This window comes from Pseudomonas sp. GW821-FHT01D09 (genome assembly GCF_059422465.1).
Genome location: NZ_JBWKWY010000031.1, coordinates 1 through 55,180 on the forward strand (window position 1 = coordinate 1; position 55,180 = coordinate 55,180).

At 62.9% G+C, this 55,180-nt stretch carries 55 protein-coding genes (1 of these 55 cut by a window edge); 30 read left to right on the top strand and 25 right to left on the bottom strand.

Annotation, left to right across the window (positions count from 1 at the left end):
- Window positions 1-94: 94 nt before the first annotated feature.
- Window positions 95-679, bottom strand: coding sequence for a DcrB/PsbP domain-containing protein (locus AC07W7_RS21845; RefSeq protein ID WP_495040093.1), 585 nt, complete (start codon window positions 677-679; stop codon window positions 95-97).
- A gap of 73 nt (window positions 680-752) precedes the next feature.
- Window positions 753-2,561, bottom strand: coding sequence for a monovalent cation:proton antiporter-2 (CPA2) family protein (locus tag AC07W7_RS21850; protein WP_076964304.1), 1,809 nt, complete (start codon window positions 2,559-2,561; stop codon window positions 753-755).
- Between the two features lie 278 nt (window positions 2,562-2,839).
- Here AC07W7_RS21850 and AC07W7_RS21855 point away from each other — a divergent pair, with 278 nt between their 5' ends.
- The 4 genes from AC07W7_RS21855 (at window position 2,840) to AC07W7_RS21870 (ending at window position 6,493) form a co-directional block, all read left to right on the top strand.
- Complete coding sequence (locus AC07W7_RS21855; protein ID WP_495040094.1) at window positions 2,840-3,205, top strand: type II toxin-antitoxin system RelE/ParE family toxin; 366 nt, start codon at window positions 2,840-2,842, stop codon at window positions 3,203-3,205.
- Window positions 3,198-3,503 (top strand): XRE family transcriptional regulator, encoded by a 306-nt coding sequence (locus tag AC07W7_RS21860; RefSeq protein ID WP_076964302.1) that lies wholly within the window; start codon window positions 3,198-3,200, stop codon window positions 3,501-3,503. The genes AC07W7_RS21855 and AC07W7_RS21860 overlap by 8 nt, the downstream gene beginning before the upstream one ends.
- A 75-nt stretch (window positions 3,504-3,578) precedes the next feature.
- Window positions 3,579-5,135 (top strand): DUF726 domain-containing protein, encoded by a 1,557-nt coding sequence (locus tag AC07W7_RS21865; protein ID WP_495040095.1) that lies wholly within the window; start codon window positions 3,579-3,581, stop codon window positions 5,133-5,135.
- 38 nt (window positions 5,136-5,173) lie between these two features.
- On the top strand, window positions 5,174-6,493 hold the full coding sequence (locus AC07W7_RS21870; protein WP_495040096.1) for an Nramp family divalent metal transporter: 1,320 nt from the start codon (window positions 5,174-5,176) through the stop codon (window positions 6,491-6,493).
- A gap of 1 nt (window position 6,494) precedes the next feature.
- On the opposite strand, the gene AC07W7_RS21875 is transcribed toward AC07W7_RS21870, so the two are convergent.
- Window positions 6,495-7,427 carry a LysR family transcriptional regulator gene (locus AC07W7_RS21875; RefSeq protein WP_495040097.1) on the bottom strand — a complete coding sequence of 311 codons (933 nt, stop codon included), beginning with the start codon at window positions 7,425-7,427 and terminating at the stop codon, window positions 6,495-6,497.
- Window positions 7,428-7,543: 116 nt separating this feature from the next.
- Between AC07W7_RS21875 and AC07W7_RS21880 the strand changes: the two genes are divergently transcribed.
- Together AC07W7_RS21880 and AC07W7_RS21885 are read left to right on the top strand one after the other, a co-directional pair.
- Window positions 7,544-8,029 (top strand): DMT family transporter, encoded by a 486-nt coding sequence (locus AC07W7_RS21880; protein ID WP_197881501.1) that lies wholly within the window; start codon window positions 7,544-7,546, stop codon window positions 8,027-8,029.
- 4 nt (window positions 8,030-8,033) lie between these two features.
- Window positions 8,034-8,489, top strand: a complete 456-nt coding sequence (locus AC07W7_RS21885) for a DMT family transporter (RefSeq protein WP_076964297.1) — start codon at window positions 8,034-8,036, stop codon at window positions 8,487-8,489.
- A gap of 7 nt (window positions 8,490-8,496) precedes the next feature.
- Here AC07W7_RS21885 and AC07W7_RS21890 read toward each other — a convergent pair whose 3' ends face one another.
- Window positions 8,497-9,453 carry a nucleoside-specific channel-forming protein Tsx gene (locus tag AC07W7_RS21890; protein WP_099170391.1) on the bottom strand — a complete coding sequence of 319 codons (957 nt, stop codon included), beginning with the start codon at window positions 9,451-9,453 and terminating at the stop codon, window positions 8,497-8,499.
- 239 nt (window positions 9,454-9,692) lie between these two features.
- Between AC07W7_RS21890 and AC07W7_RS21895 the strand changes: the two genes are divergently transcribed.
- Window positions 9,693-10,109: an SRPBCC family protein gene (locus AC07W7_RS21895; RefSeq protein ID WP_099170390.1), complete on the top strand. Its 417-nt coding sequence runs from the start codon at window positions 9,693-9,695 to the stop codon at window positions 10,107-10,109.
- Between the two features lie 26 nt (window positions 10,110-10,135).
- Here AC07W7_RS21895 and AC07W7_RS21900 read toward each other — a convergent pair whose 3' ends face one another.
- The 3 genes from AC07W7_RS21900 to AC07W7_RS21910 all read right to left on the bottom strand — a co-directional run bounded on the left by AC07W7_RS21900 (window position 10,136) and on the right by AC07W7_RS21910 (window position 13,229).
- On the bottom strand, window positions 10,136-11,524 hold the full coding sequence (locus tag AC07W7_RS21900; protein WP_495040098.1) for a sensor histidine kinase: 1,389 nt from the start codon (window positions 11,522-11,524) through the stop codon (window positions 10,136-10,138).
- A complete protein-coding gene (locus AC07W7_RS21905; protein WP_076964327.1) occupies window positions 11,502-12,185 on the bottom strand; it encodes a response regulator transcription factor in 684 nt (227 codons plus the stop codon). Before AC07W7_RS21905 ends, AC07W7_RS21900 begins: the two co-directional genes overlap by 23 nt.
- 123 nt (window positions 12,186-12,308) lie before the next feature.
- Entirely contained in the window at window positions 12,309-13,229 is a 921-nt protein-coding gene (locus tag AC07W7_RS21910) for a MurR/RpiR family transcriptional regulator (protein WP_076964293.1), read from the bottom strand.
- Between the two features lie 242 nt (window positions 13,230-13,471).
- Here AC07W7_RS21910 and AC07W7_RS21915 point away from each other — a divergent pair, with 242 nt between their 5' ends.
- From AC07W7_RS21915 to AC07W7_RS21970, 12 genes are all read left to right on the top strand, one after another.
- A complete protein-coding gene (locus AC07W7_RS21915; protein ID WP_169865230.1) occupies window positions 13,472-15,409 on the top strand; it encodes a bifunctional 5-dehydro-2-deoxygluconokinase/5-dehydro-2-deoxyphosphogluconate aldolase in 1,938 nt (645 codons plus the stop codon).
- Between the two features lie 82 nt (window positions 15,410-15,491).
- Window positions 15,492-16,385, top strand: coding sequence for a myo-inosose-2 dehydratase (gene iolE / locus AC07W7_RS21920; protein ID WP_495040099.1), 894 nt, complete (start codon window positions 15,492-15,494; stop codon window positions 16,383-16,385).
- Window positions 16,382-17,176, top strand: a complete 795-nt coding sequence (gene iolB, locus AC07W7_RS21925) for a 5-deoxy-glucuronate isomerase (RefSeq protein ID WP_495040100.1) — start codon at window positions 16,382-16,384, stop codon at window positions 17,174-17,176. The genes iolE and iolB overlap by 4 nt, the downstream gene beginning before the upstream one ends.
- A gap of 25 nt (window positions 17,177-17,201) precedes the next feature.
- A complete protein-coding gene (gene iolD, locus AC07W7_RS21930; RefSeq protein ID WP_495040101.1) occupies window positions 17,202-19,133 on the top strand; it encodes a 3D-(3,5/4)-trihydroxycyclohexane-1,2-dione acylhydrolase (decyclizing) in 1,932 nt (643 codons plus the stop codon).
- A 23-nt stretch (window positions 19,134-19,156) separates the two neighbouring features.
- On the top strand, window positions 19,157-20,167 hold the full coding sequence (gene iolG / locus AC07W7_RS21935) for a bifunctional inositol 2-dehydrogenase/D-chiro-inositol 1-dehydrogenase (protein WP_169897597.1): 1,011 nt from the start codon (window positions 19,157-19,159) through the stop codon (window positions 20,165-20,167).
- 175 nt (window positions 20,168-20,342) lie between these two features.
- Window positions 20,343-21,383 carry a Gfo/Idh/MocA family protein gene (locus AC07W7_RS21940; protein ID WP_169865218.1) on the top strand — a complete coding sequence of 347 codons (1,041 nt, stop codon included), beginning with the start codon at window positions 20,343-20,345 and terminating at the stop codon, window positions 21,381-21,383.
- A 371-nt stretch (window positions 21,384-21,754) separates the two neighbouring features.
- Window positions 21,755-22,690: a sugar ABC transporter substrate-binding protein gene (locus AC07W7_RS21945; RefSeq protein ID WP_099170381.1), complete on the top strand. Its 936-nt coding sequence runs from the start codon at window positions 21,755-21,757 to the stop codon at window positions 22,688-22,690.
- Between the two features lie 62 nt (window positions 22,691-22,752).
- Window positions 22,753-24,291: a sugar ABC transporter ATP-binding protein gene (locus AC07W7_RS21950; RefSeq protein ID WP_495040102.1), complete on the top strand. Its 1,539-nt coding sequence runs from the start codon at window positions 22,753-22,755 to the stop codon at window positions 24,289-24,291.
- Window positions 24,292-24,312: 21 nt separating this feature from the next.
- Window positions 24,313-25,347, top strand: a complete 1,035-nt coding sequence (locus AC07W7_RS21955) for an ABC transporter permease (protein WP_099170379.1) — start codon at window positions 24,313-24,315, stop codon at window positions 25,345-25,347.
- Between the two features lie 404 nt (window positions 25,348-25,751).
- A complete protein-coding gene (locus AC07W7_RS21960; protein WP_010173153.1) occupies window positions 25,752-26,156 on the top strand; it encodes a TraR/DksA family transcriptional regulator in 405 nt (134 codons plus the stop codon).
- A gap of 548 nt (window positions 26,157-26,704) precedes the next feature.
- The gene (locus AC07W7_RS21965) at window positions 26,705-27,937 is read left to right on the top strand and encodes a methyl-accepting chemotaxis protein (protein WP_495040122.1); all 1,233 of its coding nucleotides are present in this window, start codon (window positions 26,705-26,707) and stop codon (window positions 27,935-27,937) included.
- A gap of 125 nt (window positions 27,938-28,062) precedes the next feature.
- Window positions 28,063-28,266 (top strand): hypothetical protein, encoded by a 204-nt coding sequence (locus tag AC07W7_RS21970; RefSeq protein ID WP_099168323.1) that lies wholly within the window; start codon window positions 28,063-28,065, stop codon window positions 28,264-28,266.
- 11 nt (window positions 28,267-28,277) lie between these two features.
- Here the strand turns inward: AC07W7_RS21970 and AC07W7_RS21975 are convergent, their stop codons facing one another.
- Together AC07W7_RS21975 and AC07W7_RS21980 are read right to left on the bottom strand one after the other, a co-directional pair.
- Window positions 28,278-28,532, bottom strand: coding sequence for a hypothetical protein (locus tag AC07W7_RS21975; RefSeq protein WP_169865128.1), 255 nt, complete (start codon window positions 28,530-28,532; stop codon window positions 28,278-28,280).
- A gap of 155 nt (window positions 28,533-28,687) precedes the next feature.
- Window positions 28,688-28,924 carry a hypothetical protein gene (locus AC07W7_RS21980; protein WP_169865210.1) on the bottom strand — a complete coding sequence of 79 codons (237 nt, stop codon included), beginning with the start codon at window positions 28,922-28,924 and terminating at the stop codon, window positions 28,688-28,690.
- Here AC07W7_RS21980 and AC07W7_RS21985 point away from each other — a divergent pair.
- Together AC07W7_RS21985 and AC07W7_RS21990 are read left to right on the top strand one after the other, a co-directional pair.
- Complete coding sequence (locus AC07W7_RS21985) at window positions 28,919-29,368, top strand: hypothetical protein (RefSeq protein ID WP_169865208.1); 450 nt, start codon at window positions 28,919-28,921, stop codon at window positions 29,366-29,368. The two genes, AC07W7_RS21980 and AC07W7_RS21985, sit on opposite strands and share 6 nt — an antisense overlap.
- A 108-nt stretch (window positions 29,369-29,476) precedes the next feature.
- A complete protein-coding gene (locus AC07W7_RS21990; RefSeq protein ID WP_495040103.1) occupies window positions 29,477-30,493 on the top strand; it encodes an ABC transporter substrate-binding protein in 1,017 nt (338 codons plus the stop codon).
- Window positions 30,494-30,554: 61 nt separating this feature from the next.
- On the opposite strand, the gene AC07W7_RS21995 is transcribed toward AC07W7_RS21990, so the two are convergent.
- Both AC07W7_RS21995 and AC07W7_RS22000 read right to left on the bottom strand, forming a co-directional pair.
- Window positions 30,555-32,669 carry a TonB-dependent receptor gene (locus AC07W7_RS21995; RefSeq protein WP_495040104.1) on the bottom strand — a complete coding sequence of 705 codons (2,115 nt, stop codon included), beginning with the start codon at window positions 32,667-32,669 and terminating at the stop codon, window positions 30,555-30,557.
- Between the two features lie 95 nt (window positions 32,670-32,764).
- On the bottom strand, window positions 32,765-33,154 hold the full coding sequence (locus tag AC07W7_RS22000; RefSeq protein WP_099168318.1) for a DUF2946 domain-containing protein: 390 nt from the start codon (window positions 33,152-33,154) through the stop codon (window positions 32,765-32,767).
- A 90-nt stretch (window positions 33,155-33,244) separates the two neighbouring features.
- Between AC07W7_RS22000 and AC07W7_RS22005 the strand changes: the two genes are divergently transcribed.
- Complete coding sequence (locus AC07W7_RS22005) at window positions 33,245-33,682, top strand: DUF3995 domain-containing protein (RefSeq protein ID WP_099168317.1); 438 nt, start codon at window positions 33,245-33,247, stop codon at window positions 33,680-33,682.
- A 113-nt stretch (window positions 33,683-33,795) separates the two neighbouring features.
- Here the strand turns inward: AC07W7_RS22005 and AC07W7_RS22010 are convergent, their stop codons facing one another.
- The 7 genes from AC07W7_RS22010 to AC07W7_RS22040 form a co-directional block, all read right to left on the bottom strand.
- A complete protein-coding gene (locus AC07W7_RS22010) occupies window positions 33,796-34,164 on the bottom strand; it encodes a Na+/H+ antiporter subunit G (RefSeq protein ID WP_169897602.1) in 369 nt (122 codons plus the stop codon).
- On the bottom strand, window positions 34,161-34,439 hold the full coding sequence (locus AC07W7_RS22015) for a K+/H+ antiporter subunit F (protein WP_099168315.1): 279 nt from the start codon (window positions 34,437-34,439) through the stop codon (window positions 34,161-34,163). Before AC07W7_RS22015 ends, AC07W7_RS22010 begins: the two co-directional genes overlap by 4 nt.
- Window positions 34,436-34,924, bottom strand: coding sequence for a Na+/H+ antiporter subunit E (locus AC07W7_RS22020; RefSeq protein ID WP_495040105.1), 489 nt, complete (start codon window positions 34,922-34,924; stop codon window positions 34,436-34,438). Before AC07W7_RS22020 ends, AC07W7_RS22015 begins: the two co-directional genes overlap by 4 nt.
- Window positions 34,921-36,603 carry a monovalent cation/H+ antiporter subunit D gene (locus AC07W7_RS22025; protein ID WP_495040106.1) on the bottom strand — a complete coding sequence of 561 codons (1,683 nt, stop codon included), beginning with the start codon at window positions 36,601-36,603 and terminating at the stop codon, window positions 34,921-34,923. The genes AC07W7_RS22020 and AC07W7_RS22025 overlap by 4 nt, the downstream gene beginning before the upstream one ends.
- Window positions 36,600-36,944 carry a Na+/H+ antiporter subunit C gene (locus AC07W7_RS22030; RefSeq protein ID WP_099168312.1) on the bottom strand — a complete coding sequence of 115 codons (345 nt, stop codon included), beginning with the start codon at window positions 36,942-36,944 and terminating at the stop codon, window positions 36,600-36,602. Before AC07W7_RS22030 ends, AC07W7_RS22025 begins: the two co-directional genes overlap by 4 nt.
- Entirely contained in the window at window positions 36,944-39,868 is a 2,925-nt protein-coding gene (locus AC07W7_RS22035; protein WP_495040107.1) for a monovalent cation/H+ antiporter subunit A, read from the bottom strand. The genes AC07W7_RS22030 and AC07W7_RS22035 overlap by 1 nt, the downstream gene beginning before the upstream one ends.
- Before the next feature lie 102 nt (window positions 39,869-39,970).
- Window positions 39,971-40,885: a DMT family transporter gene (locus AC07W7_RS22040; RefSeq protein ID WP_099168310.1), complete on the bottom strand. Its 915-nt coding sequence runs from the start codon at window positions 40,883-40,885 to the stop codon at window positions 39,971-39,973.
- Between the two features lie 92 nt (window positions 40,886-40,977).
- On the opposite strand from AC07W7_RS22040, the gene AC07W7_RS22045 reads away from it, so the two are divergent.
- Entirely contained in the window at window positions 40,978-41,541 is a 564-nt protein-coding gene (locus AC07W7_RS22045) for a helix-turn-helix domain-containing protein (protein WP_495040108.1), read from the top strand.
- Here AC07W7_RS22045 and AC07W7_RS22050 read toward each other — a convergent pair.
- Window positions 41,538-41,906: a cupin domain-containing protein gene (locus AC07W7_RS22050; RefSeq protein WP_169865191.1), complete on the bottom strand. Its 369-nt coding sequence runs from the start codon at window positions 41,904-41,906 to the stop codon at window positions 41,538-41,540. The two genes, AC07W7_RS22045 and AC07W7_RS22050, sit on opposite strands and share 4 nt — an antisense overlap.
- A 179-nt stretch (window positions 41,907-42,085) precedes the next feature.
- Between AC07W7_RS22050 and AC07W7_RS22055 the strand changes: the two genes are divergently transcribed.
- The 7 genes from AC07W7_RS22055 to AC07W7_RS22085 are packed head-to-tail and all read left to right on the top strand — an operon-like array spanning window position 42,086 to window position 50,746.
- On the top strand, window positions 42,086-44,248 hold the full coding sequence (locus AC07W7_RS22055; RefSeq protein ID WP_495040109.1) for a TonB-dependent siderophore receptor: 2,163 nt from the start codon (window positions 42,086-42,088) through the stop codon (window positions 44,246-44,248).
- 4 nt (window positions 44,249-44,252) lie between these two features.
- On the top strand, window positions 44,253-45,599 hold the full coding sequence (locus AC07W7_RS22060; protein WP_495040110.1) for an alanine racemase: 1,347 nt from the start codon (window positions 44,253-44,255) through the stop codon (window positions 45,597-45,599).
- A gap of 29 nt (window positions 45,600-45,628) precedes the next feature.
- Window positions 45,629-46,633: a hypothetical protein gene (locus AC07W7_RS22065; protein WP_495040111.1), complete on the top strand. Its 1,005-nt coding sequence runs from the start codon at window positions 45,629-45,631 to the stop codon at window positions 46,631-46,633.
- Complete coding sequence (locus tag AC07W7_RS22070; protein WP_495040112.1) at window positions 46,621-48,024, top strand: MATE family efflux transporter; 1,404 nt, start codon at window positions 46,621-46,623, stop codon at window positions 48,022-48,024. The genes AC07W7_RS22065 and AC07W7_RS22070 overlap by 13 nt, the downstream gene beginning before the upstream one ends.
- A complete protein-coding gene (gene hisC / locus AC07W7_RS22075) occupies window positions 48,011-49,132 on the top strand; it encodes a histidinol-phosphate transaminase (RefSeq protein ID WP_495040113.1) in 1,122 nt (373 codons plus the stop codon). Before AC07W7_RS22070 ends, hisC begins: the two co-directional genes overlap by 14 nt.
- Window positions 49,133-49,169: 37 nt before the next feature.
- Window positions 49,170-50,180: a PLP-dependent cysteine synthase family protein gene (locus AC07W7_RS22080; RefSeq protein WP_099168303.1), complete on the top strand. Its 1,011-nt coding sequence runs from the start codon at window positions 49,170-49,172 to the stop codon at window positions 50,178-50,180.
- Between the two features lie 59 nt (window positions 50,181-50,239).
- Window positions 50,240-50,746, top strand: coding sequence for a GNAT family N-acetyltransferase (locus AC07W7_RS22085; RefSeq protein WP_099168302.1), 507 nt, complete (start codon window positions 50,240-50,242; stop codon window positions 50,744-50,746).
- Window positions 50,747-50,764: 18 nt separating this feature from the next.
- Here the strand turns inward: AC07W7_RS22085 and AC07W7_RS22090 are convergent, their stop codons facing one another.
- The 6 genes from AC07W7_RS22090 to AC07W7_RS22115 form a co-directional block, all read right to left on the bottom strand.
- Window positions 50,765-51,034 (bottom strand): DUF3325 domain-containing protein, encoded by a 270-nt coding sequence (locus AC07W7_RS22090; protein WP_099168301.1) that lies wholly within the window; start codon window positions 51,032-51,034, stop codon window positions 50,765-50,767.
- 1 nt (window position 51,035) lies between these two features.
- The gene (locus tag AC07W7_RS22095; RefSeq protein ID WP_495040114.1) at window positions 51,036-52,565 is read right to left on the bottom strand and encodes a PepSY-associated TM helix domain-containing protein; all 1,530 of its coding nucleotides are present in this window, start codon (window positions 52,563-52,565) and stop codon (window positions 51,036-51,038) included.
- Window positions 52,562-52,849, bottom strand: coding sequence for a DUF3649 domain-containing protein (locus tag AC07W7_RS22100; protein ID WP_495040115.1), 288 nt, complete (start codon window positions 52,847-52,849; stop codon window positions 52,562-52,564). The genes AC07W7_RS22095 and AC07W7_RS22100 overlap by 4 nt, the downstream gene beginning before the upstream one ends.
- Window positions 52,850-52,968: 119 nt before the next feature.
- Window positions 52,969-54,309 carry a HAMP domain-containing sensor histidine kinase gene (locus tag AC07W7_RS22105; RefSeq protein ID WP_495040116.1) on the bottom strand — a complete coding sequence of 447 codons (1,341 nt, stop codon included), beginning with the start codon at window positions 54,307-54,309 and terminating at the stop codon, window positions 52,969-52,971.
- Window positions 54,306-55,025: a response regulator transcription factor gene (locus AC07W7_RS22110; protein ID WP_099168297.1), complete on the bottom strand. Its 720-nt coding sequence runs from the start codon at window positions 55,023-55,025 to the stop codon at window positions 54,306-54,308. Before AC07W7_RS22110 ends, AC07W7_RS22105 begins: the two co-directional genes overlap by 4 nt.
- A gap of 91 nt (window positions 55,026-55,116) precedes the next feature.
- Window positions 55,117-55,180, bottom strand: partial view of a hypothetical protein gene (locus AC07W7_RS22115; RefSeq protein ID WP_099168296.1) — the final stretch only. Its footprint extends 239 nt past the window's final position; 64 of the gene's 303 nt are visible here — the last part of the coding sequence; the start codon falls outside the window, past its right edge — the gene reads right to left on this strand; its stop codon occupies window positions 55,117-55,119.

A 55,180-nucleotide genomic window follows, 5' to 3' on the forward strand; every position in this document is an offset into this window, starting at 1 on the left:
GGCGGTGGGTCAGTCAAATATCTATCAACTGACACACCGCCATCGCGAGCAAGCCCGCTCCCACAGTGGATTTTTGTCGTTTTACCGGGCGGGGTCACTTGCCGCTGGTAATCTGCCTGACCAGCAGCCCATGCCCCGTCACATCCTCGGCCCGGGAAATGGCCTGGATCACCAGCAAGCGGTTGCCGGAGCCGGCAAGGAAGGTCGAGTTCAAGGTCTTGCCACCGCCCATGCTGGCGGTGCCATCAACCTGGCGCAGGCCCACGCCCTTGATCAGCAGTTTCTTCTGCGCCAGTTTCTTGTAGTCCGGCAGGCTGGTGCCTACGTCCTTGAGGAAGCCTTCAACCGCGCTATCGAGAAACAGCGGTTCGTTGTCTTGCAGGTCGATCCCGTCATTGCGCAGGGTCTGGGCCACGACCACCACGCTTTTTGACGCCTGGTTGATATACATCGTGCCGTTGGCGCCAGCAGTGCCCTGGGCTTGCGCGCCGGCGGGCAGGGCGTCGGCGACATAGCCCTTGGGCAGGGTGAAGGTGAACTTGCCGTCCAGGGTCGAGACGATCTGGAAGTCGTCCGGCGCCGCCGCAGCCGGCTTGGTGGCCGCGAACAGTGGGCTGGCGCCCAGGCTGACAGTCAGCGCCAGGGCCAGGCGGGCGGCGGTTTGGCTGAGGGTGAGCATGAGGTCTTCCAATGGATGAACGAAATTGCGCTGTATTCTGTCAGAAAATTCGCAATTTCGTTCGGATCCATCCTCAAACCTTCCCCGACTCCTCCTCAAGACGGTCCATTTCAAACAACCGCGCCAGCTCTGCGCGCGATTCCTGGGCCGACTGCATCACCTTGGCCGCGTCGTCGTACACCGCGTGCTGCGCGGCCAGCAGTTGCAGGTCGTGGTGCTTGAAACGGTTGATCCGCGCATCGGCCTGGGTCTCGCTCAGCCCCAGGCCGACCAGGGTACGGCGGCTCATTTCCAGGCTGGAATAGAAGGTTTCGCGCACCGGTGACGCGTCCAGGTCCACCAGGCGATGCACATGCTGGCGGTTACGGGCACGGGCGATGATTTTCATGTGTGGGTAGAGGTTGCGCACCAGCTCGGCGGTCTTGATGTTGATTTCGGGATCATCCATGGCGATCACGACGTACTCGGCCTGGTCGACCTTGGCCGCGTGCAGGATCTCTGGGCGCTGGGGGTCACCGTAAAACACCGGCATACCACCAAAACTGCGGGTCAGCTCGATGGTTTCCACCGACGTGTCGAGGGCGATAAACGAAATATTCTGCGCCCGCAGGATCCGCGCCACAATCTGCCCCATCCGGCCCATGCCGGCGATCACCACCCGTGGCGCATCGCTCTCGATCGCACGGTATTCTTCCGGCACTTCCACCGGCTTGGCCTTGGGCCGGAACAGCTTCGGGCACAGCAGTAACAGCAGCGGGGTGAGGGCCATGGACAGGGTGATGGTCAACACCAGCACATCGTACAGGTGCGGGGCGAACAGGCCCTGGTCGCGGCCGATCTTGAACACCACGAAGGCAAATTCACCACCGGCCGCCAGGACCACGCCCAGGCGGACTGCGCTCTCGCGGTTCAGCTCACCGACCATCTGCCCGACCGCATACAGCAGCGGCAACTTGATGCCGATCAGCAGCAGGGTCAGGCCCAGCACCACAAAGGGCGTGCTGAACAACAGGCTGATATTGGCGCCCATGCCCACGCTGATAAAGAACAACCCCAGCAGCAGGCCCTTGAACGGCTCGATCTGTGATTCCAGCTCGTGGCGGTATTCCGAGTCGGCCAGCAGCAGGCCGGCGAGGAACGCGCCAAGGGCCATGGACACGCCCACCAGTTCCATCAGCCAGGCGGTGCCGATCACCACCAGCAGCGCGGTGGCGGTGGACACTTCACGCAGGCCGGTCTTGGCCACGATGCGAAACACCGGGCGCAACAGGTAGCGGCCGCCGATAATCACCACGGCGATGCTGCCCAATACCTGCAACCCGTGGTTCAGGTCCTGGGCGGCGGTGGTGGTGTGGTCGCCGCCGGCCAGCAGCGGCACCATGGCGATCAGCGGGATCGCCGCGATGTCCTGGAACAACAGGATCGCAAAGGCCAGACGCCCGTGGGGGCTGTTCAGCTCCTTGCGTTCGGCCAGGCTTTGCAGGCCAAAGGCCGTGGAGGACAACGCCAGGCCCAGGCCCAGCACAATCGCGCTGTTCCATGACTGGCCAAACGCCCAGAGCGCCACCGCCCCCATCACCATGGCGGTCAGCAGCACTTGCGCCAGGCCCACGCCAAACACCGCCTTGCGCATCACCCACAGGCGCTTGGGCGACAGTTCCAGGCCGATGATAAACAGCAACAACACCACCCCCAGCTCGGAGAACTGCGCGACGCTTTGCGGGTTGCCTATCAGCCCCAGTGCCGAAGGGCCGATGATCACGCCGGCGAACAGATAGCCCAGCACCGCACCCAGTTTCAGGTGCTTGGCCAGGGGCACGGTCAGTACGGCGGCCAACAGGAACACTACGGCCGCTTGTAACAGGTTGCCTTCATGGGGCATCGCTTACTCCAGGATCTTTGAGGCGAATCGATAGGGCGCTATTAGAACGCGCTTTTATGTTGCTGAATCTGAATTTTTGCCAGGGCACAGCGCTTTGTGCCAGTGCCTGTTGGATGTCGTATAAATCCTACAGGGCGCTCGCGAAAGTTTTAATACCGTTTATTTCAATGAGTTCGGTGAGGGCGGTTTTTTTTTGAATTAAAAGCTAGGTGTCGGGCGCGTGTAGAAAGTCCTAAAGTTATGCCCTTGAGTTTATATTCCATGGATGGAATATTTACATGAGGTGGGAAATTGAGTACACGGATGAATTCGGCAATTGGTGGTTTGGGCTGGATGCAAAGGAGCAGTCTTCTGTCTCGGCGACTGTAGATTTACTGGGCCTTTTGGGGCCAGCCCTGGGCTTTCCACACAGCAGCGATATCAAGAACTCCCGACATGGCAGCCTGCGGGAACTACGGATCCAGCATGCCGGGCGACCTTATCGGGTGCTGTATGTATTTGATCCGCGCAGATGTGCGCTGCTGCTGACCGGTGGTGAAAAAACCGGGCGCAATCGCTGGTATGCAGACCATATTCCGATTGCCGAAAAGCTGTATGACGAACACTTGGAAACATTGCTTAAGGAGGGCCTGAATCATGGCTAAGAAATTTGCTGACCTGCAGGCGCGCATGACCCCCGAGGCCCGTGCCGATGCCGAGCGGATCTTGCGGCAGCACCTCAAGGAAATGCCGTTGCACGAGCTGCGCAAAGCGCAACAGATGAGCCAGGAGAGCCTGGCCAAGGCCCTGAATATCAACCAGGCAGCGGTTTCCAAGATGGAGCGTCGTACCGATATGTACATCAGCACCTTGCGCAACTACATCCGTGCAATGGGTGGGGAGTTGGAGATTGTGGCGACGTTCCCGGACGGGCAGGTCAAGATCGAGAACTTCGCCACCTGACGTCTTTTACAGGGGCAGGCCCTGCGCCAATTCTTGTTACTATCGCTCTGCGTTTTCACCAGGAGCCAGCGCCTCATGCAACACCAGTGGGATGAAATGCACCGCACCCGCAAGCCCACGTTCGTGCTGTGCGGCGAGCCCCAGGGGCAGGTGCTCAATCTCTATGTCCATGGCTATTCTGCGTTTTTCAACCCGCAGCAACTGGCCAGTTTCCAGGCGCAACTGGCGGATATCGAAGGTTCGACCAACCTGATGTTGTTCTGGCCGGCCGGGCATTTCCTGGAAAACCTGTTCGCCCCCTTCAAGGACATCATCGCCTCGATGCTCGGCGGCGGCACCCTGGGCGCGGCGACCGTGGGCCTGGGCAAGGCGGTGGGCTATTTTCTTGATCACTACAAAAGTGTCGAGGCCCGGGTAGACGAGGTGGCCAGGACACTGTTGGCGGAACTGGCCAACTACCTGCACCGCGAATCGATCGAGGTGCGCCAGATCAACCTGGTCGGCCATTCCCTGGGCGCTCGCCTGCTGGTCAAGAGCCTGCTGGCCAGCCCGGAACTGGCCCGGGAACTGCCCCTCAACCACCTGTTGTTGATGGGCGGCGCGATATGCACATCCAGCCCCTGGGAGCAGGTGGCGGCGCCGCTCAAGGGGCGGGTGATCAATTGCCATTCCAGCAAGGACTGGGCCCTGGCGCTCAAGCCGGATACCGAGCGCTGCATTGGCCGCTATGCCATTCCCCTGACTCCATCCCTCAAGGGCAAAGTGACCAATGTGCATCTGGTCACCTTCGACCACGCGGCCTACTGGCCGCAGTTGCAGACGGTGGTGCAGTACACCGACTTGCTGCACGAGCGCCGGGGCATGATCCGTGTGGACCCGCGCAGTGCCGAGGTGCGCTTTGCCCAAGAGGATGCGGACCTGTTCCCGGTGCTGCTCCAGGCACGGGCGCCAGAGTTGCAGTTTCTTGCCGAGCTGATGGCTGCCAAGCACAGTGCGGCCATCGATGGCGAGGTGCGCGACCCACTGAAACTGGCTATCGAGCTGCAGCGCATGGGCGGTGACAGCTTTATGAACCTGGCCCGTGGGCACGGTGTGAGTTACCGCCAATTGGCCCAGGACGTGGCCTTGCGCGTCGGCATCAAGTTTGACCAGCCCATCGACAGCGTGGCCCTGGTGAGCCTGGAGGAGCGGGTCGCCGAGACCCTGATCGAGCAGTACAAGGACAAGCTCAGCCTGGCCGACCGCCAGGTGTTCGAGGCCGAGCTCCGGGCGGCGGCGCAAAAGGAACAGGGGTTTTTCCACCGTTTCGATGTCGGTCGTTCGGCCACCACCGCCTTGAGCGGTACGGCGCTGGCCGGGTTGACCGGGTTTATCCTGCGGCGCGGGGCGGCCACGGCGATTCCGGTGGTGGGGCAGGCGTTGGCGGCGGCCATGCTGCTGGTGAGCGGGGTGCGGGCGTTTTCCGGGCCGGCGTACTCCATCACGACCCTGGCGGTGCTGGTGCTGGGGGTGATTCGCCAGCGCATGGAGCGCGAGGCGCTGAATCAGGAAATGGACCTGGTGGTGCAGGTGGTCGAGACGCTTGATCTACCCCGGGAAACGCTGATGCGCACGGTCTCGCCGGACTGCTAAGCTGCGGGCTTGTCTTGTCTGCCTGCCTGGTACCCCGTGTGAAATTCAGCCTGCCGAAAACTGCCACCGCACCGTTCTGCCCACCGGAAGTGGCGGGCACCATCCCCGTCGATCCCCGTGCGCCGTTTTTCAAACGGGTGCTGCAGTTTGCCGGCCCCGGCCTGCTGATTTCCATCGGCTACATGGACCCCGGCAACTGGGCCACGGCCATCGAGGCCGGGTCGCGCTATGGCTACAACCTGTTGTTCGTGGTGCTGCTCGCCAGCCTGGCGGGGATGGCGGTGCAGTGCCTGTGTTCGCGGCTGGGCATCGCCACCGGCAAGGACCTGGCGCAGCTGTGCCGCGAACGCTACAGCCGGCGTTCAGCGCGCACGCAATGGGTATTGGCGGAAATCTCGATCATCGCCACCGACCTGGCCGAAGTGCTCGGCTGTGCCCTGGCGTTCCACCTGTTGCTGGGGGTATCGCTGACCACCGGCATTGTCATCACCGCGTTTGACACACTGCTGATCCTGGCCCTGCAAAACCGTGGCTTCCGGCGCCTGGAAGCGATCATGCTGGCGCTGGTGGCGACCATCGGGGTGTGTTTCTTTGTCGAGCTGGTGTTGATCAAGCCTTATTGGCCGGACGTTTTGCGTGGTTTTACGCCATCTCTCTCGGCGATCAGCGACGCCGCGCCGCTGTACCTGGCCATCGGCATCCTCGGGGCCACCGTGATGCCCCATAACCTGTACCTGCACACGTCCATCGTGCAGACCCGCCTGTTTGGCAAGGACCTGGCCAGCCGCCAGGACGCGGTCAGGCTGGCGCGTATCGACACCATCGGCTCCCTGGCCCTGGCCTTGCTGGTCAACTCGGCGATCCTGGTGCTGGCCGCTGCGGCATTCCACCAGACCGGGCATAGCGAGGTCGTGGAAATCCAGGACGCCTACCACCTGCTGGACCCGCTGGTGGGCGGTGCCTTCGCCAGTATCCTGTTCGGCATTGCCTTGCTGGCGTCCGGGCAAAGCTCGACCTTCACCGGCACCATCGCCGGCCAGGTGATCATGGAGGGCTACCTCAACCTGCGCCTTCCCTGCTGGCAACGCCGCCTGATCACCCGTGGCCTGGCGCTGATCCCGGCGTTCCTCGGGGTGTGGTTGATGGGGGACGATGCCATTGGCAAGCTGCTGATCCTCAGCCAGGTGGTGCTTAGCCTGCAGTTGCCCTTTGCCCTGTACCCGCTGATCCGCATGACCGGCGATCGGCAACTGATGGGGCCGTTCGTCAATCGCCTGCCCACCAGGATCCTGGCCTGGAGCCTGTTTACGGTGATCAGCGGCGCCAATGCCTGGTTGATCGGCCAGTGGCTGTTTTGAGTCAGCGGTCCCAGTAGGGCACGCTGCCGAAGCGTTCGACAAAAAAGTCGATGACCGTGCGCACCTTCACCGACAAGCGCCGGCTGCCGGGCCATAACGCGGCAATCTGCTGTGGTTCCAGGGTGGTGGCCACTTCATAGTCGGTCAGCACCGCCTGCAAGCGCCCGGCGCGCAGGCTGTCGCCGATCAGCCAGGAGGGGAACACCACCAGTCCCAGGCCTTGTTCGGCGGCGCGCGCCAGGGTGTCGGCGTGGTTGCCGGTGAGCGGGCCCTTGACCGAGTAGGGCGTCCAGTCGTCTGGTTCGCGACGGAAGTACCAGCGTTGCTGGCCATTCACCCCCTTGTACGCCAGGCATTGGTGATGGCGCAGTTCATCGGGATGGCGCGGCGTGCCGAAGCGCGCCAGGTAGTCGGGGCTGGCGGCGATCCGGTAGCGCTGGGGCGCGAAAATACGCGCCTGCATCCCGGAATCGTTGAGCACACCGATACGGAACAACAAGTCAGCACCTTCTTGCAGGGGGTCGATGTAGGTGTCGGTCTGCTGGATATCCAGTTGCAGCCTGGGATAACGCTGGCACAACTCGGCCACCCAGGGCGACAGGTGCCGCTGGCCGAACACCATGGGCGCATTGATGCGCACCAGGCCGCTGGGCTCGCTTTCCTGTTCTTGCAGGGCCTGCCCGGCTTCTTCCAGCTGTTGCAGCATCAGGCGCGCATGATGCCCGAGCAAACGCCCAGCTTCCGTGGGGCTGATCGCCCGGGTATGCCGATAGAGCAATTGCTGGCTCAGGGCCTGTTCCATCAATTGGATCTGTCGGGAAATGGAAGAGGGCGCCAGGCCTTCGCGGCGTGCGACTTCGGAGAAGCTGCCGTGGTCCAGCACCGCGACAAACAGGCGTAGCGCCTTGAAACTCAACTCGTTGAAGCCCTGCATGACCGCTCCGTGCTGTGCGTAATACGCAAAAGTGTTGTCGGCATGCTCCCATTTATCGCACAGATTTGTCACCGGATAATGCGCGTCATTGTGCTTCTCTGACGTGTAGGTGATGTATGCAAACTTCTTCTCTTGAGACTACGGCCCAGGCCCGCCCGCAGAACCGGCTGGGGCTGCTGCTGTTGCCGCTGGTGATCCTGGCCGGCATGGGCCTGTCGGTGGAGGCTGGCCTGTTGGGGCCGCTGGGGGCCCAGGTGGGGCATTTATGGGCCACCTTGAGCATCTTTGGGGTGGGTACGCCCATCCTGCTGCTGTTGCTGCTGTTCAGCGGCCCGCAAAAAGGCCCGGCCCTCAACGCACTGCCGCGCTGGCAACTGATCGGCGGTTTCCTGGGCCCCACGTATGTGGTGGTGCTGATCCTGGCCACGCCCCGGATCGGCATTGCCATGACCATGATCGCGATCCTTTCCGGGCAAGTGGGCAAGAGCGTGCTGATTGACCATTTCGGCTGGTTCGGCAGCCCCCGCAAGCGGGTCAATGGCGAACGCTGGATTGCGCTGCTGTTGATTGGGGTGGCTCTTGTTCTGATTGCGCGGGGTTAAGGCAATGAATCTGATTCTATTGTTGGTGCTGGTGGTTGCCGCCGGTGCGGTGTTGAGTGTGCAAGCGGCAATCAATGGGCGCCTGGGGCAAACCGTGGGGGTGCTGCGCAGCAGCCTGGTCACGTTTGTGGTGGGCATGCTGGTGACCGGCCTGCTGATTCTGTTTTTCGAGCCGGCCCAGGCCGTGAGCTTGCTTGAGGTGCCCAAGTGGCAACTGACCGGGGCATTGTTCGGCGTGGTCTACATGCTAGTGATGGTCGGTGCCGTGCCCATCGTGGGCACGGCGGTAGCGACGGTGGCGGTGATCGTCGGCCAATTGGCCATGGGCCTGTTGATCGACAGCTTCGGCTGGCTGGGCAACACGGCCATCGAACTGTCCGGCAGCCGGGTGTTGGCGATGCTGTGCCTGGCGTTGGCGCTGGTGTTCATGTATCGCAGCAGCACGCGCCAGGCGGATTGAGCACGGGCTAGAACTGATACCCCACGCCCGCGTAATAACCCCAGCCATTGGACCGGGCACGGAAGTTGCCATCGCCGAAGTTCAGTTCACTGCCGTCCTGCCAGTTACCACCGTTGTGGAAGTAACGCCCCACCAGGGTGAAGCGCAGGTGGGTAAAGGCATACAGCAAGACGTTGGTGGCCACCAGGGAGTTGGCGGTGCGTGCCGGGTTGTCCTTGTGCAGGTCCGAGCCAAAGTCATAGTTGGTAAAGCCGATGTAGGTCAGCGATGCACCATTGTCGAACTGGCCAAGGGGCACGATGTATTTCATCTGTGCACGGTAGCCGTCCCAGGAGTATTCGTTGCTCGCGCCGTAGTTCTCCCACTGGTATCGCCCATAGAAGTTGGCCGACAGAATGACCCGCGAGCGGGTGTCGATATCCGTGCCCAGGCCGCTGTACAAGGTATTGGCCCGGTTGGCGCTGTTGCTGCCATGGTCGTAGATCCAGTCGAAGGCCACATACCATTCCTTGAACGGCCCAACCGCCAGGCTGCGTCCGGCCAGGTAGTCGATGGAGATCCGTGGCTCATGTTCCATGAACACCGGTGAGCCGCGGTCCCACACGCCCTTGTCGTTGCTGTTGCCGATGCCGAAGATCTTCGGCACGTCGATATAGCCATATAGCTCGAATGGGCCTTTACGGCCGAAATACTCGTATTCCAGATAGATATCATCGGTCGGTCTGGGCCCGAAGCTGATGTCTTTGCTGCCAATGATCGTCAGGTCCTGGTTGAACCAGTCCGACAGGTACACGCCCTTTTTCGCCGGGCTGGCTTCGGCGCTCAGGGCCTCGCCCTGGGCTGATTCATCAAGCGGTTTTTTCTCGGCCTGGGTGGGAGTACTGAGTACTCCCGTAACGGCAGCCAGCATTAAGGAAACACCCAAGGTGGTCAGCGGGGTGGGGCGCCTGGAGGTCAATGGCATGGAAAATCCTTGTTCGTGTGCGGTGTTGAGCCGGTGGGCCGGAGACGGACGAACATGCAGGCAATCGGTGGCCAAGTTCGTGACGCAAACGTTTGCATAAGCTGTACCAACTTTGGTCAAACGCTTGACGAGCCTGGGGAAAGTGGGAAATTTCCGATCTTTTGATCAGAAGGTAACTCTGCTCACCTTGCCGCCGGCGTAAGCTGACCTACCTTTTCCAATCGTTGTGGAGTCTGTTTGTGGCCAAAGCATCTGCTGTCATTGAAATCCCGGTCTCGGCCGATCAAGTCTGGCAACTGGTCGGCGGGTTCAACTCGTTGCCCGATTGGCTGCCGCTGATTGCCAAGAGCGAGCCGGGCGAAGGCGGGCGTGTGCGTCACCTGCAAACCGTGGATGGCGCGGTGGTGGTCGAGCATTTGCAGACCTTCGATAACGTTGCGCGCACCTACACGTACACCATCAGCGAATCGCCGTTCCCGGTCAGTGCGTATCTGGCGACCTTGCAGGTTGAAGCGCTGGGTGAGCACTCGGCCAAAGTCACCTGGTCGGGTGTGTTCACTCCGATTGCCGGGGTGACGGATGCCGAGGTGGAAGAGCTGTTCAGCGGCGTTTACACCGGCGGCGTCGAGGCCCTGCGCAAAAACTTCCCGGCCTGACCTTGTAAGCGCCGGCACGCCGGCTTCTACAGTGGGGGCTGTGGACGGCACTCCAGGGTCAACCGCGCGCCCCCACGCTCGCTGCTGCCGACTTCCAGCCGGAAGCCATGCAGGTTGATGATCGCCGCCACAATCGACAGGCCCAGGCCAAAGCTGCCCTGCTGCTGACCGCCCTCGACCCGGTAAAAGCGCTGGAACACCGCGGCCCGTTCCGCCTCTGGAATCCCCGGGCCCGAGTCCAGGACGTCGATGCGCGTGCTGCCAGCCTGGTCGATCCCGCGCAGAATCACTTCGCCGCCCGGCGGGGTGAACTTGAGCGCATTGCTCAGCAGGTTGGCCAGGGCCTCGAACAGCAGCGCGCGGTCGCCGGTAATCGGCGGCAAGGCTGCGGGAACTTGCAACAGCAGCGTCATCTGGCCTTCTTCTGCCAAGGGCAGGTAGACGTCATGGAGTTCCTGGAGCAAGGGCAGGGGGGCGAAAACCCGGAAGCCTGCGCGCCGCTGGCGGTCCTCCAGTTCGGAAATGCGCAGCAAGCCACGAAAACGCGCCATCAGCGTGTCGGTCTCGCTGATCACTGCATCCAGTTGCCAGGCCAGGGGCGAATCCTCATCGGCCTGTTGCTTGATCCGGTACAACTGCGCGCGCAAGCGGGTCAGGGGGGTACGCAGGTCGTGGGCAATGTTGTCGCACACGCCCTTGACCTCGTTCATCAGTTTTTCGATGCGCTCCAGCATGGCATTGACGATGGCCGCCAGCATGTCCAGTTCGTCGCGGCGGTTGGACAGCGGCAGGCGGTGGGTCAGGTCGCCGGCGACGATGGCCTCGGCACTGGCCTGGATCCCGCGAATCCGCCGCAGTGGGCGCCGGCGTAGCAGGTGCCAGCCGGCGACGCCGGGGAGGATGGTCAGGGAAATGGCCCAGAACAGGGCTTGCAGGATGATCCGGGTCACGCCCAGCAACGAGCCGTTGTCGCGCACCAGCACCAGCCAGCGGCCATCCTGGGTGTGGGTCGCCACCGCGTCGCAGCTGCCCCGGGGCAGTGTCGGGTCATCCGATTCGATGCAGTTGGCCAGGGCATGGATACGCCCGTCCAGGGGCAAGCCTGCGGGGATCTGCTGGAGCGGGCCGCTAAGGGGCCGTTGTTGTCTGTCGAACAGGCCATAGGCATCAATGCCCTTCATATCGAAGGTCATGCTGGTGGCCAGGGCCTCATCCAGTTGCGTGCCCTCGAAGTGTTGGAACAGGTGCTGACGCTGCATCAGCGAGTGGCGCGACAGGTCGCCCAGGTAAGCCGAGACCTCGTAATACAGCACCCCCATGAGGATGCAGCTCCAGGCCACGAACAGCGAGCTGTACAGCGCCAGCAGGCGGCTGCTGGACGAGCGCCAGCCGTTAGACGGGTTCAGCAATGACATAGCCCGAGCCTCGTACCGTGCGGATCAGCGGCGTCAGGCCCGGCGGGTCGATTTTCTTGCGCAGGCGGCCAATGTGCACGTCGATCAGGTTGGTGCCCGGGTCGAAGTGATAACCCCACACTTCCTCGAAGATCATCATCCGCGAGAGGATTTGCCCGGTGTTGCGCATCAAGAACTCCAGCAGCTTGTACTCGGTGGGCAGCAAGCTCAGCGGCTGGTCGGCGCGGCTGGCTTCGCGGCTGATCAGGTTCAGTTCCAGGTCGGCCACGCGCAGTGCGGTTTGCGCGGCCTTGGCCGCGTTGTTGCGCCGCAGCAGCACCTCGACCCGGGCGGCCATCTCGTCGGAAGCAAAGGGTTTGGTCAGGTAATCGTCGCCTCCGGCGCGCAGGCCGCGCACCCGTTCATCCACGTCGGAGAGGGCGCTGATCATCAGGATCGGCGTCGACACGCCAAGGGTGCGCAAGGTGGTGACAATGGCCAGGCCATCGAGCTCCGGGAGCATACGGTCGAGGGTGATCAGGTCGTAATCGCCACTGACCGCCCGTGTCAGGCCTTCGCGGCCGTTGTCGACCCAGTCCACCTCCAGTCCATGGCTGCTCAGCTCGGCGACGATTTCGCGGGCCGTCACGGCGTCGTCTTCGATGGTCAAAATACGGGGCATGGGGGGCTACCTGGTTACACGGGAGTGAGGCATTTTGCCAAGAAATGCTAGCGAGGTTTCTAAAAGAAAATTCATGTAGGCCATTCTTGGGGCTGCCTCGGTCAACATGTGGGAGCAGGCCTTTTAGTCGTCGAACCCCACCTGTTCGTGAATCTCATCGACCTTCAATTCCAGCCGGTACGCCACGGCAATAAACAGCGCCTGGCACAGGCACAACGTGGCACTCAGCGAGCGGAACGCGAACGACGAGCCTTCATTGACCAGCAACACCGTGTTGGCGCGCTTGGCCAGCGGTGACAGGTTGCTGTCGGTGATGATCAGCGTTTTGGCCTGGTGGTGCTGGGCGATACGCAGGCAGTGCTGGGTTTCCTTGCCGTAGGGCGTGAAGCTGATGGCGATCACCAGGTCATTGGCACGCACGCTGCGCATCTGCTCGCGGTAGCTGCCGCCCAGGCCCGAAACCAGGTGGATGCGCTTGTTGGTGTGTTGCAGGTTGTAGACCAGGTAGTCGGCCACCGCAAAGGAGCGGCGCACGCCGACCACGTAGATATTGTCGGCGTTGACCACCAGGTCCACGGCTTTCTCGAAGGCGGCGTCGTCCAGTTCCAGGCCCAGGCGCTCGATGCCCGACAGCGTGGCATTCACGCATTCGCGGGCCAGGTCGCCGCCGCTGGCTTTCTGCGACTTGTTGGCAATCATGCTGCGGATGCGCTGCTGGTAGTTCTGCACCGGCGTGGTCTTGTGGGTATACGCCTCGCGAAACAGCGCCTGCATCTCGCTGAAGCCGCTGAAACCAAAACGCTGGGAAAACCGCACGATGGCCGAAGGATGGACTTCGCATTCCCGGGCGATATCGCTGATGCGATCGACCATGATCCGATCGCTCTGCTGGCTCATGTAGCTGGCGATGCGCTTGAGCTGGCGGGGCAGGCTTTCGTATTCATCGGTGATCAACTGCAACAGACGCTCGGCATTGATCGGAGGGCTGGCGAGAGCTTCGGTAACGTCGGTCTCGGCGCGAGCCTGCTGATCGGTGCGGGACATAGGCAATCCTTCTGGCGTGTTCTTATCAGGGCAGGTGACGGGCACGTCGCCCCTGACAATAGGTCAATGGGCGCAAGTCTACAGGGAAGGTGGCAAAAAATATCTTAATGGAAAATATATTCCACATAAAATATTTATAGAATAAATATTGATTGCTGGCGCCGGACGTCCTAGTCTGCATCCACCAAGCGCGTCGCCGTCACGACGGCAGGCGCGGGCAGATAAAAATAACAGGAGCCAGCATGGGCCAGACTCGTTTTGCCAGTGGGCGTCAATTGGATCTGATTTGTCTTGGGCGCCTGGGCGTCGATCTTTATGCGCAGCAAGTCGGGGCGCGGCTGGAAGATGTCGCCAGTTTCGCCAAGTACCTGGGCGGTTCTTCCGCCAATATTGCCTTTGGCACGGCGCGGCTGGGGCTCAAGTCGGCGATGTTGAGCCGGGTCGGGGACGATCACATGGGGCGCTTTCTCGTGGAGTCCCTGGTGCGCGAAGGCTGTGATGTCAGTGGCATCACGCTCGACCCGCAGCGCCTGACCGCCATGGTCCTGCTGGGCCTCAAGGACCGCGAGACCTTCCCCCTGGTGTTCTACCGCGAAAACTGCGCCGATATGGCCTTGCGCGCCGAGGACATCCACGAAAGCTTTATCGCCAGCAGCAAGGCGCTGTTGATCACCGGCACCCATTTTTCGACCGACGGCGTGTACCAGGCCAGCCTCCAGGCCCTGGACTACGCCGAGCGGCACGGCGTCCGGCGCGTGCTGGATATCGACTACCGCCCGGTGCTCTGGGGCCTGGCGGGCAAGGCTGACGGCCAGACCCGTTTTGTTGCCGACCAGAACGTCAGCCAGCACCTGCAAGGCATCCTGCCGCGCTTTGACCTGATTGTCGGCACCGAGGAAGAGTTCCTGATTGCCGGTGCCGGCCACGACTTGCTCAGCGCTTTGCGTAACGTGCGCCAACTGACGGCGGCGACCCTGGTGGTCAAGCTCGGCCCGCAAGGCTGCACGGTGATTCACGGGGCGATCCCGGCGCGCCTGGAAGACGGGGCGATTTACCCCGGCGTGCGCGTCGAAGTGCTTAACGTGCTGGGGGCTGGCGATGCGTTTATGGCGGGCTTTCTCAGCGGCTGGCTGAACGACGCCGATGACGCGCGTTGCTGCCAGCTGGCCAATGCCTGCGGCGGGTTGGTGGTGTCACGCCATGCCTGCGCCCCGGCGATGCCGACCCCGGCCGAGCTTGATTACCTGTTCAGCAGCCCGGTGCCGATCACCCGGCCGGACCAGGACCCGGTATTGCAGCGCCTGCATCAGGTCAGTGTGCCGCGCAAGGCCTGGAAGCAACTGTTTGTGTTTGCTTTCGACCATCGCTGGCAATTGGTGGAACTGGCGCACAAAGGCGGCCAGGACCCGGCGCGGATCTGCGCGATCAAGCAATTGTTTATCCAGGCGGTGGAGCGCGTGGAGGGCAAGCTGCGCGAGCAGGGCGTCGAGGCCGATGTGGGCATTCTGGCCGACCAGCGTTTTGGCCAGGATGCGCTGAATGCCGCCACTGGCCGTGGCTGGTGGGTCGCGCGTCCGGTAGAGGTACAGGGCTCGCGACCGCTGGCGTTCGAGCACGGCCGCTCGATTGGCAGCAACCTGATCGCCTGGCCCCAGGAGCAGATCATCAAGTGCCTGGTGCAGTTTCACCCCGATGACGAGCCGTTGCTGCGCCTGGAACAGGAGGCGCAGCTCAAGGGCCTGTATCAGGCCGCGCAAACCAGCGGCCATGAACTGCTGCTGGAAGTGGTGCCGCCCAAGGATCACCCCTCGACCTACCCGGATGTGCTCTATCGCAGCCTCAAGCGCCTGTACAACCTGGGCATCTACCCGGCGTGGTGGAAGATCGAAGCGCAGAGTGCCGAGCAGTGGCAACAGCTCGATGAGCTGATCGAGGCGCGCGACCCCTATTGCCGGGGCGTGGTATTGCTGGGCCTGAATGCCTCGGCGCAATCGTTGGCCGAGGGCTTCCGGCAGGCCAGCCGGAGCCGGACCTGCCGCGGGTTTGCCGTGGGCCGGACGATCTTCCAGGAGCCGAGCCGGGCGTGGATGGCGGCGGAAATCGACGACGAAACCCTGATCCAGCAGGTGCAGCAGACCTTCGAGCAACTGATCCAGGCCTGGTGCAGCTCCAGAATTTAAACACGCTCAACTGTAGGAACCGGCAAGCCCCACACAAGCAGATTTCAGCAGCCTCAAGGTTAAAACAATAAAAGGTGCAGCCATGCCCGCAATCCGTATTGGCATCAACCCCATCTCCTGGAGTAACGACGACCTGCCGGCCCTGGGCGGCGAAACGCCGTTGAGCACCGCGCTCAGCGAAGGCAAGGCCATCGGCTACGAAGGTTTCGAGCTCAACGGCAAATTCCCCAAGGACGCCAAGGGCGTGGGCGATGTGTTACGCCCGTACGGCCTGGCCCTGGTCTCCGGCTGGTACTCCAGCCGCCTGGCCCGGCGTTCGGTGGCCGAGGAAATCGACGCCATCGCCAGCCATGTGCAACTGCTGCGTGAGAACGGCGCCACGGTGCTGGTCTATGGCGAAGTGGCCGACTCGATCCAGGGCGCGCCGATCCGCCTGATCGAGCGCCCGCGTTTTCACAGTGAACAGGCCTGGCAGGCTTATGCCGACAAACTCACGGAGCTTGCGCGTTTTACCCTGTCCCAGGGCGTGCGCCTGGCCTACCACCACCATATGGGTGCGTACGTCGAGTCCCCGGAAGATATCGACACCCTGATGCGCCTGACCGGCCCGGAGGTCGGCCTGCTGTTTGATTCGGGGCACTGTTATATGGGCGGTGGCGAGCCGGTCGAGGTGTTGCGCAAGCACCTGGGGCGTGTGTGCCATGTGCATTTCAAGGATGTGCGCAAACCGGTGGTGCAACTGGCACGCAACCAGATGTGGAGCTTTCCCGACTGCATCGTCAATGGCACTTTCACCGTGCCGGGCGACGGCGATATCGATTTCGCCCAGTTGCTGGATGTGCTGCTGGGCGCCGGCTACCGTGGCTGGCTGGTGGTGGAGGCCGAGCAGGATCCAGCCGTGGCGCCCAGTTATATCTACGCGAAAAAAGGTTTCGATACCTTGCGCGCCCTGCTGGACGGGAGGGCCGCACAATGAGCCTGCTGGTCAAGAGCAGCCCGGATGGGCCAACTATGGTCGCACTGCCAGCGGGGCGCCTGGAATATGTAGGGTTTGCCGCGTACCGCCTGAACCTGGGGCAAACGCTGCCGGTCAGTGCCGGCGACCAGGAGCTGTGCCTGGTGCTGCTCAGTGGCCGGGTCTCGATCGAGGGCGAAGGGTTCAGGTGGCAGGACCTGGGTGATCGCCAATCGGTATTTGAAGACAAATCGCCGTTCGCCGCCTACCTGCCACCGGGCACGCTTGCCCAGGTGACCGCCCTGGGCGATGTGCTGATCGCCGTCTGCGCCGCGCCGGGCTCTACTGCCGCCAGTCTTGCACCGCGACTGATCCGCCCCGAGCACTGCAAGCGCAGCGTACGTGGCAAGGGTGCCAACACCCGCTATGTGTGCGACATCCTGCCCGACAGCGAGCCGGCCCATTCGCTGCTGGTGGTGGAAGTGCGCACGCCGTCCGGGCATTCGTCCAGCTACCCCCCGCACAAGCACGACACCGATGACCTGCCGCACCAGAGCTTTCTTGAAGAAACCTACTACCACCAGGTCAACCCGCCCCAGGGTTTTGTGTTCCAGCGGGTGTACACCGACGACCGCAGCATCGACCAGGCCATGGCCGTGGAAAACCACGACCTGGTGGTAGTGCCCAAGGGTTATCACCCGGTCAGCGTGCCGTATGGCTACGAGTCGTATTACTTGAATGTGATGGCCGGCCCCAAGCGCGCCTGGCACTTTCACAACGACCCGCAGCACAGTTGGCTGCTGGACCTTTAACCCGTAGGCGCCGAGGGGACCCAATATGACCACCACCCGATTGACCATGGCCCAGGCCCTGGTGAAGTTCCTGGATAACCAGTACATCGAAGTCGATGGCGTGCAGAGCAAGTTTGTCGCCGGGGTCTTCACCATTTTCGGCCACGGTAATGTGCTGGGCCTGGGCCAGGCCCTGGAGCAAGACAGTGGCGAGTTGGTGGTGCACCAGGGCCGCAACGAGCAGGGCATGGCCCATGCCGCGATTGGGTTTGCCAAGCAGCACCTGCGGCGCAAGGTCTACGCCTGTACCGCGTCGGTCGGCCCGGGGGCGGCGAATATGCTGACCGCCGCCGCGACCGCCACGGCCAACCGCATCCCGCTGTTACTGCTGCCCGGCGATGTGTATGCCAGTCGCCAGCCGGACCCGGTGTTGCAGCAGATCGAGCAATTCCATGACTTGAGCCTCAGCACCAACGACGCGTTCCGCGCCGTGAGCAAATACTGGGACCGCATCAACCGCCCCGAACAGTTGATGAGTGCGGCGATCCACGCCATGCGTGTGTTGACCGACCCGGCCGAAACCGGCGCCGTGACCCTGGCCTTGCCCCAGGATGTGCAGGCCGAGGCCTGGGACTACCCCGATGACTTCCTGCAAAAACGCGTACACCGCCTGGACCGGCGCCCGGCCACCGAAGCGATGCTGCGCGATGCTGTCACGCTGCTCAAATCCAAGGGCAAGCCGCTGATTATCTGCGGTGGCGGGGTCAAGTACGCCGGCGCGAATGCCGCGCTGCAGGCGTTTGCCGAGCGTTTTCAGATCCCCTTTGCCGAAACCCAGGCCGGCAAGAGCGCCATTGTCTCCAGCCACCCGCTGAATGTCGGCGGCATCGGCGAAACCGGTTGCCTGGCCGCCAACCTGCTGGCCCGGGACGCCGACTTGATCATCGGCATCGGCACGCGCTATACCGACTTCACCACCTCCTCTAAGTCGCTGTTCCAGCATCCCGAGGTGCAGTTTCTCAACCTCAATATCAGCCCCGGCGATGTGCTGAAACTCGACGGGGTACAGGTGTTGGCAGATGCCCGGGACGGGTTGCTGGCCTTGGCCGACGCACTGGGCGATTACGCCACGCAATGGGGCGAGCAGCCACGCCAGGCCCGCGCGCAGGGCGATGCTGAGGTGGAGCGGGTCTATCAGGCGCGCTACACCGACGCCGACTTCAGCCCCGAGATCAACGACCATATGGACCCGGCGGTACTGCGCGAGTTTATCGAACTGACCGGCTCCTGCCTGACCCAAAGCCAGGTCCTGGGGGTGCTCAACCAGACCCTGGCCGACGACGCGGTGATTGTCGCCGCCGCCGGCAGCCTGCCCGGTGATTTGCAGCGGGCCTGGCGCAGCAAGGGGGTCAATACCTACCACGTCGAGTACGGCTATTCGTGCATGGGCTACGAGATCAACGCGGCCCTGGGCGTGAAGCTGGCCGAGCCTGCGCGCGAGGTCTACGCCCTGGTCGGCGATGGCTCCTACATGATGCTGCATTCGGAGCTGGCTACCTCGATCCAGGAGCGGCGCAAGATCAATGTGCTGCTGCTGGACAACATGGCCTTCGGTTGCATCAACAACCTGCAGATGGGCCATGGCATGGACAGCTTCGGCACCGAGTTCCGCTTCCGCAACCCTGACAGCGGCAAGCTCGATGGCGGCCTGGTGCCGGTAGATTTCGCCATGAGCGCGGCGGCCTATGGTTGCAAGACCTACAAGGTCACCACGCTGGAACACCTGCACGCCGCGTTGGCCGATGCCCGCACGCAAAGCGTGTCGACGCTGATCGATATCAAGGTGCTGCCCAAGACCATGATCCACGGCTACCTGTCATGGTGGCGGGTCGGTGTGGCCCAGGTCTCCACCAGCGAACGCACCAACGCCTGCGCCAAACAACTTAATGAGCGCCTGGCCAAGGCCCGGCAGTACTGATAACAAGAAAGAGGAGTGTTGCCATGTCTTTGAAGCTGGGTGTGATCGGTACGGGCGCCATCGGCCGGGACCATATCCGCCGGTGCAGCCAGACCTTGCTCAACAGCCAGGTGGTGGCGGTTACCGATATCAACCTTGAACAGGCGGCCCAGGTGGTGGCTGACCTGCAACTGAGCGCCGAGGTGTACGCCGATGGCCATGCCTTGATCCAGTCGGCGCAGGTCGAGGCGGTGCTGGTCACCTCCTGGGGGCCGAGCCATGAGGAGTTTGTGCTGGCGGCGATCGCAGCAGGCAAGCCGGTGTTCTGCGAAAAGCCCCTGGCGGTCACGGCCCAGGGCTGTCGCAACATCGTCGAGGCGGAAGTGGCCCATGGCAAGCGCCTGGTCCAGGTCGGCTTCATGCGTCCGTATGACCAGGGCTACCAGGACCTCAAGGCGGTGATCGACAGCGGCCAGATCGGCGAGCCGTTGATGCTGCACTGCGCCCACCGCAACCCGACGGTGGGCGAGAATTACACCACCGGCATGGCCATCACCGACACTTTGATCCATGAGCTGGACGTGTTGCGCTGGCTGCTGGCCGATGACTATGTATCGGTGCAGGTGGTGTTCCCGCGTAAAGCCAGCAAGGCCTTGAGCCATTTGCGCGACCCGCAGATCGTGTTGCTGGAAACCGCCAGGGGCACGCGGATCGATGTGGAAGTGTTTGTGAACTGCCAGTATGGCTACGACATCCAGTGCGAAGTGGTGGGGGAGACCGGTATTGCCAAATTGCCAGAGCCGTCCCAGGTGCAACTGCGCAGCGGCGCCAAGCTGTCGACGGCGATTCTGATGGATTGGAAAGACCGCTTTATCGCGGCCTATGACGTCGAGTTGCAGGCCTTTATCGATGGCGTGCGCGCCGGCCAAGTGGGTGGACCTTCGGCGTGGGATGGCTTTGCGGCGGCGGTGGCGGCGGATGCGTGTATCGAGGCCCAGGGCAGTGGGCAGATCGTTGCGGTCAGCCTGCCGCAGCGCCCGGCATTCTACGGCTAGTGCGGTCAATGTAGGAGCTGGCTTGCCTGCGATGGCGGTGGATCAGGTTAGAAATACTTGACTGATCTACCGCCCCCCCCCCCCCCCCCCCCCCCCCCCCCCCCCCCCCCCCCCCCCCCCCCACCCCAGCTCCTACATTTTGATTGGGTTTGCAGATCACGAGAGGAGTTGGTTCATGCGAATCGGACTGGTTGGATACGGCCACGGTGGCCGTTTTTTTCATGCCCCGCTGATTGCCACATTGCCCGGGGCGACGTTTGTCGGTGTGGTGACCCGCTCCCCCGAGCGGCGCCAGCAACTGGCGGCGGAGCATCCCGGGGTGCCGGCCTTCGACAGCATCGCGCAGATCGTCGAGGCCGGGCTGGATGTGCTGGTGATCTCCACCCCCCTCAAGGGCCGCCCGGCCCTGGTGCTGGAGGCGATTGAATATGGTGTGGCGGTGGTCAGCGACAAACCCTTTGCCAGCAATGCCGAGCAGGCCCGGGCGCTGATTACCGCCGCCGAGCGTGAAGGGGTGAAACTGAGCGTCTACCAGAACCGGCGCTGGGACTCGGACTACCTCACCCTGCGCAAGCTGATCGACGCCGGCGCCCTGGGCCGTATCACCCGCTTTGAATCACGGGTGGAGCGCTACAGCCCGCAGGCGCTGGGGAACGCCAGTGGCGGCGGGTTCCTGCGGGACCTGGGCAGCCACCTGGTGGACCAGGCCTTGCAACTGTTTGGCCCGGTGGAGCGGGTGTTTGCGCAATTGCAGTACAGCGCCGAGCATCCCACGCTCGATCATGGTTTTTTTGTCAGCCTGAGCCACGCCAACGGGGTGGTTTCCCACCTGTGGGGCAGCGCCCTGCAAAACTGCCCGGCCCCGCGTTTTCGGGTCAATGGTACGGCGGGTTGTTACACCGTCGATGGCCTGGACGGCCAGGAGCAGGCCCTGCTGGCCGGCAAGACCCCGAAAACCGAAGGCGAACACTGGGGCGCCGAAGAGCATCGACGCTGGGGCTGGTTTGAACACGGCGCGGAACGCGAGCGTATCCCCTCGGAAAAGGGCGCCTGGAACCAGTTCTATCGCCAGTTGCAAAGTGCGGTCCAGGGCCAGGGCGCGTTGCCGGTGCAGGCGCAGGATGCCTGGGAAACCACGCGGGTGCTGGACGCTGCCAGGCTCAGCGCCGAGCGTCGGCAAGTGGTGGAGATGGCGACGATGGAAGACGGAGAGTGAAAATAGAATAAAATTCTAAAATGAGTTGATGTGGAAATTATTTTCCAATAAAGTCATTTCCAGGTTGCCGACAGTCCATCTCGACCTTCCTTTATAAAGGGGCCGGGGGACTCAACAAAAACAAGATAAAAACAACCAGGTACCGTCAGATGAAAATCTTCAACGCTGTACTGCGAGTGTTACGTACTGCCTTCCCACCCCGCGCACGGCCCTTCTATTTCTCTTTTCTCAATGTCCTTTGCATCGAAAGCAAGGGCGCCCTGGTGTGCTGCATTCCGGGGGCGCCCGTGGTACGGCTGCCTGCTGCCAACTCATCGCTCTGATAAACGCTACGTCCAGAAAACCAACAAGAAAGTGGAGACAGACCGTTCATGAAGACCCAGATCCGTTTCGCCTCGCTGGCCTTGTCGATGCTGCTCGCCAGTGGCGTGGCCGCGGCCGCCGATATCAAGATTGGCGTCAGCATGTCGCAGTTCGACGACACCTTTCTCACCTACCTGCGTGAGGATATGGACAAGCAAGCCAAGTCCTACCCCAAGGGTGACGGTGTGCAACTGCAGTTTGAAGATGCCCGCGCCGACGTGGTCAAGCAACTGAGCCAGGTCGAGAACTTTATCAGCCAGAAAGTCGATGCCATGGTGGTCAACCCGGTGGACACCGCCTCCACCGCACGCATCACCAAGGCCGCGGTGGCGGCCGGTATCCCGCTGGTCTACGTCAACCGCCGCCCGGATCAGACCGACCTGCCCAAAGGGGTGGTGACAGTGACGTCCAATGATGTCGAGGCCGGCAAGCTGCAAATGCAGTACCTGGCCGAGAAGATGGGCGGCACAGGCAAAATCGTGATTCTGCTGGGTGACCTGGCCAACAACTCGACGACCAATCGCACCAAGGGCGTCAAGGAGGTCCTCGGCAAATACCCGGACATCAAGATTGAACAGGAGCAGACCGGGATCTGGCTGCGGGACAAGGGCATGACCCTGGTGAACGACTGGCTGACCCAGGGCCGTGAGTTCAATGCGGTGGTGGCCAACAATGACGAAATGGCGATTGGCGCGGCCATGGCCTTGAAAACCGCTGGTGTGAAGCCGGGCAGCGTGTTGATTGGTGGGGTCGATGGCACGCCCGATGGGTTGAATGCGATTACCAAGGGCGAGATGGCGCTCTCGGTGTTCCAGGATGCCAAGGGGCAGGCGGTCGGCTCGGTGGAGGCGGCCGTGAAAATGGCCAGGGGCGAGGCGGTCGAGCAAAACGTCGTGGTGCCGTTCCAACTGATCACCCCGGACAATGTCGCCTCGTTCAAGTAACGCTCAATCACAACAATAAGCCGGCAGGGCGGTCACAATCGCCCTGCCGATGGAGCCCCGATATGCTCGCTCAAGCGACTGCTGTGCAGCCCGCAGGCCTGGAACAACCCTACCTGCTGGAAATCGCCCATATCAGCAAAGGCTTTCCCGGCGTCGTGGCCCTGGACGATGTGCAACTGCGGGTGCGCCCCGGCTCGGTCCTGGCGCTGATGGGAGAAAACGGCGCCGGCAAGTCGACGCTGATGAAAATCATCGCCGGCATCTACCAGCCCGATACCGGGGAGATCCGCCTGCGGGGCAAGCCGGTGGTGTTTGATACGCCCCTGGCCGCTTTGCAGTCGGGCATCGCGATGATCCACCAGGAACTCAACCTGATGCCCCATATGAGCATCGCCGAGAACATCTGGATCGGCCGCGAGCAGCTCAATGGCCTGCGCCTGGTCAATCACCGGGCCATGCACCGCTGCACGGCCGAGTTGCTGGCGCGGCTGCGGATCAACCTCGACCCCGAGGAGCAGGTCGGCAACCTGAGCATTGCCGAGCGGCAGATGGTGGAGATTGCCAAGGCGGTGTCCTACGACTCCGACATCCTGATCATGGATGAGCCGACCTCGGCGATTACCGACAAGGAAGTGGCGCACCTGTTTTCGATCATTGCCGACCTCAAGGCCCAGGGCAAAGGCATCATCTACATCACCCATAAAATGAATGAAGTGTTTGCCATTGCCGATGAAGTGGCGGTGTTTCGCGATGGCGCCTATATCGGCCTGCAACGCGCCGACAGCATGGACAGCGACAGCCTGATCGCGATGATGGTCGGGCGCGAATTGAGCCAACTGTTCCCGGTGCGCGACAAACCCATCGGTGAGTTGCTGTTGTCGGTGCGCAACCTGCGCCTGGACGGGGTGTTCCAGGGCGTGTCCTTTGACCTGCATGCCGGCGAGATCCTCGGCATTGCCGGGCTGATGGGCTCGGGCCGCACCAATGTGGCGGAAACGCTCTTCGGCATTACCCCAAGCGACGGCGGCGAGATCCGCCTCGACGGCCAGGCGTTGCGCATCAGCGACCCGCACATGGCTATCAAGCAGGGGTTTGCGCTGTTGACCGAGGACCGCAAGCTCAGTGGCCTGTTCCCCTGCCTGTCGGTCCTGGAAAACATGGAAATGGCCGTGCTGCCCCATTACTCGGGCAACGGCTTTATCCAGCAAAAAGCCCTGCGGGCCTTGTGCGAAGACATGTGCAAGAAGCTGCGGGTGAAAACCCCCTCCCTTGAGCAGTGCATCGACACCCTATCCGGCGGCAATCAGCAAAAGGCCCTGCTGGCCCGCTGGCTGATGACCCAGCCACGGCTGCTGATCCTCGATGAGCCGACCCGTGGCATCGACGTCGGCGCCAAGGCCGAGATCTACCGCCTGATCGCCTTTCTGGCCAGCGAGGGCATGGCGGTGATCATGATCTCTTCGGAGCTGCCGGAAGTGCTGGGCATGAGCGACCGGGTGATGGTGATGCACGAGGGCGAGTTGATGGGCACCCTGGACCGGGCCGAGGCCACCCAGGAAAAAGTCATGCAGTTGGCTTCCGGTATGACGGCAGTCCACTAACGAATAAAAAGGTGACGGGCAATGAACGCAATACTGGAAAGCAAACCCGAGGAAAAGAAGCCCGCCACGGCGGCCAAGGGGCGGCGGCGGTTCCCTACCGAGCTGAGCATTTTCCTGGTGCTGATCGGTATCGGCCTGGTGTTTGAACTGTTCGGCTGGATCGTGCGTGACCAGAGCTTTTTGATGAACTCCCAGCGCCTGGTGCTGATGATCCTGCAAGTGTCGATCATCGGCTTGCTGGCGATTGGCGTGACCCAGGTGATCATCACCACCGGTATCGACCTGTCCTCGGGTTCGGTGCTGGCGTTGTCGGCAATGATTGCCGCGAGCCTGGCGCAAACCTCGGATTTTTCCCGGGCGGTGTTTCCGTCGCTGACGGACTTGCCGGTATGGATCCCGGTGGTGGCCGGCCTGGGCGTGGGCTTGCTGGCGGGGGCGATCAACGGCAGCATCATCGCCATTACCGGCATCCCGCCGTTTATTGCCACCCTCGGCATGATGGTCTCGGCCCGTGGCCTGGCGCGTTATTACACCGAAGGCCAGCCGGTGAGCATGCTGTCGGATTCCTACACGGCCATCGGTCATGGCGCGATGCCGGTGATCATTTTCCTGGTGGTGGCGGTGATCTTCCACATTGCCCTGCGCTACACCAAGTACGGCAAGTACACCTACGCCATCGGCGGCAATATGCAGGCGGCGCGCACCTCGGGGATCAACGTCAAGCGGCACTTGATCATCGTCTACAGCATTGCCGGGCTGCTGGCCGGGCTGGCCGGTGTGGTCGCCTCGGCTCGGGCGGCGACCGGTCAGGCGGGGATGGGCATGTCCTACGAGCTGGATGCAATTGCTGCAGCGGTCATCGGCGGCACCAGCCTGGCGGGCGGGGTAGGGCGCATCACCGGCACGGTGATTGGCGCGCTGATCCTTGGGGTGATGGCCAGCGGATTTACCTTCGTGGGGGTGGATGCCTATATCCAGGACATCATCAAGGGCCTGATCATCGTGGTGGCAGTGGTGATCGACCAGTATCGCAACAAGCGCAAGCTCAAGCGCTGAGCGAGATTTGAATCAAAAAGTGGGGCTTGTTTGTGTGGGAGCGGGCTTGCCCGCGATAGCGATGGGTCAGTCAAATATCTATCAACTGACCCTCCGCTATCGCGGGCAAGCCCGCTCCCACATAACCGTTTGTCTTCTATATAGCTCCACAACACTGAATTTCTTGCTATAAACGCACTCCGATAACCGCCTATCGAGCCCGTCCTGGTGCCTTTTGGGGAAATGTCGGACAAATTGCCTGTCATTTCAGTTGCTGCGCCCTCAAGTCAGCCGTAGACTGCCGCCCCTCGTAAATTGAGTGCCGGGTGGCGCTTGGAATGGACGGCGTCTTTCCCCGACCTGCAGAGGTTGGCCGGAACGCTCCCTTATTCGCCTTAATGCACGTATTTTTTATAGAGAAATCAATGACAAAGGAAAAGTTGCTGGCCATGCCGGCGGATGACTACATGAATGCCGAGCAGCACGCTTTTTTCGAGCAGTTGTTGCAAGACATGAAAGTCGAGCACCACGAGCGCATTGAGCAGAACCGCATCGCCATTGAAAGCCTGGACACCCCGGCTGACCCGGCTGACGCTGCTTCGGTAGAAGAAGAGCGCACCTGGCTGGTCAACGCCATCGACCGCGACCAGCGCATGCTGCCGCAACTTGAACAGGCCTTGGGCCGTATCAAGGAAGATTCCTTTGGCTGGTGTGACGACAGCGGCGAGCCGATCGGCCTCAAGCGCCTGCTGATCAGCCCGACCACCAAATACTGCATCGAAGCGCAAGAGCGCCACGAGCAAATCGACAAGCATCAGCGCCAGGCCTGATCTGTTTGAAGGTGTAGGGGCCGGCTTGGCTCCTACAACGCTCCCCCCGTGCTATCCCCCGTCTATTGATCTGCTGCATGCCCTAACACCAAAGGCCCATGGATAATGGCTAATTAGTGGCGTTTAATGCAGGCACAATAATGACAAGCAGTGGGGTGACAAGCATGGCTGGGGATGGATCTCTGATGGGCGCCGCCGTGGCGCCGCACGCGGTGAGCCGCCAACTGCCGGGCTGGGTGACACCGCTGCTGCAAAGCATGGTCCTGGTGCTGATACTGTCGGGCCTGGCGTTCGCCGATCTGTCGATTTACCTCTGCCTGCCCGTGGTCCTGTTGCTGATCTGGCTGCCGTTTCTGAAAAAACCGGCCCGCAGCCCCGCGCCTGATGTGGCCGAGGAGGCCATGGGCGCGTTGACCCGCGACCTGTCCTACACCACCAGCCATAATGCGCTGTCAGCCGCTGGCGTGGCCTATTCGGTCAAGCAACTGGCGGCCCGCCTGCAATCGCAATTGGGCGCGGCCCAGCAAATTGTCAGCAGCGCCGAAGTGATGATTGGCACCGAGCAACTCACCTCCCAGCTCAGCCGCGAGGCCTTGGGGGCGGCGGGCCAGGCCCACCAGCGCAGCACCGAGGGGCGGGCGGTGCTGGGGGAATCCATCAGCCGCATGCATCAACTCAGCCAGCGCGCCAGCGACAGCCGCCAATTGATCGAGGCCCTGAGCCAGCGCAGCGAAGAAATCCAGCGCGTGACCCTGGTGATTCAGTCAATTGCCAGCCAGACCAATCTACTGGCCTTGAATGCCGCCATTGAAGCGGCCCGTGCTGGCGAGCATGGGCGCGGTTTCGCCGTGGTGGCCGATGAAGTGCGCGGCCTGGCGGGCCGTACGGCGACCGCTACCGATGAAGTGGGGGTGATGGTGGCGGATATCCAGCAGCGCACCGCCCAGGTGGTGGAGCAAATCCGCCAGTTGTCCGTGGATTTGCAGGCCGGCGTCGAGCAGGTGGAACACGCCGGCGAGCAACTGGAGAGCATTGCCACGTTGGCGGCGGGTGTGGAGGGCCAGGTCGGCGCGATTGCCCAGGGCACCGAGACCAATCGGATGCAACTCGACAGCCTGTTCCATGCCGTGGAGCAGATGCGCAGCGACTTGACCGTCAGCGACCAGCAGACCCAGCAGTTGGCCGAGGCCGCCGTGCAAATGCAAGGCCAGGCCGAAACCATCAGCGAGCGCCTGGCCGAGGTCGGCCTGGACGATTATCACCAACGTATCTACGACCTGGCCTGCGAAGGCGCCAGCCGGATCACCGCGCAGTTCGAGGCGGATATCCAACAGAACCGCATCAGCCTCGATGACCTGTTCAATCGCAGCTACACCCCGATCCCCAACACCCAGCCGAGCAAGTACCACAGCCGTTTCGACGGCTACACCGATCAAGTCTTGCCGGCTATCCAGGAGGCCTTGCTGCCCCGTCACGAAGGCCTGGTGTTTGCGATTGCCTGCACGCCACAGGGCTATGTGCCGACGCACAACAAGGCGTTTTCCCAGGCACTGACCGGGGATGCCCAGGTGGACGCCGTGAACAATCGCACCAAGCGCAAGTTTGAAGACCGCACCGGGATTCGTTGCGGTAGCCACCAGCAGGCGGTGTTGCTGCAAACCTATACCCGGGATACCGGAGAGCTGATGCACGATCTGTCGGTGCCGATCATGGTCAGCGGCCGGCACTGGGGTGGTTTGCGCCTGGGTTATAAGCCTCAAGGGCAGGTCGCGGCGCGGTAGGCCCTGGCACCGATTGTTGCGTGTTATGCAAGGAAGCTTCTGCGCCGATAGCTTTTTCCGGCGTCGGGAACCGCTTAAGATGCGGCATATTGTTAGCTGGCTAACTAATCCTGCGGAGAACGTCCATGCAAAGCAAAGTCGATGTGGCGGTGATGATTGGCAGTGGTGTGCCACAGACCCTGCGTGCGCAGGGGCTGAGGGCCTGCTGGGTGGTGCTGCTCAACGGTGAACAGCGTGGCACGGCCTTCGCCAGTCGCGACGAAGCCCAGGAATGCCGCGCCGCCTGGCAGGCCCTGTTGGACCTGGAGCAATCAGACCGCCTGCATTGAGTGTGCGAGACTCAATTGAGCATGGCGCGAAGCAGGGTTTCCAACTCTTTTGCCAAGGCGCAGGCTTTGTTGTGGTCGCTGCGAAAGCCTTTGATCCGGCCGCTGGGCACTTCCAGGATATGGAAAAAATTCCTGCCCGCCGGCACAACCCGATACCGGGCGAAATCCGGGCACACGTTATTGGCATACACGCTGTAGAATACCGCGTCATCCTTGCGTGATAAGCCGCTGGGAGTCAGTGTCGGTTGGCGTTGAAGTCGTTGCATGACCAGCTCCTGTCGATCGGTTGACCTGCTTGCAGCATTTCGGGTGGTTTTAAGTCGGGTTGCTGTTCTAATATTGTTGTCGGCAGCTCACGTTCGGTTCCATCCAACGTTTTTCCTTTGTTTTTGGCTGTCGGAAAACTAACCTTTCAAATGGGTTATTCTCTGAAGTGGGTCGTCCAGTATTCTCTGGCCGATAAACCTGTGATTTCCTGCACTGCCTGACGACCTTGTACAAGGACCGTCAGGCCCGGCTGTACAAGCGTGGCGGGGATCAACTTCAGTTTTTCAGTGTGTCGTGCCGTATTGGCCTTTTTTGTGCTGCCCGCCTGGGCGGTCAGCGCTTTTTTAGATGTGGGGGCGTTTCCTTGGCAGTCAGTAATCTGGATATGCACGCATTGTTCGTGCTGGGTGATTTGCGCGCGAAGTTGGTTAAACAGTTCCAGTCGCGGTTTGTTTACATCACGGAACAAACCCCGGAAGGTATTTACATTGCTGAAATCGATACCGAAACAGCGTTGGTGGTAGATGACAAGCCACGCCTGGAACTCAAGGTCGGCGATCATTTTCGTGCGGCAGTCCTGCCCAGTCGTGAAGGTGGCAAGTTTGAACTGAAGTTCCGCGACATCAAGTTGACCGTCTATGGCCTGGGCGACTATGCGTTTGTTTCCACGGCGCAAGGCGAAGGCATTGTGTTCAAGGAAGGTCACAACGTGATGCTGGTGTTTGCCGCCAATGAACAATTGCAGGAAGGCTTGAGCAAAACCCTCAAGGCCGTGACCGGCAAGGCCGCCAAGTGGCGCAAGGGCGAACTGGTGACTTTCAAGGCCAGCGAGTAATAAGTACGCGCACCGGCAATCGGTTGAACCTCTACTACAGTTGGATGGACTTAATTATTAAGGGCTTTCGCATGACAGCAAAGCCATCCGCCATCGAGGTTCAAAGGCATGCAAGCAATTCGAGCGCTGTTGGCAGCGGCCCTTACCACCCTGGGCCTGTCGATGACGGCCGCACCGGTAGCGGCGGCCCAGGCGCCCATTCACTTTGCCGACCTCAATTGGGAAAGTGGCAGCCTGATCACCGAAGTCCTGCGGTTTATCGTCGAAAAGGGCTACGACCTGCCCACTGACACCTTGCCCGGTACGACCATCACCCTGGAAACCGCCCTGGCCAAAAATGATATCCAGGTGATTGGCGAGGAGTGGGCAGGACGCAGCCCGGTGTGGGTTAAGGCTGAAGCGGAAGGCAAGGTGATCGGCCTGGGCGATACCGTCAAGGGTGCGACCGAAGGCTGGTGGGTGCCGGAATACGTGATCAAGGGCGACCCGGCCAAGGGCATCGCGCCACTGGCCCCTGAGCTGCGCAGCGTCAAGGACCTGGCGCGCTACAAGGACGTGTTCAAGGACCCGGAAGCCCCTGGCAAGGGGCGGTTCCTTAACAGCCCTATCGGCTGGACCTCGGAAGTGGTGAATAAGCAGAAACTCAAGGCCTATGGCCTGGATGACAGCTACGTCAACTTTCGCAGCGGTTCAGGCGCGGCGCTGGATGCCGAGATTGCCTCGTCGATCCGCCGTGGCAAGCCGATCCTGTTCTACTACTGGTCGCCGACCCCGCTGATGGGGCGCTACAAACTGGTCCAGTTGGAAGAGCCGGCGTTCGACGCCGAGGCCTGGAAGACCCTGACCGATGCCGACAACCCCAACCCCAAGCCCACGCGTTCGTTGGCATCCAAGCTGAGTATTGGTGTTTCCACGCCGTTCCAGCAGCAGTATCCGCAGATTGCGCAGTTCTTTGAGAAGGTCGACTTTCCAATTGGCCCACTCAATCAAGCCCTGGCGGCCATGAGCGAGAAACACACCCCACCCCGGGAAGTGGCGCAGGCGTTTCTCAAGGCGCACCCGCAGGTGTGGAAGGCCTGGTTGACGGAGGATGTGGCCGCCAAGGTCGAAGCCAGCCTCAAATAACCGTTCATATGAAGATCAAACTGTGGGAGCGGGCTCCCACAGTTTTAATTGCACTCCAGCCTTAGAACTTGGTCTGCACCGACAATTCAAAGGTCCGCGGCGACCCCAGGTAATACGCTGGCGACACCTGGACAAACTGCGCATACACCTCATTGGTCAGGTTGCGCACCCGGCCGGTCACCGAGGTGTGTTGATCGACCTTGTAGGTCAGGAACGTGCCAAACAGCGTATACGCCGGCACGGTCAGGGTATTGGCATTGTCGGCATACACCTGCGCCACGTACCGCGCATCCACGCCACCCTGCCAGGCGGGGGCGATGTCATAGGTCAGCCATAGGTTACCCACGCGCTTGGGCACGTTGGTTGGGGTATTGCCCTTGCGCGACACCACCGCGCCGCTGGCGATTTTCTCGTTGAAGTCATCGTATTGCGCATCGACCCAGGCGAAATTGCCCTCAGCCAACAGCTTGGGGGTGATGCGCAATGAACTGGCCAGCTCGATGCCCTTGGACGACTGCGCGCCCACCGCAATACTGCGGGTGCTGTCCAGTGGGTCAGTCACGGCAAAGTCCTTGCGCTCGATCTTGTAGGCGGCCACGGTGGCGGAACCACGACCGTCCAGGTAATCGAACTTGCTGCCCACTTCCCATTGCTTGCCGGTGGACACATCAAACACCTGGGTCGTGCTGGTGGGTTGTTCGGCCGCAGTGCTGTATTGCACATAGACATTGGCCGACGGGATGAACTGGTAGGTCAGGCCCACACGCCCGGTCACCGGCTCCCAGCGGTTCTTGACGTTATCCTGGTTGCCCTGATGGCTGGTTACGTCCAGGTCGATGGCGTCATAGCGCAGGCCGCTGAGCAGCGACAGCTTGTCGGTCAGGCCCAGGCGGTTTTCGACAAACAGCGCCTTGGTCGTCACTTCGTTGGTCTTGTCCTTGACAAAACCGGGGCGCATGCCGGGTATGTCGTAGAAATGCCCTGGGTCGTAGTTGTTCGGGTCCACCGCGCTATTGCCGGGCTCTCTCAGCGGGTTGTTGGTGGTGCTGTTGACCTTGTATTCAAAACCGCCGGACCAGGTGGTGGCCAGGCCGAACAGGCGTGTGTCATGGCGCAGCTCGAACTGGTTGCCGTTCTGCTTGCCCTGATGGCGCACCTGGTAGGCCGTCGAACGGTTTACCACGCTGTTGTCGGCGCTGTACTGGTAGGTCTCCAGGTTGCGGTAGTCGCGCTGGCTGTCCAGGTGGTAGAGGGTGTTGCGCAGGGTGGTGCTGTCGTTGATCCGGTAGTCGATGATCGAGCGGGCCCAGATCGTGCGTTGTTCGTAGCGGCCATCGGCGACGTTGTAGTTGTTGAAGCGGTTGTGCTTGTCGATCTTCAGTTCGCCGGCCTTGGGGTTGAGCACCGGGGTGCCCCAGTACGGGCTGTCCTCGTGTTCGTCCTGGTACTCCAGGGCCAGGGTGTGGGACAGGTTGGGCGTGAGGTCACTGAGCAGGGAAAACGCCACGCTCCAGGCATCCCGTTGCTGGCGGTCGATATAGGTGTGGTTGGTGTTACGGCTGACATCCAGGCGCGCATAGTGCTGGACCTCGGCACCGGGCTCGGTCAGGGCATGGTTGAGGCCCAGGGCGATGCCGGTGGTGTCGTAGCTGCCATAGTTGATCTGGCCTTCGACGGCCCGTTCCTCGCGGGTGGCCAGCTTGGTCACGTAGTTCAGCGAGCCGCCCACGGAGCCGGCGCCGTTGATCAGCGAGGAGGGGCCGCCCACCAGCTCCACCCGGTCATAAATCCAGGCATCCACCGGCCGTGCCAGGCCGCCGGCGACGTTGATGCCGTTGAACATCTGGGTGATCTGGCTGCTGGTAAAGCCCCGATAGGAGACAAACCCGCCAAACCCCGGCGGCGCACTGGCGTTGACCCCCGGCAGGGTATTGGCGGCGTCCTGGAAGGTCTTGGCGCCTCGGCGCTCGATATCATTGCGGTCGGCAATGCTGATCGAGGCCGGGGTTTCCCGCACGCTCAAGCCCAGGCGCGAGGCCATGCCGCTGGATTGGTCCAGGGCCAGGCCCGGTTCGTTGCTGGCGGTGCCGTCGATGGTGGTGGGCGCCAACTCAAGGGCCCAGGCGCTGAACGGCAGGCAGCCGTACAGGCCCGCCAGTAGAGGTAAGTGTTTCATCGGTACATCCTGAAAATCGTGGCTTGGAAGCAACGCACAGCCCTGCGCGCTTCCCGGGGGAAACAGCGCGGTGTGCGGATCAAAAAGCGCAGGTATCAGGCGTAGGCGGGCGGGGCGCGCGGATTAGCCGCAGGCCAGGTAACGCGGGTGGGAATGTCAGCGGTGACCACCACGGCCGGAGGCGGGGCGTGAGGCTGGGGCAGGACCGCGACGTTGAGGCTGGAGTTGAGCGCCGGGCCCATGCCCCCGGTGGAACACAGCGGGCAACCGAAGGCCTTGGACAGCGTGGGCAGCGACTCATCGCCCGTGTTTACGGGGGCTGGCGCCTGGGTGCGCGGGTCTACGGTACAGAACTGGCCGCCAAGGCCGTTGAGCTGCATGCCGACCATTTGCCCATGCCCAATACTGCAGGCGAACACGTTGAACAGGACGCAGCCATAGAGCATCCAGGCAATCAACGAGCGGTCGGCGCGGGTGAGTTTCATGGGTTGGCACTTTATCACCAGACGACTAAATGCCTGCAAAAAATCTGAAAAGGACTATCCTCTTTCGGACTTTTTAAGGGGTATCCAGCCATGAGCTTTGTGATTGCGAGGTGGGTCGTCGGGGTATTTGCATTGATCAGCATGGTCCATGTGTACTGGGCCGCAGGCGGCAAGCTAGGCAGCACGGCGGCGATCCCGCAACTGCCCGGCGAGTTCGCCAGCGGGCCACGCCCGGCGTTCAAGCCATCGGCCCTGGGCACGTTCCTGGTGGCGCTGGGGCTGGTGCTGATCGCCTTGTTGGTGTGCCTGCGGGCGGGGCTGTTTTTCCAGGCGGTGGGGCATCAGGCCCTGCAGTGGGGGATCAGCGCGATTGCCTTGATCATGTTTGCACGGGCGATTGGGGATTCGGAGCTGGTGGGGTTCTTCAAGACCGTCGGCGGGTCGCGGTTTGCGCGGCTGGATACGTTTTTCTATTCGCCGCTGTGTCTGGTGTTGGGCACGGGGTTGTTGGTTGTTGCCTGGGCCTGACTGACGCGACGCTGCCTAAAATGTGGGAGCTGGCTTGCCTGCGATAGCGGTGGATCAATCACTGATGTGTCAGCTGACAGTCCGCTATCGCAGGCAAGCCAGCTCCCACATGTTTACCGCGTACTCTCGGTGCGACGGCTGCTGACCTCCGCCGGCACATCCTCTCCCGCCATGCGCTTGCGAAACAGCGACGTGCGCGCCAGCAACAGGGTGGTCACTGGCACGGTGATCGACAGCAAAATCGGGATCAGCCAGCCATGCAGCACCGGCCCGGACTTGAGTGTGGAGAAGTAGATAATCGACGCCAGCGCCACGCACCAGGCGCCGAGGGTCGAGGCCAGCGCCGGAGGGTGCATGCGCTGGAAAAAGTCCTTCATCCGCAACAGGCCAAGCGCGCCAATCAGCGCAAACAGGCTGCTGAGCAGCAGCAGGATCGCCACGAGCACTTCCACCCACAGTGGCAGTTCACTGATATTGATCATTCGATCACCTCCCCACGCAGCAGGAATTTGGCCAAGGCAAACGAGCCGACAAAGCCGAACAGCGCAATCAGCAGGGCCGCCTCGAAGTAGGTATCACTGGCATAGCGAATGCCCAGCACCAGCATCATCAGCATCGCCAGGATATACAGGTAATCCAGGGCCAGGACCCGGTCCTGGGCCGAGGGCCCCTTGAACAGGCGTATCAGGGTCAGGACCATGGCCAGGGAAAACAGGAACAGGCTGCACAGGATCGCATTGGCGAGCAGGGCACTCATTCAAAGATCTCCATCAGGGGCCGTTCATAGGCCTGCTTGAAGTGCTCGATAAACTGCGCGTCGTCATCCAGGTCGAACACGTGCAGCAACAGGATGCTGCGGTCCAGGGCCAGTTCCGACCAGATGGTGCCGGGAACCACCGTGGTAATCATCGACAGTGCCGCCAGGCCGTTGGCGTCGCGCAGGTCCAGGGGGATCTTGACGAAGCGCGAGCGCGGTGGGCGCGAGCCGCAGGTCAATACGCCCCACGCCACCAGCAGGTTGGAGACGATCACGTCACGGCCGACCAGGAAAAACAGGCGCAGGATCACCCCGGGCCGGCGAATGCGGATCGGCAGCGGGCGCAGCGGCGCCATCATCAGCGGCGCGAGAAAGCCGAGGATCGCCCCCAGCAGCAGGTTGCCGGGGCTGAGCGACAGGTTCAGCACCAGCCACAGCCCCCACAGGGCCAGCGACAACCACGGGGCAGGGAACAGGCGCTTCATGGCTGCACCTCCACGGCGGCGGCCTGGACTTGCGGGCCAGGCACCGGGCGCGTGGCCATGACGGCCATGACGTAGTGCTCGGGGTTGTTCAGGCTGGCGGCGGTGTCCTGGGTGTAACGCATGAGCGTTTCGGCCTTGAATGTCAGGCCAATCGCCAGGCCGAGCAAGATGAAGATCGGCACGCACTCAAGGCGTCGTAGCAGTGGCGAAGGCCGTTCTTCCGGGGTCCAGAAGCGCTGGATGCCCAGGCGCGCAAAGGCGATCAGCGAGGCCAGGCCCGAGAAAATCAACAGGGCGAACAGGCCCCAGGCGGCCGGACGGATCGGCTCAGCCACGGCATGGCCCAGGCCCAGGGGGTTGACCAGCGCACTGAGCAGGCTGAGCTTGCCGATAAACCCCGACAGCGGCGGCATGCCGATGATCAGCAGGGCGCAGGCAATAAAGCTCAGGCCGAGGAAGGCCATGGTCCACGGGATGACCTGGCCGACCACGGCCTTTTGCTCATCGTCGAGGTTGGTGCCCTTGGGCGGATGCAGGGATTCTACCGGCCGTGGCAATATTTCGATTTCATCGTCCAGGGGCAGCTCATTGGCCGAGCGTGAGCGTTCGATCAGTTCGGCCAGCAGGAACAGCGCGCTCAAGGCCAGGGTCGAACTGACCAGGTAAAACAGCGCACCGGCGGTCAGGCTGGGCTGGGCAAAGCCCACTGCCGCCAGCAGGATGCCGGCCGAGACCAGGATGCTCAGGCTGGCCATGCGCTCCAGGCGTTGGGCGGCGAGCATGGCCAGGGCGGCGCAGAGAATGGTGGCCATGCCGCCGTACACCAGCCAATCACCGCCAAACAGCGCCGAGGCACCGGCCTGCCCGGAAAACAGCAGGGTCCACAGGCGCAACACGGTGTACACGCCGACCTTGGTCATAATCGCAAACATTGCCGCCACCGGCGCACTGGCCGAGGAGTAGGCCGGCGCCAGCCAGAAGTTCAACGGCCACATGCCGGCCTTGGCCAGGAAGGCCGTGGCGAGGATCGCCGCACCGGCATGCAGCAGGCCGCGGTCGGCTGGCGGCACCAGCGGGATCTTCAGCGCCAGGTCAGCGAAGTTCAGGGTGCCGGTGACCCCATAGATCAGCGCCGCGCCAATCAGAAACAGCGATGAAGCCAGCAGGTTGATCGAGATGTAATGCAGCCCCGCCGACACCCGCGCCCGCCCCGAGCCGTGCAGCATCAGGCCGTAGGACGCGGCCAGCAGCACCTCGAAGAACACGAACAGGTTGAACAGGTCGGCGGTGAGAAAGGCGCCGTAGAGGCCCATCAACTGGATCTGGAACAGCGCATGGAAGCTGGTGCCGGCACGGTCCCAGCGGGCCATGGCGAACAACAGGGCGCTGACGCCGATGATCCCGGTGAGCACCAACATCAGCGCCGACAGCTGATCCACCACCAGCACGATGCCGAACGGCGCCTGCCAGTTGCCCGGCAGGTATACGCCGATGGAGGCGGGGCCGCCTTTTTGTGTCCAGTACAGCATCAACATCGCGATGCCCAGGCCGGTCATGCTCGACAGCAGGTTGATCCTGGCCTTGAGCGGGCGGTGTTTCTCGCCCAGCATCAGCATCAGCGCGGCGGTCAGCAATGGCAGCAGGATCGGCGCGATGATCAGTTGGTTCATCCAGCTCATTGCTTGGGCTCCCGGCCGTCCACATGGTCAGTGCCGGTCAGGCCCCGGGACGCCAGCAGCACCACCAGGAACAGCGCAGTCATGGCGAAGCTGATCACAATCGCCGTCAGCACCAGGGCCTGGGGCAGGGGATCGGTGTAATTGAGCAGGTCCTGGGGCACGCCGTCCTTGATGATCGGCTCCTTGCCGATAAACAGGCTGCCCATGCTGAAGATGAACAGGTTGACCCCATAGGACAACAGGCACAGGCCCATCACCACCTGGAACGTCCGTGGCCGCAGCACCAGCCAGACGCCGGAGGCCGCCAGGACCCCAATGGCAATTGCGATGACTTCTTCCATCAGGCGGCAGCTCCTTGTGGGGTGGCGGCGGCTTTCGCCTGGTTGCCGGGTTTATGGGCCCGTACCGATTGGTGGCCCAGGGCGGTGAGCATCAGCAGGGTCGAGCCGACCACCATGGCGTACACGCCCACGTCGAAGAACAGGGCGCTGGCGATATGGATATCGCCCAGCACCGGCAAGCTGAAGTGCAGGGTACTGCTGGTGAGGAACGGGTAGCCGAAGAACATGGCGCCAAGCCCGGTCAAGGTGGCCGACAGCAGGCCAAAACCCATCCAGCGCAGCGGCCGCAGGTTCATCTGCGCCTCGACCCACTGGGTCCCGGCGACCATGTATTGCAGGATAAACGCCACCGACATCACCAGCCCTGCGACAAACCCGCCGCCCGGCTGGTTGTGGCCGCGCATGAACAGGTAGAACGACACCACCAGGGCAATCGGCAGCAGCAGGCGCACCAGCACCGCCGGCACCATCATAAAGCCCAGGGCGGTGTCGCTGGCCTGGCGTGGGTTGACCAGGTCGGTGTCCACGTCCGGTGCCAACAGCCGTTGTTGCGCGGGCAGTTGCTCGCTCTCCTTGGGCGGGCGGAAACGGCGCAGCAGCGCATAGACGGTCAAGGCCACCGCGCCGAGCACGGTGATCTCGCCCAGGGTGTCGAAGCCCCGGAAGTCCACGAGCATCACATTTACCACATTGCTGCCGCCGCCTTCAGGCAGGGCGCGGCTGAGGTAGAACGAGGAAATATCGTTGGGGGTCTGGCGCGTCAGCATGGAATAGGAAAACAGCGCCATGCCGCCACCGACCACGGTCGAGAGCAGCAAGTCGCGCAAGCGGCGAATGCGCGCCTTGCGCAACGAACTCGGCAGCGGCGAGACCTCTTCGATCCGCCGTGGCAGCCAGCGCAGGCCCAGCAGAATCAAGACGGTGGTCACCACCTCGACCACCAGTTGCGTCAACGCCAGGTCTGGCGCGGAGAACCACACAAAGGTCACGCAGGTCATCAAGCCGCAGACGCTGACCATGGTCAGGGCCGCCAGCCGGTGATACTTGGCTTGCCAGGCGGCGCCCAGGGCACAGGCAATCGCCAGCAGCCACAGGGTCACGAACACAATGGAGCCCGGAATCTTCGGGCGGTCGCCCCAGCTCAGGCTGCTGCCCAGCATCGGGATCATCCCGACGACCACCGCCGCCAGCACCAGCAGGAACAACTGGGTCTGCAGGCGCTTGGTGCTGATGTATTTTTCGAGCCGGCGCACACCGCGCATCATCACCACCAAGCAGCGCTCGAACATGCGCTTGCCATTGAAGTAGCTGATGATCGGCGGGTACTTGAAGCGCCCGCGCTTGAGTTGCTTGCGCAGCAGCAGGTACAGGACCACGCCGCCGGTCATGGCCACCAGGCTCATGATCATCGGCGCGTTCCAGCCGTGCCAGATCGCCAGGCTGTACTCGGGCAACACCCCGCCGACCACCGGCAGGGCGGCGGCGGCAAGGATCGAGCCGACCACCTGGGCCGGGAAGATCCCCACCAGCAGGCAGGTAAATACCAGCAGCTCCACCGGCGCGCGCATCCAGCGTGGCGGTTCGTGGGGCGTGTGCGGCAGGTCGGTGGCGGCCGGGCCGAAGAACACATCCACGGTGAAGCGCAAGGCGTAGGCCACGCTGAAGGTGCCGGCGATGGTCGCGATCACCGGCAGGGCGATTTCCACCCATTGGGTCGAGGAGATAAACACGGTTTCGGCGAAGAACATCTCTTTGGACAGGAAGCCGTTGAGCAACGGCACCCCGGCCATGGAGGCGCTGGCGACCATGGCCAGGGTCGCGGTAAACGGGATCAGGCGCACCAGGCCGCTGAGCTTGCGGATATCGCGGGTGCCGCTTTCGTGGTCGATAATGCCCGCGGCCATGAACAGCGAGGCCTTGAACGTGGCGTGGTTGAGGATATGGAACACGGCCGCGACGGCGGCCAGTGGGCTGTTGAGGCCCAGCAGCAGGGTGATCAGGCCCAGGTGGCTGATGGTGGAGTAGGCCAGCAGGCCCTTGAGGTCGTTCTGGAACATGGCGCAATACGCGCCGAGCAACAGGGTCAGGGCGCCAGCACCGCCGACCATCCAGAACCATTCTTCGCTGCCCGACAACGAAGGCCACAGGCGGGCCAGCAGGAACACGCCGGCCTTCACCATCGTGGCCGAGTGCAGGTAGGCCGACACGGGAGTCGGTGCGGCCATGGCGTGGGGGAGCCAGAAGTGGAAGGGGAATTGCGCGCTTTTGCTCAGGGCGCCGATCAGGATCAGCGTCAGCAGGAGGGGGTAGAGGGTGTGGGCACGGATCTGGTCACCGGCGGCAAGCACCTGGTCCAGGTCGTAACTGCCGACGACATGGCCGAGCAGCATGACCCCCGCCAGCAGGCATAAACCGCCCGCACCGGTGACCATCAGCGCCATATAGGCCCCCCGGCGCGCATCGGAGCGGTGGTGCCAGTAGCCGATCAACAGGAACGAGAACAGGCTGGTCAGTTCCCAGAAAAACACGATCTGGATCAGGTTGCCGGAGATCACCAGCCCGAGCATCGCGCCCATGAACGCCAAAAAAAACGCGAAAAAACGCGGCACCGGGTCATCCGGCGACATGTAATAGCGGGCGTACAAAGACACCAGGCTACCGATGCCCAAGACCAGCAGCGAGAACAGCCAGGCAAAGCCATCCATGCGCAACACGAAATCCAGGCCCAGGCTGGGCAGCCAGGAGAATTCTTCGCGGATCACGCCACCGTTGGCGATCTGGGGGTAGAGCAGGGCGACTTGGACGGTACCGACGAGGGCCACAAGGCCGGCCAGCAGGGATTCAGTATTACGTGCGTTGTGCGGCAGCAAGGCCGCCAGACAGCTGCCGATGAAAGGCAGAAGCAGTAGAACTATCAGAGACATAGGCTTCTAATCTGCAGTGGTTTGGGATGCATCATACGTGCCGGAATACGGATTACCAAACGGCAAGCTGTGGCAGAATCCTACAAGATGGATCGAAAACGCCTATCTGTCTCCTGTTGAAGCGAGCTTGGGCTTCTGTTGGCGCGTCTTCATCTCACTGACAATCACCGCCGCCACAATCAACACCGCCCCGAGCATGGCCATCGGCGGGAAGCGCTCACCGGCAATCCGCCCGATCACCCCGGCCCATACCGGCTCACCGGCATAGATCAGGGTGGCGCGGGTCGGCGAGACGCTTTTCTGCGCCCAGTTCATCGCCAGTTGGATCACCGCGCTGGTCAGGCCCAGGCCTACGGCGCTGAACAGCAGCACCCAGGAAAACCCCGGCAAGGCCTCGCCGGTGGGCACTACCAGCAGGAACGACAGCAGCGAGGCCGTGGCCAGTTGCACCACGGTCACCCGACGCACATCCACCTGGCCGGCATAGGCGCTGATCAGGATGATTTCGGCGGCAATCGCGATGGCGCCGATCAAGGTGGCGATCTCACCGGGGCTGAAATTCAGCGAGGCGCCGGCCGGGCCGGTCAGCAACAGCAAACCGGCAAACGCCAGCATGATGCCAAGGCTCGGCATCAACCCCGGGCGCCGTCCCAGCACCAGCCATTGCAGCAGCGGCACAAACGGCACGTAGAGCGCGGTGATAAACGCCGATTGGCTGCTGAGGATGGTCTGCAGGCCAATGGTTTGCAGGCCATAACCGAGCATGATCGCGGTGCCGATAAAGGCGCCGGCCTTGAGCTCGAACAGGGTCAGGCCGCGCAGGCTGCGCCAGGAGAACAGGCCGACCGCCAGCGCCGCCGCCGCAAAGCGCAGGCCGACGAAGAACAGCGGCCCGCTGACGGTCATGGCATGTTGCACCAGGATAAACGTGCCGCCCCAGATCATGGTGATCAGCACCAGCACGCATTCGGCTTTGCTGAAGCGGGAAAACAATGGGGAGGCGGTCGAGGTGGTCATGGCGGCTCTGGTCTTGCACAGGAAGGGCGCGGCACGCACAATGCGCCGCAGTTGGGCAGTATACTGCGCAAACCCATCGAGTGAGCAATATAGTGCACAAAGAAAATCCGCAACGGGCCTCGGTCCTGCAGCATGTCAGCCACAACGTTCGACGCCTGCGCCACGCCAGCGAATTGAGCCAGACAGCCCTGGCAGAAAAGTCCGGGGTCAGCCGGCGCATGCTGGTGGCCATCGAGGCGGGTGAAAAAAACGTCAGCCTGTCCACCCTCGACCGTGTGGCCGAAGCCCTGGACGTGGCCTTCAGCGACCTGATCCAGGCCCCCGACGCCCGCGACCACAGCCGCATCAACGAACTGGCCTGGGCCGGTGAAATCGAGGGGAGCAAGGCCGTATTGCTGGCCAGGGCCACCGCCCGGCGTGAGGTGGAGCTGTGGGAGTGGCGCCTGGAGCCGGGCGACCGCTATTGCCCGGACCCCGACCTGGAAGGCTGGAGCGAGCAGTTGTTCGTGTTCGAGGGCCACCTGACCCTGGTGGTGGGCGACGTCGAAACCCGCATTGCCGCCGGCGAGTTCTTTATGTTCCCCAGCCACCAGCCCCATGTCTATCGCAATGAGGGGGCCGTGGCGGTGCGTTTTATCCGTAATGTGGTGATCTAGATCCACACATCATTGCGCTGGGTCCGTTCGCCGCCCTGGTCGCCGGTATTCACCACGCCGCAGGGCTCGACCAGCAGCAACCTCACCTCGCCTTCGGCATAGGGTTTGTGTTCGACGCCCTTGGGCACCACAAACATCTCACCGGCCCCGACCTGTACCGCGCCCTCGCGAAAATCAATACGCAGCGCGCCCTCGAGGACGATAAAGGTCTCGTCGGTGTCCGCGTGGCTGTGCCAGACAAAATCCCCCTCGATCTTCACCAGCTTGAATTGGTAGTCGTTCATCTGCGCGACGACCTTGGGGGCCCATTGCTCGCTGAACAGGCTGTATTTGTGTGCAAAGTTGATGGCGGTGTAGGCGGGCATGTCCGTTATCTCAGTTGATCCGGGAAAGGCCAGACCTTAAATGCAGCGCGGCGGCAGGTATTGAATGATTGTGCGATTGTCAGCTCAAAAGAAACGTTATATTGTATCTTTTGATAACGATTCTCAGGTGTCTCCGCGCTTGGGGTCGCCCCGTTTATTTTCGGCTCAAGGGATTGCAGATGAACCAGTTGCACGGGATGTCTCCGCGGTTTTCAACCGTATTGGTGGCGGGCCTGATGTCCTCGCTCAGCGGCTTGCCCGCCGTGGCGGCGCAAGATCGCGAAGAGTCGGTCACCGAGCTTGAAGCCACGCGGGTCAGTGCGCCGCTGAACAAGGCCCTGGAAGTGAATGCCGGTGGCTTCGGCGCCAAGGACGCCATGGAAATCCCCCTGGCCATCCAGAGCTACTCCAGCAAGACCATTGCCGACAGCTCCGCGCGCACCGCCGTGGATGTGCTGAGCCTCGACCCTTCGGTGCTCAGCTCGTCGGGCGGCAGCGGCTTTGACAACTTTCGCCTGCGTGGCTTTGCCATGGACAACTTCAACACCATCCGCCGCGACGGCCTGACCCTGGCCCCGCACCACGACGTGCCCCTGGAAAACGTCGAGCGCATCGACGTGCTCAAGGGTCCGTCGGGTTTCCTCTACGGCTTCAACTCGCCGGGCGGCACCCTCAACTACATCCTCAAGCGCCCGACCCTGGAGCCGCTGCTCAATGTCAGCGTGCAAGGCTCGTCGTTGCTCGGCCGCTACGTGGCGATCGATACCAGCGATTCGTTCAACGATGGCGCCTTTGGCTATCGCCTGAATGCCGGCTACGAGAAAAACGGCGACTTCGATCACGCCCGCGACATGGAGCGCAAGTTTATCGGCCTGGCCACCGACTGGCGTTTGAGCGACCGCGCTCTGTTGCAGTTGAATGCCGACTGGTCGCGCAAGTCCACGGTCTCTGACCCGCTGCTGCGTGCCGACCAGAGCGGCCGCGCCAACCCCCTGGACCCCTCCAGCTATGTGCTGCCGCCCAAGGTCAATCGCCGTGACTTGCTGACCGGCTCCTGGTTCCGTCACCAGACCGAAGGCGCCAACTTCGACGCCAAGTTCGAGTACGAACTGGATGACAACTGGACCTCCGTGACCCAGGGCAATTACTCGCGGGTCGAACGCCACGGCGGCTACAACGACCTGTTCGGGATCAAGCCCAATGGCGATATCGGCTCGGCCGACTTTTATGTGTCCCGTGGCGAAGTGTTCAGCACCTGGTCGCTGCAGTCGTACCTGGCCGGCAAGTTCGCCACCGGCAATATCTACCACGACGTGTTCTTCGGCACCGGCTACAAGCAGTTCAAGGACGTCAGCCCGTTCTGGGATTCGGTGGACAGCAGCACTCCAGGCATCGGCATCGGCGATGTATCGGTGGGCAATATCCTGCATCCGGTCAACCCGCCCAAGTGGCATTTCGGCCCGGAGCGGCCCACCGATTTTGTGTCTTCGATCAAGGAAACCTCGGTGTTTGCCAGCGATCTGATTTCCCTCACCGAGCAATTCCAGGTGATGCTCGGCGGGCGTTATATCTGGTATCGCGCGGATCAACTCTCGGCCATCGCGCCTTCGCAAAGCCATGATGTGTTTGTGCCCAGCGCCGCGCTGATCTACCGGCCCTGGGACAGTGTGATGACTTACGTCAGCTACTCCAAAGGCTTTGAAAAGGGCGATTACGCCCCCTATAACGCGACCAACGCCAACCAACCCACCGACGCCATCGAGTCCCAGCAATACGAAGTCGGCCTGAAGCTGGACCTCAACGAGCGCCTGAACCTGGGCCTGGCGGTGTTCGATATCCGGCGCAAGGCCAGTTACCTGAACACCAGCAACACTTATGTGAGCAACGGTGAATTCCACCACCGTGGCGCCGAGCTGACCCTGTCCAATCGCGTCACTCATGCCCTGACCCTCAGCGCCAACGCCGCCTACCTGGCCACGCGCATGGAAGATGTGGATGACGTCACCGTGGACGGCAAACGCACCGAAAGCGTGCCCAAGTGGAAAGGCGCGGTCGGTGCCCTGTACAGCGTGGCCGCCGTGCCCGGCCTGTCGCTGGACAGCACCCTCAGCTATGTCGGCAGCCGCCCGGTGGATGCGCAAAACAGCGGCTATATCCCCAGCTATACCTTGCTCGACGCCGGTATCAGCTACCGCGCGAAACTGGCGCAGACCCCGGTGACCTACCGCCTGCACGGCAAGAACCTGACCAACAAGTACTACTACGCCAGTGCCTATTACCAGGGCGGGCTGGATGTGGGGCGCGAGCGCGAAGTGTTTTTGTCGGCCAAGTTCGAGTTCTGACGCCATGACATATTCCAGTTCCTTGCCCGGCCTGCGTCACCTGTGGGTCGAGCGCCTGCTTGAGCGGCACACGGGCACCTTGACCGAATTGGTCGATGGCCTCGGTTCACCGCTGCACCTGGTGTGCCCGCAGGTTTTCCACGCCAATGTCGAAGCCTTCCAGCACAGCTTTGCCCAAGCCCAGGTGCGCGGCAGCCTGTTGTTTGCGAAGAAGGCCAACAAGGCCAACTGTTTTATCCAGGCCTGCGCGCAGTGTGCGATTGGGGTGGATGTGGCCAGCGTCGGTGAGCTGCAAAAGGCCTTGGCGGGTGGGGTGGCTGGCTGTGATATCGGCGTTTCCGGGCCACGTAAGAGCGATCAGTTGCTCGGGCTGGGCCTGAGTCATCAATGCCTGCTGGCGGTGGACTCGTTGGAGGAACTGCTGCGTATCCAGCAATTGGCGCTATCCCTGCGCCAACGTGCGCGTCTGTTGTTGCGCTATTGCCCCAGCAGCCAGGCCCATAGTCGTTTCGGCCTCAACCCACGGGAGTGCGAGCAGGCCCTGGTGTTCTGCCGCCAGCACGTGGCGAACCTGGATTTGCAAGGCTTCTCGTTTCATCTGGGCGGCTACGACACCGCCCAGCGTGCGCACGTCGCCAGCCAACTGATCGACCTGTGCCGGGCCAGCGAGTTGGACAACTGCCGCACGGTCAACCTGGGCGGTGGTTTTGCCGTGCGCTATGTCGACCCGGCGCAGTGGCAGGCCTTTCTGGCCGAGGACTGCACCGAGCGCTATCACAGCGACAAAGGCTTTGCCGGCTTCTATCCCTATGGTGCGCTGCGCGCCGGGGCCGAGGCCCTTGACGATATCCTCGCCACTGCCGTGAGCCCTGGCCTGAGCCTGGGGCAAAAGGTCATCGAGCACGGCGTACGGCTGCTCATCGAGCCTGGCCGCGCCTTGCTCGACCAGGCCGGTATCAGCGTGTTCCGCGTGCAGGGCGTCAAGGACCGCACGGCCTGTGACGGCTATGCCCTGGTCACGGTGCAGGGCAGCAGCTTCAACCTCTCCGAACAGTGGTTCAACAGCGAATTCTTGCCCGACCCGCTGCTATTGCCGGCTTCACCCCGGCCGCTGGCGCCGTTTGTGGCGTGCATCGGTGGGGCCTCTTGCCTGGAGTCAGACATGCTGACCTGGCGCAAAGTCGCCTTCGATCGCCCGATCCAGGCAGGTGACCTGCTCATCTACCTCAATACCGCCGGTTATCAAATGGACTCCAACGAGTCGCCCTTTCATGAAGCCCCATTGCCGCACAAAGTGGTGGTGGAGCTGCGCAGCCACGCGCTGCGCTGGAAGCTGGACAGCCTGGCTTAATCGTAAAGCCACTCAACAAGGAGCCCCGAGTGAACAGTTTGAACAAACCCGCTGCCCCCGCCGACCTATGGGTGCTGCCCCAGGCCGCGCTCGAAGACCTGGGGGTGAGTTACCGCGAAGTGCTGCAGGTGGTCGAGCAGGCATACAAGGCCTTGCGCAACGGCGACTCGCAGAACCCGCTCAAGACCATTGTCGAACCGGCAGACCGCCATTCCATCAGCTACTCGATGGTCGGCCGCGATGGCGCAAGCCACACCGTGGGCTTCAAGGTGGTGTACGAGCATGACCCGCAGCGCACCCGCGATGCTTATCAATTCCACTCGTTTATCTTTCTGTGTGATGACCGCACCGGCCGCCCGATTGCCTTGATGGACGTGGTCAAGCTCGGCCCGCTGCGCACCTCGGCCACTTCGGCGTTGATGGCCCGGGCCGCGTGCCCGGATGCCCGCAGTGCCCTGGTGGTCGGCACCGGCGTGCAGGGCCAGGTGGCCTTGCCCATGTTGCTGGCGGCCATGCCCGACCTGGAGCGTTTGTATGTCTACGGGCACTACGCCGAGGGCCTGCGCGCGGTGCAGGACACCCTGCGCAAACACTACCCGCTGCGCGACGTGATCGTGGTCGATGACCTGCCGGCGGCTGCGGGCGAGGCCGATATCATCCTTGGCGTGGCCGGGCTTTCGGCACGCCAGCAAGTGCAGCGGGCGTGGCTCAAGCCGGGCGCCGTGGCGGTGCTGGTGGGCTATGGCATCGATGCCGACGTGCTGCACGGCGCCGACTACCGCATCGCCACCGACAGCGCACAGATGCAGGTCACCAGCACCGACCTGGCCGCCGCCGACGGCAGCCTGCCCGCGGTGGACGCCGAACTGCCGGACATTCTCCTGGGCCTGGCGCCCGCCCGGCGCCATCCAAGCGATGTGGTGTTCGCCTACAACAGCGGCATGGTGGTGACCGACGTCGCCCTCGGCCGCCTGATGGCCGATCGCGCCCTGGCGCAGAACCGTGGGCAGAGGGTCCAACTATGGTCAGCCTGAATACCGCACAACCCGGCGCCTGGCGCGCCGACAGCCGGGCCCTGCTGTTACTGGCGCTGCCGCTGATCCTGACCAACCTGGCCTATGTGGCCCTGACCACCATCGATATCGTGGTGCTCGGCACCCTGGGCGCCAAGGAGCTGGCGGCCGGTGGCCTGGCCATCGCGCTGTTCAACCAGTTGCGCACCACCGGCACCGGGCTGGTCACCGGCGTCAGCAACCTGGTGGCCCAGGCCAATGCCCGGGGCGATGAAGCCCAGGTGCGGGCGCTGCTGGTGGCGGGGCTGTTCTGGGCGACCGTCAGCGGCCTGGTGTTTATGGCGCTCTTGCTGGGGTTGCGTCAGCCGCTGACCTGGCTGGGCCAGGACGCCAGTGTGGTGGCCAATGCCATGGACTTCCTGCTGATCATTGCCCCCGGGCTGTTGCCTTGCCTGTGGTTCCAGGCGTTGCGCCACTTTACCGTGGGCCTGAAGTTTCCCGGGCCGTTGCTGGCGATCACCCTGGTGTCGATCTTCCTCACGGCCGCGCTGAACTATGTGCTGGTGTTCGGCAAGTTCGGCGTCCCGGCGTATGGGCTGGCGGGGGTGGCGATCACCAGCGCTGTGGTGTTCCTGCTGTCGTTCCTGATGTTCCTCGCCGTGGTGCTGACCCATCGGCGCCTGGCCGGTTACTTCACGCTGGCGCACTTGCGCTTTTCGCCGGCGGCGATCAAGGCGGTGTGGAAACTCGGGCTGCCGATTGCCGGGACCTATGCCAGCGAGGCCGGGTTCTTCAGCGTGCTGACCCTGCTGATCGGCACCCTGGGCATGGAAGCGCTGGCGGCGCAGACCGTGCTCAACCAGATCATCTACATCGTGTTTATGTTTTCGGCGGGCATCTCCCATGCCGCCTCGATCCATATCAGCGAGGCCTGTGGCACCGGGCAGTACCGGCGTGCACGGCAACTGGGGCGCGTGGGGTTGGGGCTCGGGGTGCTGGTGATGTTGCTGTTCGCGATTCCCTATGCGCTGCTGCCGGAACAGGTGATCGGCCTGTTTATCAGCGCCGAACACGCCAACAACCTGGATGCGGTACGCCTGATGACCACCGGTTTGTGGATTGCCATCGTGCTGCAGGTGTTCGACGCCAGCCAGAACATCGGCAACGGCATCCTGCGCGGCATCGGCGATACGGCGGGGCCGCTGCGCATTTCCCTGTTCGGCTACTGGCTGGTGGGGCTGCCCGCTGCCTGGTTGCTGGGCATTGTCAGCCCCTACGGCATCTTTGGCGTGTGGGCCGGCTTGGCGCTGGGCCTGGCGGCCACGGCGCTGCTGCTGATTGTCTCGTTTGAACGGCAACTCAAGACCCTGGAGCGCACGGGCGCCATCGAGGTGTGCAATGCTTCCACCTAACCCTGCACAGCGCATCGAGGCGCTGGTGCGCCCCAGCGTGCGGCGCTTGCCGCTGTATGACCCGGGGGCCGATCCACGCCTGCTCGGTACGCCAACGGTGACCAAACTGTCCAACTGCGAAAACCCGCTGGGCATGTCGCCGGCCGCTGCGGCGGTGCTGGCGCGCCAGGGCGGGGCGGGGCTGGAACGCTACCCCGACCCCAGCGCCCGGGCGCTGCGGCAGCTGATCGGTGGGCAGTTGGAGGTGGACCCGGCGCGGATCATCCTTGGCAACGGCTCGGAAAATATCCTGGAGTTGCTGTGCCTGGCCTTGCTCGATCCTCTGGACCGGGTGGTCACCCAATGCCCCTGTTTCAGCCTGCATGAAAGCCTGCCGCTGATGATGGGCGCGCAGGTGGACAAGGTGGCGTTCAACCATGACTTCAGCGTCAACCTGCCGGCCTGGGCCACGGCCCTGCGGCAACCGGCGAAGATGCTGATGTTGAGCACACCCTGCAACCCGGTGGGCACGGCCCTGTCGGCCATGGAGCTGAGCGCACTGGTGGCGGCGACCCATCCCGACACCTTGCTGGTGATCGACGAGGCGTACTTCGAGTTCGTCGAGGACGGCGCCGACGCCCTGGCAATCCTCGGCGCGCAGTCGCGGCCGTGGATCATCCTGCGCACGTTCTCCAAGGCGTATGGGTTGGCGGGGCTGCGGATCGGCTATGGCATCGCCTCGCACCCGAGCCTGATCGATGCGTTGCACCGGGTGCGCACGCCGTACAACGTCAATCAACCGGCCCAGGAGGCCGCCAAGGCCGCGTGGCTCGACCAGGAACACGTGGCGCGCAGTCGTGAATTTGTTGCCATCGAGCGCCAACGCCTGACCGAAGGGTTGCAGGCGGCGGGGTTTCGCGTGGCGCCGTCCCAGGCCAATTTCCTGTTTGTCGACACCGCCTGCAACGCCCTGGAAGTGGTCGACGAACTGCTCAAGGACGGAATCATCGTCAAGGCCTGGCGCGAGCCGGGGTACACCGGCTTTATCCGGGTGTCCCTGGGCCTGGCCGAACAAAACCAGGCGTTTCTCACCCGCCTGCAACGCGCCATCGCGACCCTGGCCGGGTAAGCGCCGCGCCGGTTTTTCATACTGCCCAGAGGTTGTCATGATCAAGACTTGCCTGTCCGAACTGATCGGCGATACGCCGCTGCTCAAATTGTGCGTCACCGAAAACGGCAGCTGTGTGCTGCTTAAACTGGAACAATTCAACCCCACCGGCACCGCCAAGATCCGCATGGCCCGGCAGATGCTCGACGAGGCGCAGGCCTCGGGGCAACTCAAGCCGGGTGGGCGGATTGTCGAATCGACCTCGGGCAACACCGGGCTGGGCCTGGCATTGCTCGCTGCCGAGCGCGGCTACCGCTTTACCGCCGTGGTCGATGAACACGCCAGCCCCGACAAACTGCGGGCCATGCAAGCGTTCGGGGCGCAGTTGGTGCGGGTGGGCGAGCCCGGTGGCGGGCTGTCCACCGCCGACCGCGATGCCACCGCCGAGCGTATTGCCACGGAGCAGGGCGCCTACTGGACGCGCCAGCACCACAACCCGGCCAATGCCAATGGCTACACGCAACTGGCCGCGGAATTGCGCGCAGTGCTGGGCGATGAAATCCACTACCTGGTGGGCGCCGTAGGCACCGGCGGCTCGCTGTGCGGCACCGCGCGTGCGTTGAAACGCCATGTCCACGACTTGCACGTGATCGGGGTCGAACCCTGTGGTTCGGTGATCTTCGGCGGCCCCGGTGCGCCGTACCACCAGTCTGGCACCGGCACCCCCGAAGGCGCGGAAATCGGTGCCGTGGTCGACTACACACTGATTGATAAAGGCCTCACCGTCAGCGATGCCCAGGCTTTTGAAACCGCGCGCTACCTGGCGCGGCATTACGGCCTGCTGCTCGGCGGCTCGGCCGGCGGGGTGGTCTACCAGGCCCTGCGCGAAGCCCGGCACGCCCCGGCCCACAGCGTGATCGTGGCCCTGGTGTGCGATGGCGGCGAAAAGTACCTGGACACGGTGTTCAACGACCAATGGATGGCGGATCGGCAACTGCTGGCGCCCCAGGTGCATCGCGAGCTGGGGCAATGGTTGAGCGCGGAGCCTCGGCTCAAACAGCAGGCCTAGCGGCTTGCCTGGGGCGCCGACCTTCGCTACTGTGGCGCCCCGCCCGCGTGAGCCCCGCTATGAGTGACAGCACTGTCGAACTGATCCAGACCGGCCCTGAACAGGCCGAACTGATCCGCAACCTCTACCAGTTTTATGCCTATGAATCCTCGGATTGGGAGCAGGAAGACGTCGAGCTGGACGGCCGCTTCTATATCCATGAAGAACACCTGGCGCGCTATTGGCAGGACCCGCAATGGAGCGCCAACCTGCTGCTGGTGGACGGTTACATCGCCGGCTTCCTGCTGATCGAACGCAGCGAACTGGCGGGAGTCAACGCCCTGGAGCTGGCCGACCTGTTTATCTTGAAACGCTACCGCCGCAAAGGCATTGGCCGCGCCCTGGCCACCCAGGTGCTGAGCAGTGGCGAGGCTGACTGGCTGGTGCGCTTCTATGACCAGGACGAAGTGTCCCAGGCGTTCTGGCGCAGTGTGCTGGACAACCTGCCGCGCCCGGTGCAGGCCATTGAGCTGGAGGACGAGCCGCAGCTGTTGAGCTTTCTGGTGACCCGGGCTGTCGTTCACTGAGCCCGTTCCCGCAGGGCGTCAGCGTGTGGCGTAAGGCAATAGAAACGCCACACTCAACCCCGCCAACGAAATCAGCCCAAACCACGCCACCGGCCCCATGGCCCAACCCCAACCCAGTACGCTCACGGCCAAGCTGGCCGTCAGCAGCACCCAGCCCATGGCCCGCAAGCCACGCTTTATCCGGGGCGAGGGCGGGCGCTGCCACAGCTGTTTGTAGTGCCGCTCCAACCCCAGGCATAACCCCAGCATCCCACCCCAGGCCAGCCAGACTGCCGTTATCAAGGTCATCTCAGTTGACCTGCGCTACAGGGGGCTTGGCCACGCGCCGTGCGCCACGTTCGATGGGCGCCTGGTACAGCTTCCAGCACGGCCAGGCCAGCAGCAGGCCGAGGGCCAGGGTGGTCAACTCCAGGTAAAAATAGTCGCCCCGGCTTTCCCCCAGCAGGTTCAACCCCGGCAGGCAGATGCACAACGCCGCCGCCAGGCCCAGTTGTTCACGCCACGCACTGCGCCAGGGGCGCACAATGGCGTGGCCCAGGCTCAACAGCCACACCAGGAAAAACACCCGCACCTCCCAGCTACCCCGTTGGGCCAGTTCCGCGGGCAGCAAACGGTTGGCCCACAACAAGGCCACGCAGGCCACCATCAACCCGGCCACCACCGCCACATTCAGGCGTTCGGCGAGGTGGTAGAGCAGGGCGCCCACGGCGCCTTCGCCATCGTGGCGCCGGCGGCGCTTGACGGTAAACAGCACCACGCCGGTCGCCAGCATCGCGCAACTGGCCAGGCCGCAGGCAAAGTACAGCCAGCGCATGGCGTAGCCGCCGAACTGCGCAAAGTGCAGGCCGGCCATGACCTTCTGGGTCAGCAGGCTCGGCCGGCTGACGGCGGGTTGGCGCAGGACTTCACCGCTGACCCCATCAAACAGCATGCTCTGGCCCTTGGTCAGCTCGATGCGATTGCCCAGCACCGGGCGCGCCTCGATCCGCGCGTTGCTGCGCCCGGGATGATGGATCGACAAACTCGACACCGGCCCCATGGCCCGCTCGGCTGCGGCCAGCAGTGGCGCCAGGGCGGTCAGTTCGGCGGCGTGGCTGGCCGCGCCGCGCACCTGCTGCTCGGCGGGCGCGCCACGCAGGGCACGGCCGAGGTTGTCGCGGTCACCGTCAAACAGCACGTCCACCGCCGCCGGCATATAGATCAGGTAGAAAATCACCAGCCCGGTATAGGTGATCATCAGGTGAAACGGCAGCACCAGCACCGCCGTGGCATTGTGTGCATCCAGCCACGAGCGCTGGCCCTTGGCCGGGCGGAAGGTGAAGAACTCCTTGAAGAATTTCTTGTGAATCACGATCCCGCTGACCAGCGCCACCAGCATCGCCATGGCGGCCAGGCCGACGGTCCAGATCCCCAGGTCACGCGGCAGGTTGAGGGTGAAGTGGAAGCGGAAGAAAAACCCGCCACCGGCGGTTTCGCGCACGGCCAGGGGCTCGCCGGTGTACGGGTCGAGCACCGTGCCGCCGCCACGCCGTTGCTCGCCGGCCGAGACCGTCAGGGTGTCGGAACGCTCGCCGGGCAGGCCGATATTCCAGGTGCGCGCCGTGGGGTACTGGCGCGCCAGATAGCCGAGGGCTTGTTGCGCGGCGGCGCTTTGCGACAGGGTGGCGGTGGGAATTTCCGGGCGCATCCAGCCATCGATTTCCTTGTCGAACACCGCCAGGGTGCCAGTGAGAAAGATCGCAAACAGCAGCCAGCCGAACACCAGCCCGCTCCAGGTATGCAGCCAGGCCATGGCCTGGGTCAGTGTCTTGTGTTTCATCCCAGCACCTCGCGCCAGTGTGGCCAGAACCCGATGACGGCCAAGGGCAGCGCCAAGGCCATCCCGGCCCAGGCACGCCAGGCGTTGCGACAGGCGAAGGCCCAGAGGATCGCCAGGGTGTAGATCAGGAAGGACGGCAGGCTGGCGACCACCAGGGCATCCACCTTATCCATGGGCAGCAGGCGCGCCAGGGCGGCGGTAAATGCGTAGGTCAACAGGTAACCACCGATCAGCGCGGCGACAATCCGCGAGAGTGTCGGCCAGGCAGAGGATTGGCTTTTCATGGAGGGCTCATCAGCGTCAGACCAGGCGACCCACATCCCCTTGCAGGAGAGGGCTTGTGTGGGTCACAAGAAACTCAGGGCGCCAATGCTAGTGATTCTCATATGGGAGTAAACGCAATTTACAACTTATACACTTTGAGCCGCAGATGCAGGCACAGCCCGGGCGTGGTGTTCTGGGCCCACAGCTGGCCACCCTGCAACTGCACGATGCTGCGCGCAATCGATAACCCCAGGCCATAACCGTCACCGCCCGGGCGGGCGGCATTGAGGCGGGTGAAGGGCAGGAAGATCTGCTCCAACTGGTCCGGCGCGATCCCGGGGCCCTGGTCCTGGATGCACAAGTGCCAGAAATCGCCCTCAAGCACGCCGCTCAAGCGCACCACGCCGTGCTCGGGGGAATGGCGGATGGCATTGCGCAGGATATTTTCCAGGGCCTGGGCCAGGCTATTGAGGTTGCCCAGCACCCAAACGCCTGGGGGCAGCTCGCAGGGCAGGCGCTCGCGGGGCCAGCCGCTTTCAAAGCAGGCGTCTTCGCGCAGCAGGTCCCACAACGGCTCCATCTCCACCGCCTCCACAGGCATCGACGGGCGTTCGGTGTCCAGCCAGACCAGCTCCAGGGTGTTGCCGATCAAGCGTTCCATGCCTTGTACTTCGCGCTCCAGGCGCTGGCGCAGGGCGGCGGGTTCGGGCTCGCGTTCGCCGGCCACCCGCAGCCGGCTCAAGGGCGTGCGCAGTTCATGGGACAAGTCCCGCAGCAGGCGCCGTTGCAGGACCACGGTATTTTCCAGGCGCTCGGCCATATGATCGAAGGCCCGGGCCAGTTCGCCCAGCTCATCGCGGCGGTGCGTCACCTGGGGCCCGACCCGCGCTGCCAGGTCACCGGCACTCAGGGCATTGGCCTGGCGCCGCAGGATCACCAGTGGCGAAATCAGCACCCGGTACAACAGCACGCCAAACAACAGCGCCAGGCAGGTCGGCAGGACCTGGCGCAGCAACATATCCCACAGGCCACGGCCCTGGCGGGGGTCCAGGTGCAGCGGCAACTCCATGACCAGGCGCGCGGCGCCGTCGCTGAACGGCACGTAGAACGCCGGCCGGCCACCCGGGCGGCCCACTGGCCAGTCGATCTCGCGCACGAAACCCAGCTTGCGCCGCTCAAGCGTGGTCAGGGCCTGGGAGGACAGCGACTGGTGCTCGTCCACCACCACCGCCCACACCTGCTCCTGGGCCCGCAGATGCTTGAGGAACTCATCGACCCCCACCGCACCGCGTTCACGCCAGGCCATTTCGGCCTGGCGGGCGTACTCGCTGAGGATGTACCGGGTGGGGGCGGGCAAGCGCGCGGTGGCTTCGTAGATGCGCCGGCTCACATCCACTTGCAGGCTGACCACCAGCAGGCACAACACCGCCAGCAAGCCGATCAACTTCCACAACAGCGAGTGGCGGTTGGGCAGCCTCATGACTCCAGCCGGGTCAGCATATAGCCCGTGCTTCGGACCGTCTCCACGCGCCCGGCGGTGTAGCCAATGGCCTGCAACTTGCGCCGGATACGGCTGACATGCATATCCAGGCTGCGATCATGCCGCGAATAGGCGCGGTGCATGACTTGCTGATACAGGAATGCCTTGGTCAGCACCTCGTCGGCATGGGCCACCAGGGTCTCCAGCACCCGGTACTCGGTGGTGGTCAGCTCGGCCCACTGTTCATCCAGGTGCACATCAGTGCGCTGTTCGTCGAACGTCAGTTGCGGGTCTTCATTGCGCGCCGTGCCGGGCACCTCATGTTCATAGGCCACCCGGCGCAGGATCGCATCGATGCGCACGTCCATCTCCAGCATGCTGAACGGCTTGGGCAGGTAATCGTCGGCACCCTGGCTGAAACCGCTGATGCGGTCCTGCTCGTCGCCGAGGGCGGACATCAGGATTACCGGCACCCGTTGATGCCGGCGCAGTTGCGCGAGCAGCTCCAGGCCACTGCTGCCCGGCAGCATGATATCCATCAGGATCAGGTCGAAAGCCTGGGTGCGCGCCAGCTCGACGATCTCTCCACCGTCCTGGCGCAGCGTCACCTCGAAGCCACGCTGGCCCAGGTGGCTGTCGAGGTGGGCGGCGAGCACCGGGTCATCCTCGACGGCAAGGATACGGCGCGCAGCGGGGAGCGAGTGGAGGGCGTGCATGGGAATTTCCTGCGAATGCGAATGTTTCTAAGTTGCGCATTCTGGCAAAAGTCCCGGCATATTCCTATCGATTGTGGATTATTGGCCTACATCAAGGCCGCTGCGGCTTGACCGACGTGCCAAAGGTATTGCCCATGCGCACACGGGTCGCCGCC

What these genes read in the sequence shown, in the direction of transcription:
- AC07W7_RS21845 (WP_495040093.1), bottom strand. Translation starts at nt 679, where the DNA reads ATGCTCACCCTCAGCCAAACCGCCGCCCGCCTGGCCCTGGCGCTGACT.
- AC07W7_RS21850 (WP_076964304.1), bottom strand. Translation starts at nt 2,561, where the DNA reads ATGCCCCATGAAGGCAACCTGTTACAAGCGGCCGTAGTGTTCCTGTTG.
- AC07W7_RS21855 (WP_495040094.1), top strand. Translation starts at nt 2,840, where the DNA reads ATGAGGTGGGAAATTGAGTACACGGATGAATTCGGCAATTGGTGGTTT.
- AC07W7_RS21860 (WP_076964302.1), top strand. Translation starts at nt 3,198, where the DNA reads ATGGCTAAGAAATTTGCTGACCTGCAGGCGCGCATGACCCCCGAGGCC.
- AC07W7_RS21865 (WP_495040095.1), top strand. Translation starts at nt 3,579, where the DNA reads ATGCAACACCAGTGGGATGAAATGCACCGCACCCGCAAGCCCACGTTC.
- AC07W7_RS21875 (WP_495040097.1), bottom strand. Translation starts at nt 7,427, where the DNA reads ATGCAGGGCTTCAACGAGTTGAGTTTCAAGGCGCTACGCCTGTTTGTC.
- AC07W7_RS21880 (WP_197881501.1), top strand. Translation starts at nt 7,544, where the DNA reads ATGCAAACTTCTTCTCTTGAGACTACGGCCCAGGCCCGCCCGCAGAAC.
- AC07W7_RS21885 (WP_076964297.1), top strand. Translation starts at nt 8,034, where the DNA reads ATGAATCTGATTCTATTGTTGGTGCTGGTGGTTGCCGCCGGTGCGGTG.
- AC07W7_RS21890 (WP_099170391.1), bottom strand. Translation starts at nt 9,453, where the DNA reads ATGCCATTGACCTCCAGGCGCCCCACCCCGCTGACCACCTTGGGTGTT.
- AC07W7_RS21900 (WP_495040098.1), bottom strand. Translation starts at nt 11,524, where the DNA reads ATGTCATTGCTGAACCCGTCTAACGGCTGGCGCTCGTCCAGCAGCCGC.
- AC07W7_RS21905 (WP_076964327.1), bottom strand. Translation starts at nt 12,185, where the DNA reads ATGCCCCGTATTTTGACCATCGAAGACGACGCCGTGACGGCCCGCGAA.
- AC07W7_RS21910 (WP_076964293.1), bottom strand. Translation starts at nt 13,229, where the DNA reads ATGTCCCGCACCGATCAGCAGGCTCGCGCCGAGACCGACGTTACCGAA.
- AC07W7_RS21915 (WP_169865230.1), top strand. Translation starts at nt 13,472, where the DNA reads ATGGGCCAGACTCGTTTTGCCAGTGGGCGTCAATTGGATCTGATTTGT.
- iolE (WP_495040099.1), top strand. Translation starts at nt 15,492, where the DNA reads ATGCCCGCAATCCGTATTGGCATCAACCCCATCTCCTGGAGTAACGAC.
- iolB (WP_495040100.1), top strand. Translation starts at nt 16,382, where the DNA reads ATGAGCCTGCTGGTCAAGAGCAGCCCGGATGGGCCAACTATGGTCGCA.
- iolD (WP_495040101.1), top strand. Translation starts at nt 17,202, where the DNA reads ATGACCACCACCCGATTGACCATGGCCCAGGCCCTGGTGAAGTTCCTG.
- iolG (WP_169897597.1), top strand. Translation starts at nt 19,157, where the DNA reads ATGTCTTTGAAGCTGGGTGTGATCGGTACGGGCGCCATCGGCCGGGAC.
- AC07W7_RS21940 (WP_169865218.1), top strand. Translation starts at nt 20,343, where the DNA reads ATGCGAATCGGACTGGTTGGATACGGCCACGGTGGCCGTTTTTTTCAT.
- AC07W7_RS21945 (WP_099170381.1), top strand. Translation starts at nt 21,755, where the DNA reads ATGAAGACCCAGATCCGTTTCGCCTCGCTGGCCTTGTCGATGCTGCTC.
- AC07W7_RS21950 (WP_495040102.1), top strand. Translation starts at nt 22,753, where the DNA reads ATGCTCGCTCAAGCGACTGCTGTGCAGCCCGCAGGCCTGGAACAACCC.
- AC07W7_RS21955 (WP_099170379.1), top strand. Translation starts at nt 24,313, where the DNA reads ATGAACGCAATACTGGAAAGCAAACCCGAGGAAAAGAAGCCCGCCACG.
- AC07W7_RS21960 (WP_010173153.1), top strand. Translation starts at nt 25,752, where the DNA reads ATGACAAAGGAAAAGTTGCTGGCCATGCCGGCGGATGACTACATGAAT.
- AC07W7_RS21965 (WP_495040122.1), top strand. Translation starts at nt 26,705, where the DNA reads ATGATTGGCACCGAGCAACTCACCTCCCAGCTCAGCCGCGAGGCCTTG.
- AC07W7_RS21970 (WP_099168323.1), top strand. Translation starts at nt 28,063, where the DNA reads ATGCAAAGCAAAGTCGATGTGGCGGTGATGATTGGCAGTGGTGTGCCA.
- AC07W7_RS21975 (WP_169865128.1), bottom strand. Translation starts at nt 28,532, where the DNA reads ATGCAACGACTTCAACGCCAACCGACACTGACTCCCAGCGGCTTATCA.
- AC07W7_RS21985 (WP_169865208.1), top strand. Translation starts at nt 28,919, where the DNA reads ATGCACGCATTGTTCGTGCTGGGTGATTTGCGCGCGAAGTTGGTTAAA.
- AC07W7_RS21990 (WP_495040103.1), top strand. Translation starts at nt 29,477, where the DNA reads ATGCAAGCAATTCGAGCGCTGTTGGCAGCGGCCCTTACCACCCTGGGC.
- AC07W7_RS21995 (WP_495040104.1), bottom strand. Translation starts at nt 32,669, where the DNA reads ATGAAACACTTACCTCTACTGGCGGGCCTGTACGGCTGCCTGCCGTTC.
- AC07W7_RS22000 (WP_099168318.1), bottom strand. Translation starts at nt 33,154, where the DNA reads ATGAAACTCACCCGCGCCGACCGCTCGTTGATTGCCTGGATGCTCTAT.
- AC07W7_RS22005 (WP_099168317.1), top strand. Translation starts at nt 33,245, where the DNA reads ATGAGCTTTGTGATTGCGAGGTGGGTCGTCGGGGTATTTGCATTGATC.
- AC07W7_RS22010 (WP_169897602.1), bottom strand. Translation starts at nt 34,164, where the DNA reads ATGATCAATATCAGTGAACTGCCACTGTGGGTGGAAGTGCTCGTGGCG.
- AC07W7_RS22015 (WP_099168315.1), bottom strand. Translation starts at nt 34,439, where the DNA reads ATGAGTGCCCTGCTCGCCAATGCGATCCTGTGCAGCCTGTTCCTGTTT.
- AC07W7_RS22020 (WP_495040105.1), bottom strand. Translation starts at nt 34,924, where the DNA reads ATGAAGCGCCTGTTCCCTGCCCCGTGGTTGTCGCTGGCCCTGTGGGGG.
- AC07W7_RS22025 (WP_495040106.1), bottom strand. Translation starts at nt 36,603, where the DNA reads ATGAGCTGGATGAACCAACTGATCATCGCGCCGATCCTGCTGCCATTG.
- AC07W7_RS22030 (WP_099168312.1), bottom strand. Translation starts at nt 36,944, where the DNA reads ATGGAAGAAGTCATCGCAATTGCCATTGGGGTCCTGGCGGCCTCCGGC.
- AC07W7_RS22035 (WP_495040107.1), bottom strand. Translation starts at nt 39,868, where the DNA reads ATGTCTCTGATAGTTCTACTGCTTCTGCCTTTCATCGGCAGCTGTCTG.
- AC07W7_RS22040 (WP_099168310.1), bottom strand. Translation starts at nt 40,885, where the DNA reads ATGACCACCTCGACCGCCTCCCCATTGTTTTCCCGCTTCAGCAAAGCC.
- AC07W7_RS22050 (WP_169865191.1), bottom strand. Translation starts at nt 41,906, where the DNA reads ATGCCCGCCTACACCGCCATCAACTTTGCACACAAATACAGCCTGTTC.
- AC07W7_RS22055 (WP_495040109.1), top strand. Translation starts at nt 42,086, where the DNA reads ATGAACCAGTTGCACGGGATGTCTCCGCGGTTTTCAACCGTATTGGTG.
- AC07W7_RS22060 (WP_495040110.1), top strand. Translation starts at nt 44,253, where the DNA reads ATGACATATTCCAGTTCCTTGCCCGGCCTGCGTCACCTGTGGGTCGAG.
- AC07W7_RS22070 (WP_495040112.1), top strand. Translation starts at nt 46,621, where the DNA reads ATGGTCAGCCTGAATACCGCACAACCCGGCGCCTGGCGCGCCGACAGC.
- hisC (WP_495040113.1), top strand. Translation starts at nt 48,011, where the DNA reads ATGCTTCCACCTAACCCTGCACAGCGCATCGAGGCGCTGGTGCGCCCC.
- AC07W7_RS22080 (WP_099168303.1), top strand. Translation starts at nt 49,170, where the DNA reads ATGATCAAGACTTGCCTGTCCGAACTGATCGGCGATACGCCGCTGCTC.
- AC07W7_RS22085 (WP_099168302.1), top strand. Translation starts at nt 50,240, where the DNA reads ATGAGTGACAGCACTGTCGAACTGATCCAGACCGGCCCTGAACAGGCC.
- AC07W7_RS22090 (WP_099168301.1), bottom strand. Translation starts at nt 51,034, where the DNA reads ATGACCTTGATAACGGCAGTCTGGCTGGCCTGGGGTGGGATGCTGGGG.
- AC07W7_RS22095 (WP_495040114.1), bottom strand. Translation starts at nt 52,565, where the DNA reads ATGAAACACAAGACACTGACCCAGGCCATGGCCTGGCTGCATACCTGG.
- AC07W7_RS22100 (WP_495040115.1), bottom strand. Translation starts at nt 52,849, where the DNA reads ATGAAAAGCCAATCCTCTGCCTGGCCGACACTCTCGCGGATTGTCGCC.
- AC07W7_RS22105 (WP_495040116.1), bottom strand. Translation starts at nt 54,309, where the DNA reads ATGAGGCTGCCCAACCGCCACTCGCTGTTGTGGAAGTTGATCGGCTTG.
- AC07W7_RS22110 (WP_099168297.1), bottom strand. Translation starts at nt 55,025, where the DNA reads ATGCACGCCCTCCACTCGCTCCCCGCTGCGCGCCGTATCCTTGCCGTC.